Raw genomic sequence first — 57216 nt, 5'->3', positions numbered from 1 at the left:
GTCGACCTCGAAGACGTCGCGTTCGGAGTTGAAGCGGACCGCGTCGACCTGGTGGCCGAAGCGCAGCCCGGGGAGGTTGTCGCAGACCCAGCGGCAGTAGGCGTCGTACTCGGCACGCTGGATGTGGAAGCGCTCGGCGAAGTAGAAGGGGAAGAGCCGGTCGCGGGTCCTGAGGTAGCTGAGGAACGACCAAGGGCTCGCGGGGTCGGCGAGCGTCACCAGGTCCGCGAGGAAGGGGACCTGGATGCGGGACCCCTCGATGAGCAGCCCGGGATGCCAGGCGAACGCGGTGCGCTGCTCGTAGAAGACGGCGTCGAGTTCGGCGAGGGGGTGGGCCAGGGCGGCGAGGGAGAGGTTGAAGGGGCCGACACCGATGCCGACGAGGTCGCGGGGGGTGTCGGGGTCCTGGCCCGGGGGGTTGGAGTGCCGGTCGGCTGGGTTGGTCTGCGGGGTCATCCGGGGGTGTTTCCTTCCACCAGTTTCAGGAGGGCGGCCAGGTCGTCCGGGCGCGTGTGGGGATTGAGGAGGGTCGCTTTCAGCCACAGGCGACCGTCTATGCGGGCCCGGCCGAGGACGGCGCGGCCGTCGGTGAGGAGCGTTCGGCGTACGGCGGCGACGGCGTCGTCGGTGGCGTGTGCGGGCCGGAACAGGACCGTGCTGATGGTGGGCTGGTCGTAGAGCTCGAACCCGGGGTGACCGTGGACGAGGTGGGCGAACTCCAGGGCTCTTGCGCAGACTTGCTCGACGAGCCGGCCGAGGCCGCTGCGGCCGAGGGCCCTGAGAGTGACGGCGATCTTGAGGACGTCGGGTCGGCGGCTGGTACGCAGGGACCGGCCGAGCAGGTCCGGCAGGCCGGCCTCGACGTCGTCGTCGGCGTTGAGGTAGTCGGCGCGGTGGTGGAGCACGGCGAGGCCGCCCGGGTCACGGACGGCGAGGAGCCCCGCGGCGACGGGCTGCCAGCCGAGCTTGTGCAGATCAAGGGTGACGGTGTCGGCGGCGTCGAGGCCGGCCAGCCGCTCGCGGTACCGGTCGCTGAACAGGAGGCCTCCGCCGTAGGCGGCGTCGACGTGCAGCCGGGCGCCGTGGGCGGCGCACAGGGCGGCGATCTCGGGGATCGGGTCGATGAGCCCGGCGTCGGTGCTGCCCGCGGTGGCCGCGACCAGGTGAGGGCCGGGCAGCTGGGTGAGGGCCTCGTCGAGTGCGGCGGGGTCGAGGACACCGGCGGGCGCGGGCACGACGACGGGGTCCGGCAGCCCGAGCAGCCAGGCGGCACGGGGCAACGAGTGATGAGCGCTCGCCCCGTGCACCAGCCTGAGTCCGGCGCCGTGCGCTTCTCGGGCGAGGAGGAGGGCGAGTTGGTTGGATTCGGAGCCGCCGGTGGTGATCAGGGCGGTGGGGGGTCGGTGGGGTGGGGTGGCTCGGGGGGCCGGGGTGACGCCGGGAGCCGGGGTGACACGGCGACCCCGCTCGCCTCCCTCGCCGCCGAAGACCTCCCCCGCGAGCGCCTCCGTCACCAGCGCCTCCAGCTCCGACGCCCCAGGCGCCTGGTCCCAGGAGTCCAGGGAGGGGTTGAGGGCGGAGGCGGCCAGATCGGCGGCGGTGGCGAGGGCGAGGGGTGGGCAGTGGAGGTGGGCGGTGCACAGGGGGTCCGCCGGGTCTGCGGCGGCTTCCGCGAAGGCCCGGACGAGGGTGTGCAGGGCGTTCGGGTCGCCCTCGTCCGGCAGCGCGTCCCCGACCGCGGCCCGCATGCGCTCGGCCACCGCGTCCGGGCCGCCCGAAGGCAGGGGGCCCCGGCGTGCGCGGGCGCCCTCGCCCAGCGCGTCGAGCACGGTGTCGAGCAACGGCCGCAGGGCATGGGGGCCTTCCGGGCCTGAAGCGAGCGACGGCAGCGTGCTCATCGTGGCCTCCCGGGCGCTGGACATGAGGGACTTCCAGCTTGTACGCAGATACGCGATGACGCCCGAAAAGCCCAATGATCGGAACCCGAAAGTGGGTATTTCCGTACGGGGAACGCGTGTCGGAGGCGAGGTGCCCAGGTCGGCGGAGTAAGGGGTGCCTCAGTGCCGGAAGTCGGCCGCGTGGTCCTCGGCCCACCGGGCGAAACTGCGGGCCGGAGTGCCCGTGATCCTCTCCACCGCGTCGGTGATCTCCGGCTGCACGCCTACCGTGGCCTCGAAGGCCTTGAGCAGGTCCTTGACCATGTGCGGCGGAACGAACGGGAACAGTTCGGGGCCCGCCTGGTCCGGCGTCACCTCGATGAACTCGAGCTCGCGGCCGACGGCCCGCCCGATCGCCTCGACCTGACCGGCGTTGGATATCGCCTCGGGACCGGTGAGCCGGTGGACGGCGCCCTCGTGGCCGTCGTCGAGAAGGGCACGTTCGGCGACGGCGGCGATGTCGTCCTCGTGGATCGGCGCGCCGAGCCCCTCCGCGAAGACGCCCCGGACCCGGTTGCCGGCGCGGATCTGCGGGGCCCACTGGAAGGCGTTCACGGCGAAGGCGTTGGGGCGCAGGAAGGTCCACGTGAGGCCGCTGTCGAGGATCTGCCGCTCGGCGGTGGCGTGCATGACGTGGATGGGGTGGGACTCGTCGGCGTCCTCCTGGATGATCCCGGAGGACAGCAGGACGACGTGCCGGACCCCGGCCGCACGCGCCGCCGCCAGGAAGGCCGGGGTCTGTTCGCCGACGGCCTGGACGTACAGGAACAGGCTGGTCGCGCCCTCGAACAGGGCGGCAGGCCGGTCGGGTTCGAACCGGACCACCTCGGCGCCCGCGGGCAGTCCGGCCCGCTGCGGATCGCGGGTCAGCGCCCGCACCGGCCGGTCCGCGGCGGCGAGACGTTCGACGAGGGCACGGCCGACGTTGCCGGTGGCGCCGGTCACTACGATCACGGTTTCTCCAGGGCTGAAGGCTGAGGACGGACTGATCGGCCTCTGACTCGTTCGAGCCTAGGAAGGAAGATCAGCCCACCGCATCGGCCATGGGAACCAGCGCCGCCCTACGTCGCAGGGCCTAGCCCTTTCCTCCCTCCCGCACCCGCAACGCCCGCGCCAGGTCGTCGAGGTGGTCGGCGAGCCGGCGTCGCAGTGCCGGGACCGGCTCGCCGTCGCGCAGGCACTCCTCGCCCAGCCGCAGGGACTCGGCGTCGACGGCGTACCCCGGGAAGGCGTACCGGCCGGCGGCGTCGGCGATGGCCGGGCCGCGGCGGGCGGCGACGGCGACCGCGTCCTTGTAGTAGCGCGGCACGTACTGCCGCAGCAGGTCGGTCTGTTCGGGCTGCCAGAAGCCCTGGGCGGTGGCGGCGAAGAGGTAGTTGGACAGGGCGGTGGCGCCCTCGCCGGCGAACATGGCGTCCCACGCCCTCGCCTTGGCCTCCTCGTCCGGCAGGGCGGCCCGGCAGCGGGCGGCGCCCTCCTGGCCGGTGGCGCTCGGGTCGCGTCCCAGTTCGGCGGCGATGGCGGCCTCGTCCACGGCGCCGAGGACGGCGAGGCGGCCCAGGACGCGCCAGCGCAGCTCGGGGTCGAGTTCGGGTCCGCCCGGCACGGTGCCGTCGGCGAGCCAGGCGGCGATGGTGTCGGGGTGGGCGGCGACGTCGATGAAGTGGCGTACGGCGATCAGGCGCAGGCCGGGGTTGTCGCCGTCCTCGGTGCGACGGATGAGGTCGCGGCACAGGGCGGAGAGGGTGGCCAGGGCGGCGGGCCGCTCCTCGGGGGTGAGGTAGCGGTCGGTGACCTGGGCGGCGGCGAAGGCGAGGACGCCCTGGACGATGGCGAGGTCGGTCTCGCGCGGGAGGTGGGCGCGAGCGGCCTCCAGGTAGGCGCCGGCGGCCAGTTCGCCGTCGCGGACGGCGTCGCGCAGCGCGTTCCAGACGACCGCGCGGGTGAGCGGGTCGGGCAGGCCGGCGAGGCTGCTGCGGACGGTCTCGAAGGACCCGGGGTCGAAGCGGACCTTGGCGTAGGTCAGGTCGCAGTCGTTGACCAGCAGCAGGGCCGGGCGCTTGCCGATGGGCTGCGGGGCGCTCTGCGGGATGTCGACGTCGAGGTGTTCGCGCAGCGTGAGGTTGCCGCCGTTGTCGCCGAGGTCCTGGTCGTACAGGCCGACGGTGACGCGGTGCGTGCGGCTGCCGGTGTGGTCGACGGTGAGGGTGTAGGTGCCGTTGTCGCCGGGGGTGACGGCCGGGGTGAGGGTGTCGACGCCGGTGGTGCGCAGCCAGGAGTCGGCCCAGGCGTGGACGTCGCGCTCGGTGGCGGAGGCGAGGGAGTCGATGAAGTCGGCGAGGGTGGCGTTGCCGAACTTGTGGCGGGCGAAGTGGGTGTTGATACCGGCGAGGAAGTCCTTCTCGCCGAGCCAGGCCACCAGTTGCCGCAGCGCGGAGGCGCCCTTGGCGTAGGAGATGCCGTCGAAGTTGAGCATGGCGGCGGCCGTGTCGTCGACGGCCTCGGGGGCCACGGGGTGGGTGGAGGGGCGCTGGTCGGCGTCGTAGCCCCAGCCCTTGCGGGCGATGCCGAAGTCGACCCAGGTGTCGGTGAAGCGGGTGGCTTCGGCGCAGATCTGGTAGCCCATGTACTCGGCGAAGGACTCGTTCAGCCAGATGTCGTCCCACCAGCGCAGGGTGACGAGGTCGCCGAACCACATGTGGGCCATCTCGTGGGCGATGACCATGGCGCGGACCAGTCGCTCGGTGTCCGTGACGGCGGAGCGGTACACGAACTCGTCGCGGAAGGTGACCAGTCCGGGGTTCTCCATCGCGCCGGCGTTGAACTCGGGGACGAAGGCCTGGTCGTAGGAGTCGAAGGGGTAGGGCTCGTCGAACTTCTCGTGGAAGCGGTCGAAGCACTGCCGGGTGACCTGGAAGAGCTCGTCGGTGTCCACGTCCAGGTAGGGGGCGAGGGAGCGGCGGCAGTGGAGGCCGAAGGGCAGGCCGCGGTGCTCGGTGCGCACCGAGTGCCAGGGGCCGGCGGCGACGGCGACGAGGTAGGTGGAGATCGGCGGGGTGGTCGCGGCCTGCCAGCGGCCGGGGCCGAGGTGCTCGGTGACGCCGTTGGCGAGGACGGTCCAGCCCTCGGGGGCGGTGACGGAGAGGTCGAAGACGGCCTTCAGGTCGGGCTGGTCGAAGGCCGGGAAGACCAGCTTGCAGTCGTCCATCGCCAGCTGGGTGTAGACGTAGCTCTCGCCGTCGGTGGGGTCGGTGAAGCGGTGCATGCCCTCGCCGGTGCGGGAGTAGCGCATGGCCGCGTCGACGCGCAGTTCGTGCTCTCCGGCGGTGAGGTTCTTCAGGGGCAGCCGGTGGTCGTCCAGGGTCTCCGGGTCGAGGGGGTGTCCGTCCAGCGTTACGGAGCGCAGCTCGGCAGGCTTGATCTCGACGAACGTGTCCGCGTCGGCGCGCGTGGTGAACCTGATGACGGTCCGCGAGTCGAAGGTCGTGTCCCCGGTGGTCAGATCGAGTTCGATCGTGTAGCGGTGGACATCGAGAAGCTGGGCACGGGTCTGCGCTTCGTCGCGCGTCAGTACGGACATGCAGGACATGCTGCCTGATGCCGCTGACAAGGCACAGGGGCGGATCACTACGTACGTTATGTCCGGTTCCCCGCCGGGGTGTCGCGCTGTGGCGGAACGCAGGCGTCCGGGTGCGGGAGGGGCGGGCGCGGTCCGGGTTCCTCGACCTCGGCATGGCCCTTGACCAGGGCGCGTAACTCCCGGACCTCCTCCACCAGTGCGCGGTTGCGCTCGTGGGCGTCGTACAGGTAGCGGACCTTGGTGCGCAGCGCCCACGGGTCGATGGGCTTCAGGACGAGGTCGGCGACGCCGAGCCGGAAGGCGGTGGAGGTCAGTTCCTGGTCCGCACCGAAGCCGGTGAGGAGGATGACCGGTATGTGCTGGGTCTGCTCCACCCGTCGCATGTAGCGCACGACGTCCAGGCCGCTGACGCCGGGCATGCGCACGTCCAGGAGCAGAAGGCCGACCCTGCCGCGGAGCACCTGCTTGAGCGCCTCGTCACCGCTGGTGGCCCGGGCCAGCAAGTACCCCAGCGGGGCCAGGGCACTCTCCAGCGCGTACAGCGTGTCCTCGTGATCGTCGACGATGAGGATCTTGGCATCCGACGGCATGGCCCGACGTCCCTCCCGCGTGGACATCCAGGGTATGTCCGGGGCGCTGACGGGGAGTGCGCGTCAGCTGACATGCGGTGCACAGCGCAGCATGCCCCGCGCGGGCCGCCGTGTCACTCCCTCGGGGAGGGTCTGTCTGCATCCCGTCGTCCGGTCGGGCCCAGGTCGTGTCCGGCCTAGGAGCGGTTCGGCGTGGACGCGGTGCCGTTGACGGTGTCCTCGGCGATGCTCTCGTGGTGCCTGATGACCTCGGCGATGATGAAGTTGAGGAACTTCTCCGCGAAGGCCGGGTCCAGCTTGGCGTTCTCGGCGAGGGTGCGCAGGCGGGCGATCTGGCGGGCCTCGCGGGCCGGGTCGGCGGGCGGGAGCTGGTGCTCGGCCTTGAGGTGGCCGACCTGCTGGGTGGCCTTGAAGCGCTCGGCGAGCATGTGGACGACGGCCGCGTCGATGTTGTCGATGCTGTCGCGCAGCCGGGCGAGCTCTTGACGGACGGCCGGGTCGACGTCATTGGAGGACGTGTTGCTGGTCATGAGCGCCCAGCCTACGGGGCCCGCTCAGGTGGTCGTTCGTCCGATCACGGGTGGATCGTCGGGGTCGGGGACCTGGTTGCTCCAGCCGCCCGGGACGGTGCGGCCCTGCTGGGCGCGGAAGCGGACCGGGGCCATGCCGACGCGGCGGGTGAACAGGCGGGAGAAGTAGGCGGGGTCGTCGTAGCCGACGCGGCGGGCGACGGCGGCTACGGGCAGTTCGGTGGCGGCGAGCAGTTCCTTGGCGCGGCCCAGACGGATGCCGAGCAGATAGTCCTTGGGGCTGCATCCGGCGCCGCGCCGCACGGCGGTGCGCAGTTCGGCGAGGGTCATGCCGTGCCGGGCGGCGTGGTCGGCGACCGTGAGCGGCAGGCACGCGTCGCGTGCGAGGGCCTTGAGGACCTGGTCGCCGTCGGGGGCGAGGTCGGCGCGGGCGCGGCGCAGGGCGACGAGGAGCTCGTGGACGGCGGCGCCGGTCTCCACCTCCAGCAGGGGGTTGTCGCGGCGCGCGGCGCGGGCGATGCGCCCGATGACGGCACGTGGGCCGGCGGCGTCGGACAGCGGTACGACGGGCCTGCCGGGCTCGATGTAGCCGAGTTCGGTGTACGTCTGCGCGGCGGGTCCGGTGAAGTCGACGAAGCCCTCGTCCCAGCCGGTGCCGGGGTCGGGCGCGTAGTGGTGCGGCACGCCGGGGGTCAGCCACAGCAGCGCGGGCGCGGTGACGGTCGTACGGCGGCCGTCGGGGGCGGCGTACCAGCCGGCGCCGGTACTGATCACGACGGCGACATGGTGGTCCAGGACCCTCGGTCCGACGGTCGGCAGGGCGCCGTACTGGAGGCCCACGCCGAGGCAGACGAGGCCGAGGCGATGGTGGGCGGGGCCGGGCGTGAAGAAACGCATCCAGGTGTGATACATCCGCGTGCCTGCCTCCCGTCCGCTCCTTCGGTCCAAGCAGCGCTGATCTTTGTCCATGGACCCTGACCTGCGCCAGAGGCGATCGTGGGCGCATGAGCGAGTTCACGGTGGGGGACGAAGACTTCCTGCTGGACGGGCGGCCGGTGCGGCTGCTGTCCGGCGCGCTGCACTACTTCCGGGTGCACGAGGCGCAGTGGGGGCACCGGCTGGCGATGCTGCGGGCGATGGGTCTCAACTGTGTGGAGACGTACGTGCCGTGGAACCTGCACGAGCCGCGGCCGGGCCGGCACCGGGACGTGGGGGCGCTGGGCCGGTTCCTGGACGCGGCCCGGGAGGCGGGGCTGTGGGCGATCGTGCGGCCGGGGCCGTACATCTGCGCCGAGTGGGAGAACGGCGGGCTGCCGTACTGGCTGACGGCCGAGGTGGGCGCACGCGCGCGTACGCGTGACGAGCGCTACCTGGGCCGCGTGGCGAGCTGGTTCCGGCATCTCCTGCCCGAGATCGTGCCCCGGCAGCTGGACCGCGGCGGCCCGGTGATCATGGTGCAGATCGAGAACGAGTACGGCAGTTACGGTTCCGACGCGGTGTACCTGCGATGGCTGGCCGGCCTGCTGCGGGCCGAGGGAGTCACGGCTGCGCTGTTCACGTCGGACGGCCCCGAGGACCACATGCTCTCGGGCGGCTCGGTCCCGGGGGTCCTGGCGACGGTGAACTTCGGGTCCCACGCGCGAGAGGCGTTCGAGACGCTGCGTCGGCACCGCCCCGACGGCCCGCTGATGTGCATGGAGTTCTGGTGCGGCTGGTTCGACCACTGGGGCGGCGAGCACGTCGTTCGGGATCCCGGGGACGCGGCGGCGGCGCTGCGGGAGATCCTGGAGTGCGGGGCGTCGGTCAACCTGTACATGGCGCACGGCGGCACGAGCTTCGCGGGCTGGGCGGGTGCCAACCGGGGCGGCGGCGCGCTGCACGACGGGCCGCTGGAGCCCGACGTGACGTCGTACGACTACGACGCCCCGATCGACGAGTGCGGCCGCCCGACGGAGAAGTTCTGGGCCTTCCGGAAGATCCTCGCCGGCCACGCCGCCGGTCCCCTGCCCGAAGTCCCGCCCGCGCCCGCGCCGTTGGGTGCGCCGGCCGAGGCGGCCCTGACCGACTGGGCGCCACTGAGTGACGTACTGGAGACGCTGGGCGGCCCGGAGACGTCCGGCCCCGTCCCGCCGGCCTTCGAGGAACTGGGCGTCGAGCGGGGCCTGGTGCGGTACGAGGTGACGGTGCCGGGGCCGCGGCAGCCGTATCCGCTGACGGTGCGCGGGCTGCGGGATCTCGCCGTGGTGTACGTCGACGGGGAGCGGGCCGGGGTGCTCACGGAGGAGGACGCGTGCCTCAAGGAGCCTGTCGCGGGGCACGCGCGCGTGGAGCTGTGGGTGGAGTCCCTGGGGCGGGTGAACTACGGGCCGCGGCTGGGCGAGCCCAAGGGGATCACCGGGGGCGTCCTGCACGAGCGGCAGTATCTGCACGACGTGCGCGCGCGTGGGCTGAGTCTGGAGGCGCTGGACGAGATCGAGAGGGTCCGGGCGGTGCCGTCGCGGGAGCTGCCCGAGGACGGTGCCCCGGGGCTGTACCGGGGCACCGTCATGGTGCGGGGCGCCGGTGACGCCCGTCTGGAGCTGCCGGGCCGGACCCGGGGGTTCGTGTGGATCAACGGCTTCAACCTCGGCCGCTACTGGTCCACCGGCCCGCAGTGCTCGCTGTACGTCCCTGGGCCCGTCCTGAGAGAGGGCGGCAACGACGTGTGGCTGCTGGAGCTGGAGGGGACGACCCGGTCCGGCGAGGCGCAGGCGGCCCCCGTCCTCCGGGCCGTCTGACGCCCGCAGGTGCTGCGGCTGCCTACAGCGCGTCCGCCGCGCGGGCGATGTCCTTCGCGAAGTGGCTGACCTCGGTGTAGATGCCGGGCACGCCGGGCCGGGCGCAGCCGTCGCCCCAGCTGACGATGCCGACCTGGAGCCACTTGCCGGCGTCGTCCTTGCGGAACATGGGGCCGCCGGAGTCGCCCTGGCAGGTGTCGATGGCGCCGCGCTGATAGCCGGCGCACAGTTCCTCCTTCGACACCAGCCGGTTTCCGTAGTGCCGCTTGCACACGCGGTCGGCGACGAAGGGGACGGTCGCCTTGCGGAGCTTGGTCGTGCCCGTGTTGGCTCCCTCCTTGGTGTCACCCCAGCCGGCGATCGTGAACATGCCGCGGTTGTAGCGGTCCGTGGTGGCGATCTTCAGCGTCGGCTTGTCGATGGGCCGGGCGAGCTTGATCAGCGCCCAGTCCTTGCCGGTGCCGTCGTAGCCCGGGGCCACCTTGACCTTGGTCGACTTGACCTTGATCGCGGAGCCGGAGGTGATGTCGTTGGCACCCGCGGTGACGGTGATGCGGGTGTTGTTGCCGGAGCCCTCCATGCAGTGGGCCGCGGTCAGGACGACGTCCTTCTTGTAGAGCGCCCCGCCGCAGCCCATCGAGAGATGGACCATGAACGGGAACTCATTCTGCGCGGCGGGCGTTCCACCGACGATGCGGGTGGACGCGGCCTGCGCGCTGAGGGGCTGGAGGGAGGCGACCGCGAGCGCGACGGCAGCCACCGCCGCGGCCCTCTTCGCCAGGGTTATGCCGCTTCTCTTCGGCGAGCTGTGGGTCAACATACGTCCTTTCATGGCGTGTTGAGCGGCCCGCAGTATGAAGATCAGGTGGCATGTCTGGCAAGGACGGATCTCACGCCCCGGGCGTGGAACCCCGCCAGGGAAAATCCCCTCACATCCCCGTAGAGTGGAATCGGGTTCAAGGCGTCTTGGGGGTACGGGCGTGGCGAACGGCGGACCGGTCCAGCACGGCTTCCCGCACCTGGAGACGGTGCGGGCCTCGATCACCGCGCTCTACAGGCGGCTTTCCTACGACACCGTCCAGACGTTCGGGACCAGTGTGGTACCGGCCGATGTGGCGTTCTGCGACACGGACGATCTGTATCTCGGTGCGCAGCGGGTGGCCCGCGAACTGGTGCGGCACTACCGCCTGCCGGACGCCCGTCTGATCGTCAGCTTCCGGGAGATGACGCACGCGGCGAGCGTCGAACTCGCCGCCGGGCCCGAGTACTTCATCGAGCTGAACGACCGTTTCCGCACCCATCGCCGGGACATCGGGGCGGCCCTGGCCCATGAGGTGATGCACGTGTACCTGCATCGCCTCGGGCTGTCCTTCTCCGGCACGCGCGACAACGAGATCCTCACGGACACGGCGACGACGTATCTCGGCGCGGGCTGGCTGCTTCTCGACGCCTACCGGGAGGACTCGGCGTCCTCGCAGAAGCTGGGGTATCTGACGCCGGAGGAGTTCGGGTACGTCCTCGCCAAGCGGGCGCTGGTCTTCGGCGAGGATCCGTCGGTGTGGTTCACGAGTCCGCAGGCGTACACGGCGTACGGGAAGGGCATGGCCGAGGCCCGCCGCGACGAGCAGCAGCCTCCGCTGACGGCGGCGGGGTGGGCGGGGCGGCGCCGCTACGCCCGCGATCGGCGTCACGCCCAGGACCAGCACGGGGCCGGGCCCGGGTCCGGGGTGCCGTACGAGTTCACGCCGGATGGGCGGGGGCCGCTACGGGTGTCGTTCCCGTGTCCCACGTGTCAGCAGCGGATTCGCGTGCCGGTGCAAGGGAGGGTTCGGGCGCGGTGCGGGTTGTGCAGGACGGTGTTGGAGTGCGACACGTAGCGCTGCGGGCGAAGAAAACCTCACGCCCCGTACACCGCCCCCGGCACCCCTGCCTCCCCCAACAGCTTCACCGCCACCTCCCCCGCCTCCTCCGGGGTCCACCGCGCCCCCTTGTCCACCGTCGGCCCCGCCCGCCATCCCTCCATCACCGTGATCCGCCCGCCCTCCACCTCGAACACCCTCCCCGTCACCCCGTCACTCGCCGCCGAACCCAGCCACACGACCAACGGGGAGACGTTCTCCGGAGCCATGGCGTCGAAGCCGGCCTCGGGGGCCGTCATCGACTCGGCGAAGGCACGCTCCGTCATCCGCGTGCGCGCCGCCGGGGCGATCGCGTTGACCTGGACGCCGTAGCGGGCGAGCTCGGCCGCCGCGACCAGGGTCAGCCCGACGATTCCGGCCTTCGCGGCGCTGTAGTTGCCCTGCCCGAGCGAGCCCGACAACCCCGCCCCACTGCTTGTGTTGACGATCCGGGCGACAGGGGAACGGCCCGCCTTCGCCTCCGCCCGCCAGTGCGCGGACGCGTGCTTCAGGGGGAGGAAATGACCCTTGAGGTGGACGCGTACGACGGCGTCCCAGTCGTCCTCGTCGAGGTTGACCAGCATCCGGTCGCGCAGGAACCCGGCGTTGTTGACGAGCGTGTCGAGCCGCCCGTACGTCTCCAACGCGGCCGCCACCAGCGACGCCGCCCCGGCGCTGGTCGCCACGTCACCCCCGTGCGCCACCGCCTCACCGCCCGCCGCGCGGATCTCGTCGACCACGTGCTGGGCAGGGCTGCCGCCGACCACCACGCCCCCGGCCGGACCGCCGCCGGCCGCCACTCCGGCCGGGCTGCCGCCGGCCGCCTCCTCGGGCGAGCCGTGAAGGGCTCCTTGCGAACGCGGCGCTCCATCGGCAGCCTTCCCGCCCGAGCCCCCACCCACCATCGCCCCGTCGAGCCCCACACCAAGGTCATTGACGACCACCTTGGCCCCCGCGGCAGCGAACGCAAGAGCATGCGCACGCCCGAGCCCGCGCCCGCCACCCGTCACGGCGACGACCCGTCCCTCACATATCCGGCTCATGTCAGGCCTCCCTTCACGTTCGTGCCTCCTTGTTGACCGTCGCGGCATCCAGGAACACCGGCCGCTCGCCCCCGCCGTGCACGAGCAGGCTCGCCCCGCTGATGTAGGCGGCGGCGTCGGAGGCGAGGAAGGCGGCGGCCGCGCCGATGTCGGACGGTTCGGCGAGGCGCCCCAGCGGGACGGTGCGGGAGACGCCGGCGATGCCGTCCTCGCCTCCGTAGTGGAGGTGGGACTGCTCCGTGCGGACCATGCCGACGACCAGCGTGTTGACCCGTACCTCCGGCGCCCACTCCACCGCCATCGAGCGGGCCAGGCTCTCCAGTCCGGCCTTGGCGGCCCCGTACGCGGCCGACCCGGGCGACGGGCGGCCGCCGCTGACGCTGCCGATCATCACCACCGAGCCCCGCACCCGCTTCAGATGCTCGTACGCGGCCAGGGACGCCGTCAGCGGCGCGACGAGGTTCAGCTCGATCACGCGCGCGTGCCGGACGGCATCCGCGTCCGTCAACCTCCGGTACGGCGTGCCACCCGCGTTGTTGACCAGGACGTCGAGGCGGGGCAGGGCCGCGAAGAAGGCCTGTACGGCTTCCGGGTCACGGAGGTCGAGCGCCCTGAACTCGGCCCCTGGGAGCGGGACTTCGGGTGGTCTGCGTGCGCAGACGACGACGTCCGCGCCGGCCTCCACGAACGTCCTCGCAATCCCGGCGCCGACACCGCGCGTACCTCCGGTGACGACCACGACCTTCCCGTCCAGCCCCATTCCCGGCTACCCTTCACCTAACAAACGTTTGGTGGAAAGGTAGCTGATGCGGCCATGAGTGTCTCCACCTCGTCTCCGGAAAAGGGGGCGGAGAAGAATGGGATCGCCGTCGTCACGGTCGACTTCCCGCCGGTGAACGCCCTGCCGGTGGACGGCTGGTTCGCCCTGGCCGACGCCGTGCGCGCGGCCGGCCGCGATCCGGACACCCGGTGTGTCGTCCTCACGGCCGAGGGCCGCGGGTTCAACGCGGGCGTGGACATCAAGGAGATACAGCAGGACGGGCACCGTGCGCTGATCGGCGCCAACCACGCCTGCGCGCAGGCCTTCGGCGCCGTGTACGACTGCGAGGTGCCCGTCGTGGCGGCGGTGCACGGCTTCTGCCTGGGCGGCGGCATCGGCCTGGTGGGCAACGCGGACGCGATCGTGGCGAGCGAGGACGCCACCTTCGGACTGCCCGAGCTGGACCGGGGGGCACTGGGCGCGGCCACGCATCTGGCCCGGCTGGTCCCCCAGCACCTGATGCGCGCGCTGTACTACACCTCGCGCACGGCGACCGCGGCCGAGCTGCACGCGCACGGCTCGGTGTGGCGGGTCGTACCGCGCGCGGAACTGCATGCCGCCGCACTGGAGTTGGCCGGCGAGATCGCGGCGAAGGACGGGCAGCTGCTGCGCCTGGCCAAGGCCGCCATCAACGGCATCGACCCCGTCGACGTGCACCGCAGCTACCGCTTCGAGCAGGGATTCACCTTCGAGGCCAACCTCAGTGGGCTGGCCGACCGGGTCCGTGACACCTTCGGAGAGAAGGGTGCGTAGGTGAGTGACAAGACGATGACCGCCGACGAGGTCGTCTCAAGGCTGCGGAGCGGCATGACCCTCGGCATCGGCGGCTGGGGCTCGCGCCGCAAACCGATGGCCCTGGTCAGGGCCCTGCTCCGGTCCGGCATCACCGACCTCACTGTCGTCTCGTACGGCGGTCCGGACGTGGGCATGCTGGCCGCGGCCGGACGGATTCGGAAGCTGGTGGCGGCTTTCGTGACCCTCGACTCGGTCCCCCTCGAACCGCACTACCGGGCGGCACGCGAGGGCGGCGCCTTCGAGCTGACGGAGATCGACGAGGCCATGTTCATGTGGGGCCTGCACGCGGCGGCGAACCGGCTGCCGTTCCTGCCGGTGCGGGCCGGGACCGGCTCGGACGTGATGCGGGTCAACCCCGGCCTGCGCACGGTGACTTCGCCGTACGACGACGGGGAGACGTTCGTCGCCATGCCCGCCCTGCGCCTGGACGCGGCCCTGGTCCATGTGAACCGCGCCGACCGGCTGGGCAACGGTCAGTATCTGGGCCCCGACCCGTACTTCGACGACCTGTTCTGCGCGGCGGCGGACACGGCATACGTCTCCTGCGAACGGATCGTCGACACGGCCGAGTTGACGAAGGAGGCGCCACCGCAGTCGCTGCTGATCAAGCGGCACACGGTGACAGGCGTGGTCGAGGCCCCGAACGGCGCGCACTTCACGTCCTGCGCCCCCGACTACGGCCGGGACGAGGCCTTCCAGAAGACGTACGCGACCACCCCCTGGCCGGAGTTCGCGGCGCGCTTCCTGGGCGGGGACGAGCAGGCGTACCAGGCGGCGGTCAAGGAGGGGACATGAGTCAACGCGGCGACATGAGTCAGGCGGTGGCTCGGGCCACCCGCGCCGAGTACTGCGTGATCGCCTGCGCCGAGGCCTGGCGGGACGCCGGCGAGATCCTGGCGAGCCCGATGGGCCTCATCCCGTCCGTGGGGGCCCGGCTGGCCCGGCTGACCTTCGCGCCGGACCTGCTGCTGACCGACGGTGAGGCGATGCTCGTCCGCCCGGACGGCACGACCGAGGGCTGGCTGCCCTACCGGCAGCATCTGGCGCTGGTCAGCAGTGGCAGGCGGCACGTGATGATGGGCGCCAGCCAGATCGACCGCTTCGGCAACCAGAACATCTCGTGCATCGGCGACTGGGAGCGGCCCAAACGGCAGTTGCTGGGGGTGCGGGGCGCGCCGGTCAACACCCTCAACAATCCGACCAGTTACTGGATCCCCCGGCATTCCCGGCGGGTCTTCGTCGAGAAGGTCGACATGGTCTGCGGAGTCGGCTACGACCACGCGGGCGACGCCCGGTACCACCGCATCCCCCGTGTCGTCTCCGACCTCGGCGTCTTCGACTTCGCCACGCCGGACCACGCGATGCGGGCGGCCTCGCTGCATCCGGGAGTCACACCGGCGCAGGTCAGGGAGGCCACCGGCTTCGACCTGGCCGTCCCGGACGACGTACCGCCGACCCGTGAGCCCACCGCCGAGGAGCTGCGGCTCATCCGCGAGGTGATCGACCCGGAGAACACCCGCGCCAGGGAGGTCGGTGCGTGATGGAGACACCGCTGACCCGGCTCGTCGGCGTCCGCCACCCGATCGTGCAGACGGGGATGGGCTGGGTGGCGGGCCCCCGCCTGGTCTCGGCGACGGCGAACGCGGGGGCGCTGGGCATCCTGGCCTCGGCGACGATGACCGTCGACCGGCTGCGGGAGGCGATACGCGAGGTCAAGTCCCGTACGGACGCGCCGTTCGGCGTGAATCTGCGGGCGGACGCCGCGGACGCCGGCGACCGGGTCGGCGTCATGATCGAGGAGGGGGTGCGCGTCGCCTCGTTCGCTCTCGCGCCGTCGCGTGAGCTGATCGCCGAGCTGAAGGACGCGGGCGTGGTCGTCGTGCCCTCGATCGGGGCCCGGCGGCATGCCGAGAAGGTCGCGGCGTGGGGCGCGGACGCGGTGATCGTGCAGGGCGGGGAGGGCGGCGGACACACCGGCGAGGTGGCGACGACGGTGCTGCTGCCGCACGTGGTCGACGCCGTGGACATACCGGTGGTGGCGGCGGGCGGTTTCCACGACGGCCGGGGGCTGGTCGCCGCGCTGGCCTACGGGGCGGCCGGCATCGCCATGGGCACCCGGTTCCTGCTGACCTCGGACTCGACGGTGCCGGAGGCGGTGAAGGCCCGGTATCTGGCGGCGACGGTACGGGACGTCACGGTCACGCGGGCGGTCGACGGGCTGCCCCACCGGATGCTGCGTACGGAGCTGGTGGCCGAGTTGGAGAACGCCGGCCGCGCGAGCGTGCTCTTCCACGCCCTGCGGCGGGCGGCGGGCTTCCGGCGGCTGTCCGGACTGACCTGGCGGCAACTGGTCCGCGACGGCGTCGCCCTGCGGCACGGCAAGGACCTCACGTGGAGCCAGGTCCTGCTCGCCGCCAACACCCCGATGCTGCTCAAGTCGGCCATGGTGGACGGCCGTACGGATCTGGGGGTGATGGCGTCCGGGCAGGTCGCCGGAGTGATCGACGATCTGCCGTCGTGCGCCGAACTGGTGGAGCGGATCATGGCCCAGGCCGCGCGAACCATGAGCGGACTGTCGGTGGGCGGTGCTTCAATGCCCGCATGACGGAGACGATCAAGGAGCCCTGGGGGCTCAGCGTTTTTGGCGCGGGCAGCGTGCGGGCGGAGCCGCAGCTGGTGCGGGTGAAGCTGGGGGTGGAGGTGCTGGAGCCCGCCCCCGGCCAGGCGTTCCACGAGGCCGGCAGCGCCGTGACAAGGCTCCGCGAGGTGCTGCGCCGGCACGGGATACCGGACTCCTCGGTCTCCGGCTCCCGACTGAGGCTCAGTTCGGAGTACGGCCATGCCAATGGCGCCCGGAAGTTCCTCGGCTACCTCTGCCAGGCCCAGTACGTCGTCGAGACCGAGGCGCTGGACGACCTCCAGCAGCTCATCGTGGAGGCGGTGGAGGCCGGCGCCCGCAGCATCGACGGCGTCGAGTTCGACGTGCACGACAAGCCCGCGCTGCGGGACGAGGCGCGCCACCGGGCGGTGGCGGCCGCCCGGCGCAAGGCCGAGGTCTACACGGAGGCCGCCGGCGTGCCCCTGGGGACGGTGATGCACATCCAGGACGTGGACTCCGAGTCGTACGAGTTCCGCCAGTACCGCGGGCACGGCGGCGGTGGCGGCGCTTCCGCGGGCGACCTCGCGCCGGGGATGGTGGAGGTGTCCGCGGGCGTGGTGCTGGGCTTCTCACTGGGCGGCTGAGGTCACAGCCGCTCGATGATCGTCACGTTGGCCTGTCCCCCGCCCTCGCACATCGTCTGAAGCCCGAACCGGCCGCCCGTGCGCTCCAGTTCGTGCAGGAGGGTCGTCATCAGCTTCACGCCGGTCGCGCCCAGCGGGTGGCCGAGGGCGATGGCGCCGCCGTTGACGTTGACCTTGCCGGGGTCGGCGCCGGTCTCCTTCAGCCAGGCCAGGACGACCGGCGCGAAGGCCTCGTTGATCTCCACGAGGTCGATGTCGTCGATCGACAGGCCGGTCTTCTTCAGGGCGTGGGCGGTGGCGGGGATGGGTGCGGTGAGCATGCGGATGGGGTCCTCGCCGCGCACCGAGAGGTGGTGCACCCGGGCCCGGGGCCTGAGCCCGTGCTCGCGCACCGCCCGCTCCGAGGCCAGCAGCATCGCCGCCGCGCCGTCGGAGACCTGCGAGGAACAGGCGGCCGTGACCGTGCCGCCGTCGATGACGGGCTTCAGCCCGGCCATCTTCTCCAGGGACGTGTCCCGGCGCGGCCCTTCGTCGACGGCGACGTCCCGGTAGGGCACGACCTCCCGCTCGAAGCGCCCTTCGTCGATCGCCCGCAGTGCCCGCCGGTGCGAGCGCAGCGCGAACTCCTCCTGGTCCTGCCTGCTGATCCCCCACTTGGCGGCGATCATCTCGGCGCCGGCGAACTGGTTGACCGGCTTCTCGCCGTACCGCGCCCGCCAGCCCTCGCTGCCCGCGAAGGGGCCCGCCGTGAGGCCGAGCGGCTCGGCGGCCTGCCGGGTGGCGAAGGCGATGGGGATCATCGACATGTTCTGCACGCCGCCCGCGACCACCAGGTCCTGGGTGCCGGACAGCACGCCCTGCGCCGCGAAGTGCACGGCCTGCTGCGAGGACCCGCACTGCCGGTCCACGGTCACCCCCGGCACCTCCTCGGGCAGCCCCGCCGCCAGCCAGCAGGTCCGCGCGATGTCCCCGGCCTGCGGCCCGACGGCGTCCAGGCAGCCGAAGACGACGTCCTCGACGGCCACCGGGTCCACGCCCGCGCGCGCCACCAGCTCCCCCAGCACATGCGCGCCCAGGTCGGCAGGATGGACCGCGCTGAGCCCTCCTTTGCGCCGCCCCACGGGCGTACGGACCGCTTCGACTATGTAGGCCTCGGCCATGACAACTCCCCAATGGGACCAGTGGGTTATGTGCGTACGGCGATCCCGTCCAGCACCATCGACAGGTACTGCCGGGCGATCTCCTCCGGGGTGTGCTGTCCGCCGGGCCGGTACCAGGACGCGGCGACCCACACCGTGTCCCGCACGAACCGGTAGGTGAGCCGGACGTCGAGGTCGGACCGGAACACCCCGGCCGCGACCCCGCGCTCCAGCGTGGACAGCCACGCCTTCTCGAACTTGCGCTGCGAATCGGCGAGGAACGCGAACCGCTCCTGCGCCACCAGTTGCCGGTTCTCCTTCTGGTAGATCGCGACGGCGGCGCGGTGCCGGTCGATCTCCCGGAACGACTCGGTGACCAGCGCCTCCAGCGTCTCGCGCGGGGCCGGCTCGGCCTCCAGGACGGCGTCGTAGCCGCTCCACAGCTCGTCGAGGAAGGAGCGCAGGATCTCTTCGAGCATCGACTCCTTGGAGTCGAAGTGGTAGTAGAGGCTGCCCGCGAGCATGCCCGCGTGGTCGGCGATCTTGCGTACGGTGGTGGCGTTGTAGCCCTGCTCGGCGAAGACCTCGGCGGCGGTGTCGAGGAGTTCGCGGCGGCGCGCCTGGGCGGCGGCGGCCGCGGGCTTTCCGGGGGCGGTCACCTGGGGCTTCTTCTTGGTCGGCACGGGTCCATTGTCGTCCTAGGCGTGCTGGCTGCTGACGGAGACGATCTCGCCCGTCATGTACGAGGAGTACTCCGAGGCCAGGAAGACGATCACGTTGGCCACCTCCCAGGGCTCGGCGTACCGGCCGAAGGCCTCGCGCGCGGTCAGTTCCTCCAGCAGCTCGGGCGTGGTCACCTTCGCCAGGTGCGGGTGCATGGCGAGGCTCGGCGCCACCGCGTTGACCCGCACCCCGTACTCGGCCGCCTCGATCGCGACGCACCGGGTCAGCGCCATCACGCCGGCCTTCGCGGCCGCGTAGTGCGCCTGTCCGGCCTGGGCGCGCCAGCCGACGACGGAGGCGTTGTTGACGATCACGCCGCCGGTGTCCCGCATCCGGCGCAGGGCGGCCCGGGTGCATCTGAACGTGCCGTTCAAGGTCACGTCGAGGACCTTCGACCACTGCTCGTCGGTCATGTCGACGAGCGGCGAAGTCCCGCCGAGGCCCGCGTTGTTGACGACCACGTCGAGCCGGCCGTGCTCGGCCACGGCGGTCTCGAACAGTGCCTGCACCTGCGTCTCGTCGGTGACATCGCACACCGCCGACGCCACCGCGCCCTCGAACTCCCGCGCCAGCTCCGCCTCGTACTCCTTCAGCCGGCGCGCGTGCGCGTCGCTGATCAGCACGCGGGCGCCCTCTTCGAGGAAGCGGCGCGCGGTCGCCCCGCCGATGCCGGCACCGGCAGCCGCGGTGACGACGGCCGTGCGTCCGCGGAGCAGTCCGTGCCCGGGAACGTACGCCGGAGCCTCGACGTTTGTCATGGCAGCACGCTAACCTACCAAACACTTGTTAGGGAAGAGCCGCAGGGCTCCGGGGGAGGGAGGGCGACGGTGGATCTGACCCACTCGAGCGCCGACGAGGCGTTCCGCGCCGAGGCCCGTGCCTGGCTGCACGCGCAGGTGCCACCCGATCCGCTCCCTTCCCTGGAGACCGAGGAGGGCTTCGCGGCGCATCGCGCGTGGGAGGCCGACCTCGCCGCCGACCGCTGGTCGGTGGTGAACTGGCCGACGGCGTACGGCGGCCGGGACGCCTCGCTCGTACGGTGGCTGCTGTTCGAGGAGGAGTACTACGCGGCGGGCGCACCGGGCCGCGTCAACCAGAACGGCATCAGCCTCCTCGCCCCGACCCTCTTCGACCACGGCACCGAGGAGCAACGCGCCCGGGTCCTGCCTCCCATGGCCACCGGCGAGGTGATCTGGGCGCAGGCGTGGTCGGAGCCGGAGGCGGGCTCGGACCTGGCGTCCCTGAAGTCGAGGGCCACGCGCGTGGCGGGCGGCTGGCTGCTGACCGGCCAGAAGACGTGGTCCTCACGCGCCGCCTTCGCCGATCGCGCCTTCGGCCTGTTCCGCACCGATCCGGACGCCCCGAAGCCCCACCAGGGCCTGACCTACCTGATGTTCGACCTGCGCGCCCCCGGCGTCACGGTCCGCCCCATCGCCCGCCTCGACGGCAAGCCCGCCTTCGCGGAACTGTTCCTGGACGAGGTGTTCGTGCCGGACGAGGACGTGATCGGCGAGCCGGGCCAGGGCTGGCGCATAGCGATGTCGACGGCGGGCAACGAACGCGGCCTGATGCTGCGCTCCCCCGGCCGTTTCCTGGCGAGCGCCGACCGCCTGCACGCCCTCTGGCAGGCCCAGGGCAGCCCGGAGAGCGCGAGGAACAGCGTGGCCGACGCCCTGATCGGCGCCCGCGCCTACCAGCTCTTCACCCTCGCCGCGGCCTCCCGCTTCCTCGACGGCGAGTCCATCGGCCCGGAGTCCAGCCTGAACAAGGTCTTCTGGTCGGAGTACGACATCGCCCTGCACGAAACGGCCCTCGACCTCCTGGGCCCCGAAGGCGAACTGACCGACACCGACTGGTCCGAGCGCTACGTCTTCTCCCTCGCCGGCCCCATCTATGCCGGCACGAACGAGATCCAGCGCGACATCATCGCCGAGCGGTTGCTGGGCTTGCCGAAGGGGCGGCGATGATGAGGGAGGCTCCGCCGATGCCAAGGGGGCGCCTCGGGCAGCGGGGGGCAGGGCGCCGCAGAAATCCAGGGCGCACCGCATTCCCGCCGGGCGAGCCACCACTCCCGACGCCGCAGTCGCCGGGGCGCCGTATTCCCCAGCGGGAACACCACCATCGCCACCACCACAGCCCCCCACCCCCCCACCAACCACCGCCCCCACCGCTGAAAGGACCCCGCTGATGAGGTTTCTCCTCGACCCCGAGCAGCGGGCCTTCGCCCATTCGCTGGACTCGATGCTGACGGCAGCCGGCACGCCGTCGGTCGTGCGGGACTGGAGCCGGGGCGAGCATGCGCGTGGCCGCGCGCTGTGGTCCCGTATCGCGGAGGCGGGGGTCTTCGCGCTCGCGGTACCGGAGGGGTACGAGGGGCTGGGCCCGCGGCCCGTCGAACTCGCCCTCGCCTTCGTCGAGTTGGGGCGGCATGCCGTGCCCGGGCCGCTGGTGGAGACGGTCACGGCGGCGGCACTGCTCGCCGAACTGCCCGACCCCGGCCCCGGCAAGCGGCTCCTGCCCGCGCTGGCGGCGGGCGAGGCCATGGCGACGCTGGCGTGGCAGGCGCCGTATGCCCTGGACGGCGACGCGGCCACGACCCGCCTCGCTCTCACCCCCGACGGCCTGTACCTCTCCCCCGGCCATGGCCCGGTGCGCCGCTCCCTGGACCCGGCCCGCCGCCTCACCCCCCTCGAACCCGGCGGCGAACTCCTCAGCCCGGATCCGCCGACCGCACAGGCCCTCGCCCACGCCCGTCTAGCCACCGCCGCTCAAGCCATCGGCGTCGGCCTCGCGCTGCTCGACAGAACCGTCGGCCACGTCAAGCAGCGCACCCAGTTCGGCGCAGCCATAGGTTCGTTCCAGGCGGTGAAGCACCGGCTGGCGGACGCGAAGACCGGCCTGGAGTTCGCCCGGCCGCTGCTCTTCGGTGCCGCGCTCACCATGGCGCCCGCCGACATCGCCGCCGCGAAGGTCACCGCCTGCGAGGCCGCGTACGCCGCCGCCCGTACCGCGCTGCAGTTGCACGGCGCGATCGGCTACACGGCGGAGTACGACCTGTCGCTGTGGCTGACCAAGGCCCGCGCTCTGCGCACCGCCTGGGGCACCCCGGACCTGTGCAGGGCCGAGGTGCTCAGTGGTGATCGCCGCTGGTGACCTCGCGGTACTCCTCCGCCGTCGGCTTGGTGATCCGCGTCGTCGGCCCGAACATCGCCCGCGCCAGCCGGGCCCGTACCCGCTGGACCGGGCTGACCCGGCGCCGGACGCCGCCTGCGTCGACCAGCGGGCCGATCTCGTACGGCGGCTCCTGCTCGTGCTGGGTGAGGGTGAACAGCTGCCCCTGCGACAGAGGCTCGTGGACCTCGACGTACGCCCCGTGCGGGAGCCGTTTGATGGTGCCCGTCTCCCTGCCGTGCAGCACGCTCGCCCGGTCCCGGCGCTGCAGCCCGAGACAGATGCGCTTGGTCACGTAGAAGGTGAGGACCGGCACGACGAAGACGGAGATCCGCACGAACCACGTGATGGCGTTGATCGACAGATGCAGATGGGTGGCCACGATGTCGTTGCCGCCGCCGATCAGCAGCACCGCGTACAGGCTCAGCCAGGCCGCGCCGAGGCCGGTGCGCACGGGCATGTTGCGCGGCCGGTCGAGGATGTGGTGCTCGCGTTTGTCGCCGGTGATCCACGCCTCGATGAAGGGATACAGGCCGAGCGCGAGCAGGATCAGCGGGAAGAGCGAGAAGGGGATGAAGACGCCCAGTTCCAGGGTGTGGCCCCAGGCGTTGAGCTCCCATCCCGGCATCACCCGGATCAGGCCCTCGGAGAAGCCGAGATACCAGTCGGGCTGGGCGCCCGTGGTCACCAGATCGGGGCGGTAGGGCCCGAAGGCCCACACCGGGTTGATGCTGGCGATGCCGCCCATGACCGTCAGCACGCCGAAGACGAGGAAGAAGAAGCCTCCCGCCTTGGCCATGTACACCGGCAGGAAGGGCATGCCGACGACCGTCTTCTGGCCGCGGCCGGGGCCCGGGTACTGCGTGTGCTTGTGGTAGAAGACCAGGATCAGATGGGCGACGACCAGGCCGAGCATGATGCCGGGCAGCAGCAGGATGTGGACCGGGTAGAGGCGTGCGATGAAGTCCTCGCCGGGGAACTCCCCGCCGAAGAGGAAGAACGCCACGTACGTGCCCACGATCGGGATCGACAGGATCGCTCCGTGCGCGAACCGCAGGCCGGTGCCGGACAGCAGGTCGTCGGGGAGGGAGTAGCCGGTGAGGCCCGTGATGATGCCGAGCATCAGCAGGGTCCAGCCGAACACCCAGTTCAGCTCGCGCGGCTTGCGGAAGGCGCCGGTGAAGAACACCCGCATCATGTGCACGAGCATGCCGGTGACGAAGACCAGCGCCGCCCAGTGGTGGATCTGCCGGATCAGCAGCCCGCCGCGCACGTCGAAGCTGATGTCGAGCGTGGACTCGTACGCCCGGGTCATGAGGACCCCGTTGAGGGGCTCGTACGAGCCGTTGTAGACGACCTCGTTGGTGCTCGGGTCGAAGAACAGGGTGAGGTAGACGCCGGTGAGGATCAGGATGAGGAAGCTGTAGAGGCAGACCTCGCCCAGCATGAAGGACCAGTGGTCCGGGAAGACCTTGCGCATGTTGGCCTTGGCCAGCGCGTACAGCCCGAGCCGTCCGTCCGCCCAGTCGGCGACCTTCTCGCCCTTCCCGGGCGGTGCGGGCCGCCTTGCCGCCGTTTCCTCGTTCCCCGATCGTGCGCCGTACATAGGTCGTCGCCTCCCCGTCGGATCACCCACAGGGTGACATGGCCCCACGGGCCACGCCAACGGGGCGAACAGGCCGCCGACGGCTCAGGCGGGCCGTACGATCCCCTGCGCCCGGGCCGCGACGAGCCACTTCGGGAACTCCGCGACCAGGCGGTCGTACAGCTCGGCGTCGGACACCTGCCGCGGATCCGAACCGGCGTGGAAGAACCCGGCGTTGTCGATCACCCTTTTGCCCGGTACCGCCAGCTCGTCGAGCTTGCGCAGGAAGTCGAACTGCCGGCTCGCCGGGTCCCCGAAGCCGATGAACTGCCAGAACAGCGGAAGCGGGGCCGCCTTGCACAGGTACCGTTCCGCGGCGAGCTTGTTGATGGGCCCGCCGTCGGTCTGGAACACGACCAGGGCCGGCTCCCGCGATCCGCTGTCCAGGTAGTGGTCGATGACGGCGTCCATCGCCAGGTGGTAGCTGGTCTTGCCCATGTGGCCGAGCCCGGCCACGATGCGCTCGATCCGCCCCTGGTGGCCGGCGAGCGCGATCTCGGTCTCGGCGTCGACGTCGGTCGAGAAGAAGACGACCGGCACGGTCCCGTCGTCGTCCAAGTGCGCCGACAGTCCGAGCACGCGGTCGGCGAGCGCCTGCACGCTGCCGTCCTTGTAGTACGGCTTCATCGAACCGGAGTAGTCGACCACCAGATAGACCGCGGCCCGCACCCCGTCCAGCCCGTGTTTGCGCAGCGACACCCCGGCGCTCTTGTACAGGCTGACCAGCGCGGGCGCGGTCTCCTCGACCTTGCTGAGACTGATCGCCGCCATACGTTCTCCCCCAAGTGCGTCCGTACGGCTGCCGAGATTACGGCACCACCGGCCCCACCTGTCCCTCCGCCCACAGGTGTTCGCTATTTTGATCGCCGCCGTCCCCACCGGCTCATCGTCCGTCCAGTCCTTTGAGGAGCCGGCTGTGGAGCCCGAGTCCGCAGAGTCCGAGGCCATCAGGCCCGACGTCACCACCTGCTATCGCCACCCGAAGGTGGAGTCCCACGTCCGCTGCACCCGCTGCGACCGGTACATCTGCCCGGACTGCATGCGCGAGGCGGCCGTCGGCCATCAGTGCGTGGAGTGCGTGAAGGAGGGCTCGCGGTCGGTGCGGCAGGCCCGGACACTCGTCGGTGGGCGGATCTCCGCGACCCCGCTCGTGACCTCCGTACTCATCGGGCTCAACGTCCTCGCCTATCTGGCCGAGGTGGTGCGCCCGGAGATCCTCGACCGGTTCTCGATGCTCAGCGCCCGGCTGGTCGGGCCGGACGGCGGCTACTACATCTACGTCTCCGGTCACCCCTCGGACTTCCACGCCGAAGGCCTGGTCGCCGGACAGTGGGAGCGGCTGCTGACCAGCGGTTTCCTCCACCTGCCGCCGACCGAGGGCACCTTCGGGCTGCTGCACATCGTGATGAACATGCTCTCGCTGTGGCAGCTCGGCCGGGTCGTGGAGCCCATGCTGGGACGGGTGCGCTACCTCGCGCTGTACCTGCTGGCGACGGTGGGCGGGTCGGTGCTCCAGCTGCTGCTCGGGGACGTGAACGTGGATTCGGTCGGCGCGTCGGGCGCGATCTTCGGGCTCGGTGCCGCGTACTACGTCCTCGCCCGCCGGATCGGCGCGGACATGAGAGCCGTCAACCGGTTCATGGCGTTCCTTCTCCTGTGGCTGCTGCTCTCCGCCGGCCTCACCTCCTGGCAGGGCCACCTCGGCGGACTGCTGACGGGAGCCGCGGTGACCCTCGCCTATGCGTACGCCCCGCGCGGCCCGCGCCAGGCCCTGATCCAGACGGCCGCGTGCGCGGGCGTACTGGTGCTGCTGGCGGTGCTCGCGGTCGTGAAGGTGTCGGAACTGACGGGCTGAGGGGCGGCCCCCCATCGCTACCCACAGCAGGCGTTCCGCCAGGAGGCCGACAGCTGGGCCGAGCAGGAGCGGTCGGCGGACGACAAACCGATCGCGCAGCTGCCGTCCGTACCTGCCTGACCTGTACGCCGTCGAGGACATCGCCTGGCCCGGCCGCGCTGGCGTCGACCCCGGCTGTCCGCCTCGCCAGTCGCGACGGTTTGGCACGCTGGACCTCCCAAAGGCGTACCTGGGCACGCTCCCGGGGAGACGTACAAGGTGCCCTGAGTAGCGCAAGGCCTGCTCAGCAGATGCCGGGATTCAACGATGCCACCCGCACCGTCGATGGCAACATGTCGGGATCGGCACGATCGCTGGGGGGCGGGATGGGTTCGATTCGGCATCACAAGGGGCAGCGGCGCGCACTGGTCGTCGGCATCTCGCGCACCCCCGAGCTGGAGGAGGACGAGCGTCTCGCGCAGCGCTTCCCCCCGCTCACCTGTGCGCCGCAGGACGTGGCCCTCGTCGGCAACGCGCTGAGGCAGTCCCGGTACGAGGTGACACCCGTGCTCGACCCCGGGGGCTCCGAACTGCTGGGAAAACTGCACAAGTTCCTTTCCTCGTGCGCCCCCGGAGACACCGCTGTCGTCTATCTGTCCTGCCACGGCGAGACAGTGGACGGCCGAGACCACCTGCTGCCGCGGGACGCCCAGCCCGGGGACGAGTTACCCGACGGCGGCCATGCACTGCTCAGTCGTACGCTCATACCTGCCGACCCCGATGGCCTGCTCACCGGGCTGCGCAGCGAATGCACGGTGGTCGTGTGCCTCGACATCTGCCGGACGTCGGCGGGGACTCCACCGGAGGTGGAGCAGGAGCGCACGACCTTGCTCTCGCGCCACGAGAACGTGTACTGGCTGCACAGCTGCGCCCAAGGAGAGCGCTCGTACGCAGACCCCGAGAAAGGCAGCTGGTTCGGCCGGGCCCTGGCCGAGGCACTGGGGCCGACGAGCCCGCCAACCACCTTCCCCGAAGTCGTCAGATACGTTCGCGGCCGGGTGATCCGGATGGCGGACACGTTCGGCATGGCCCCGCCAACGATCGAGCCGTATACCCCTCACGGCTGGACGAGCGACGCACAGGACCCCCTGGTGCTGTGCGAGGGCTCGCGGGAGGCGAGCCGCTGGACAACCATGATCGAGACGTCCCTGCTGTGGGACCACACGTCGGGCACTGCGGAGGTCCACCGGCGTGTCAAGCACGGTCTGACCTCGCTCGTCGAGTACGTGGCCGGCACGCTGCAAGGTGCCGGAGCTCACCGCGACGATCCCTGGACCGACCCCAACTGGCCGGTCCGCATGGTCGACCGGCTCGGCAACCTGGTGAAGCAAGCCCGGCTCAAGGGCCGTGACCTGCTCTCCCCGGCTGAGACCGCCGCTCTGCTGGCGGGCCCTGTAGTCCACGAGGGCCTCGTCACGGTCGCTCTGGAGGAACTGCGTCGCATTCTCCCGGAGCGGATGGACACGGATGGCGACGAGGCCGGTCACGTCGACACAGAGGCCCACGTACGGGGCGCGGCCAAGGACGTGTGCCGCGCCCACTCGCAGGTGCGCCGCACGACCGACACCTTGCGCCGCCGAAACCTGCGGGAGCAGGCCGTGGCCGCCGACCACTGGCTGCGGCACCGATTCATCGCCGACTGGGACCCGCTGTGGGAGCGCACCGGCGACTACCCAGCGGTGGACGAGTTACTCGACCACGTCGTGGACGTGGTGCTCGCCGGGGCCGAGAACCCGTCGGGCAAGCCTCCCGGCGAGACCTCCCGGCGTCGCGTCGACGGGCAGCTCCGCCAGGTTCTCGCGCACGTCACCGTGCACCCGAGTAGCAGCCCTCGCATCAACGACCCACAGAGTGGGGACGCGTGGGACACCTACCCGCCCATGCGCGGCAGCCAGTGGCGGGCCCCCGAACTCGCGCTGCTGCTGTGGATCTCCGGGCTACTGGCCGCCGATCCGCGCCGGATGTCCGGGGTGCTCGTCGACCATCTGGGAGCGCACGAACAGCTCGTGCCCCGCAGCATCGTGGCCGCATTGTCGGCAGAATTCGGGTATGACGACACACCCGTGGACGCTACGGACGCCGTCTATCGGCCGGCAGTCCGGTTCGACTGCCCGCATCCGGCGCTTCACGTGGCCATCGAGGAACTCGTCGGTTACGCCAACAACACCGTCGCCGCGCTCCGGGCGGAGTGGCACAAGCAGCGCACCTCGCCGACCGCCCTGTTGCGTGGCCTGCCGGAACAGGTCACGACCGATCAGCTTGTGCCCCTGAACCAGCGGTACAAGCAGCCCCTGGAGCGGTTCCGGCTGGCGGAGGACGAGATCCGTCCGCTGCTCATGGGCACCCAGCTGTACGGCGATCGCATGCTCGCCGTACGCGAGCTCTACCAGAACGCCCTCGACGCTTGCCGGCACCGGGACATGCGTCATCGGTACGGCGTGGCCCAGGGCCGTCGCGCCCCAGATTGGGAACCGACGATCACTTTCACACAGGGCTGGGACGACAACGGCCGCCCGTACATCGCATGCCGGGACAACGGCTCCGGAATGACGCGCGCCAAACTCACGTCGATGTTCGCCAGAGCGGGCCGACGGTACGAGCAGGACCCGGAGTTCGTGCAGGAGCGGCGCAACTGGCGGCGGGCGGGGCTTCAAGAGATGCCCCTCAACTCCCGTTTCGGCATCGGGGTGTTCAGTTACTTCATGCTTGCCGACGAGGTGGTCGTGTGGACGAACGCCGTCGACCGCTACGGCCGCCCCGAGCAACCGCACACACTGCGGGCCGACATCCAGTCGGGTTCGGGCTTGCTCCGTATCGGCGACGATCCGGAAGTCACCCTGGGCGGCGGCACCCTGGTACGGCTCTACCTCAGCCCGGACGAGACACTGCCTTCCTTGGTGGAGACCCTGGAGTCGCAGCTCTGGGTGAGTGACTGCACGGTGATGGCGACCGAGTGCGATCAGAACGATCCCGGACAAGTCCTACGGTCCGTCACCTGGCGGCCGGGTGAGTTGCGGGTCACGGAGCCCGCCTGGTACGGGGAGCCTGCGCGGGCCCACGACGACGCCTGGCTGGTCCAGGGCCAGGGAAAGCTCTTGCTGGACGGCGTCGTGGTCAAGGACGCACCGGCGGTGTACGGGTATGTGGCCAATTTGCGGGAGCGGCATCGGCCGGAACCCAGTGTCGACCGCAACAATATGCGGTCGTACGACGACGAGCTGGTGATGCGGGAGCTGCTGAGAAGCGTGCCGAGGGCATGCGCTCAGTGGGACGAAGTCTCGCTGAACTCGCTCTGGCAGCTCTCCGAGAGCGTGCCCCGCCTCGCCGTGGCCGTGCTGGACGCCCTCCCCGACCACACCAGCGCTCGGCTCGAGCCTCCCGAGCAAGGGGATCGGTTCCTGCCCCGACGACTGCCCCTGTCCCGAGTGGGCTGCCTGCCCATCGACGAATCCCTCCTGGACTGGAGCGAAACGCCGATGCAGTTGGACGGCAACAAAGACAGTTCTGGCAGCTCTCTGCTGGGCAGATGGCAGCAGACCAGACTTGCCACCAGCACTGTTACGGAGCCGTTCGCTCCCGGAAGCTATCCGACCCCCATGAGCCTCGACTCTCTGCTGTTCCACAACGATGAACCCAGAGGTTGGGCGACTGCATTGAACGGCGCCTACCTGGGGCGCATTTCCCTTGGTGAGTTGGTGCGCGCGTGGCGCCGTTACGCCGTGGCGGGATTCCTGGTGCCGACCGTGGACGACATCCGATCATTGCGGGACGTCCGGCCGGACGAAGCCATGGCCGAGCTCTACGCCGAATACGCGTCCGCACGGCAAGCTAAGCCCCTTGCTTTCCATGCTCCCCTGCTCATGATCTCCGTGAAGCACCAGATCCCTCTGGGAAGAGCATGCGAATTGCTGGAAAGGCTCCGCGCACTGGATCCGGCTCTGCCCGCACCACCCGAACTCGACCAGCACCTGGCATCCGAACGTGTCACGAGAACCGATCAGATAACCCTGACCGGCGATGGCCTCATGTTCGGTCAGCGGTCCGGCATCATCCATCCCGTGGACCTGCTGTCCCGCGTCGGCCACTACTCGCTCGACGAGTTGGTGGACCGGGTCAAGCACTTCGCCCCGCTCGGCTGGTCCCTGGCAGCGGAGCCGACCCCCGCGGCTCGAGAGCAGGGGGAGCTCAGCGCCGCGGAACGTTTCCTCCTGTCCAGAGATCTCGACGAGCGTGCCCCTTGGATGGAAGGACGCATCCCCCTGGGCCATGTCGTGAAACTCGCTCAGGCCGCAAGCACCACCTTGAAAGCCCAGGTCGAGCAGATCAATCGGTCCGCTCCTGCCACCCAGGTCGTGGCGCCGGAGCTCCCACCGGAGGCGGAGGAGTGGATCCCCTCAGCAGAGAATCCCCTGCTCGGGGCGCTGGAGGAGGAAGCCGTCCCCGTCGGCCCCTGGGAATGCGTATTCCTCTTGAAGCCCGACCGGTACCGTGTCCGCCCCGAAGCGGCGGAGCAGGCCAGGAACCAAGTGAACATGCTGCAGGTCTGCGGGAGGCTCTCACCCGATGCCTCGGACCGTATCGACGATGTGATCAAGCAGACAGCGATGGTGAAGTCTCTTTTGTTCCACAGCGGTCGGCTCGCGGGGAGAACGCTTGACACAGCCGGTCTGACCTACGTCCACGCACTGGCGACCAGCGCGAGTACGGACCTTCCGCTGGGCAACGTCTACGAATATCTCGAGGACGAGGAGCGCCACCTTCCGTTGCGAATTGTCCGACCAGTTCCCGAGGCCCTCTCCCTCCAGGCCACTTTCACCGACCTTCACGCGCTGACACCGAACAACTCCGAGTTCAAAAAGGTCCTCACCATCTTCGATCTACTGGAGCATGCCGTCGCCGACGGCTCGTCCGTGAGCGACTCGCACCGCCGCCTACAGGAGTTCACCGTCCTGGGGGCACCCGCCCCGCCAGGCCAACTCGACGGAGTGGAGGGCGAGTTCCTCGAAGCCTTGGTGCCGAACACCTTCGATCTGGCGGCTTTCGAAGCGGGGGTCCTGCTGGGCGGCGGCACCATGGGCCCTCTGGAACTCGTCCTCACCGCGGGCCGCTTCGGCTGGACGCTCGGCCAGGCCTACAACCGCTACGCGCCTTTCCGCTGCCTGGGGCTGAACGTGGCCACGGCTCCACCGAACGAATGCGAAGACGAGCTCGCCCCGGACTGGCGAGATGTCATCATTCTCACCCGACAGCTCACTGGACGGGCACCCGCGCTGTCCGGCCCGGTCGATCACGACCATGTGCTGCTGTGCGCCGAGGAAACGGACCTGACTGAGAAGCAGGTCCGGGAGCGTCTGGCGCGCTACGCCCGTCTCTTCTCCCTCGAACTTCCCTCCGACGGGCTTGCTCCCCTCGGCCTCCGTCCGGAAGAGAGCTCACCCGTATGAGCACGGCCATCCCCTATGACTCCGACGCCGCCCACCCCACCCCGCTCACCTTCCAGTGGACCCGCGTCGAGACGAGTGACGAGGTCTCCTACGAGGCCACCGGCACCTGCCCGGTGTGCGGTTGTGCCATGACACGGCACTGGACGTTCGGCCAGCATCTGCTGGCCAAAGGTGGGTTCCACGGGCGACGCAACGAACCCGGTCCGCAGGCCTACCACACGCTCTGCCGATGCCGGACCACACATTTGGGGCGGCCACCGCATGAGGAGTTCGGCTGCGGAGCCCTGCTCGTCGTCGCCCCGCCCACCCTCGACGACGGGCCCACCCCATGACATTCACCCCACAACAGTTGCGGGATGCCGACCGTCGCGTTCGCGAGATGGAGTCTCCGGAACGGCAGTTGCAGGCCGCGCTCCACCAGGCCGAGGGCTACCGCAACTTCCTCGCCTCACTCACCGGGGTGCTCACCGCCATCTTCGTGCTGAAGGGGCAGGAAGACCTGAGCAAGCTTGAGAGTGCCCCGCGCTGGACCGTGATCGGCTTGCTGAGTGCGGGTTTCGTGGCACTGATCGTCGGCTCGTGGCTCAGCGTGCGCGCCGTGCACGGGCGCCCGGGCGAGGAGATCATGCTGGAAGCGGGCAGGCTGCTCCGCTACGAGAAGGACCGCACCCGGCGTATTTGGCGCCTCGTGGAGTGGGCCCGGTGGCTCGCGCTCCTCGGCGTCCTCGCCATCGCCGGTGCGGTCATCGTCACCTGGGTGTGGCCCGGCAAGAAGTAGCAGCGAATAGGCGGCGGCGCCTGCCCATTCGTCCGGTCGGGGACTGTGGGCAGGCGCCGTCTGTGTTCCGTACGCCTTTGTACGGGACGTATATGAGTGACCGTCAGGTCACTTGTGGTGCCGTCAGACCATCAGGGCGCGGTCCGTCGGCCGGATCGGCGCGGGCAGCTCGCTCACGCCGGTCAGGAAGCGGTCGCAGCCGCGGGCGGCCGAGCGGCCCTCCGCGATGGCCCACACGATGAGCGACTGGCCACGGCCCGCGTCACCGGCGACGAACACACCCGGCACGTTGGTCTGGAAGTCCGCGTCGCGGGCGATGTTGCCGCGCTCGTCGAGGTCCAGGCCGAACTGGTCCATCAGGCCGTTGTCACGGTCGGGGCCGGTGAAGCCCATGGCCAGCGTGACCAGCTGGGCGGGGATCTTGCGCTCCGTGCCCGGCTTCTGGGTCAGCTTGCCGTCGATGAACTCGACCTCGGTGAGGTGCAGCCACTGGACGTTGCCGTCCTCGTCGCCCTCGAAGTGGGTGGTGGAGACGGAGTAGACCCGCTCGCCGCCCTCCTCGTGCGCGGACGTGACCTTGTAGAGCATCGGGAAGGTCGGCCACGGCTGCGCGACCGCGTTCCGCTCGTCGCCGGGGCGGGGCATGATCTCCAGCTGCGTGACGGAGGCCGCGCCCTGACGGTGGGCGGTGCCCACGCAGTCGGCGCCGGTGTCGCCGCCGCCGATGACCACGACGTGCTTGCCCTCGGCGGAGATCGGGGAGGTGACGTAGTCGCCCTCCTGGACCTTGTTCGCCAGCGGCAGGTACTCCATGGCCTGGTAGACGCCCTTGAGCTCGCGGCCGGGGACCGGCAGGTCACGGGCGGTCGTGGAGCCGGCGGCGATGACGACGGCGTCGTACCGCTTCTTGAGGTCGGTCGCCTTGAGGTCGCGGCCGATCTCGATGCCGGTACGGAAGCGGGTGCCCTCCGCGCGCATCTGCTCGATACGGCGGTTGATGTGCCGCTTCTCCATCTTGAACTCGGGGATGCCGTAGCGCAGGAGGCCGCCGACGCGGTCCGCGCGCTCGTACACGGCCACGGTGTGGCCGGCCCGGGTCAGCTGCTGGGCGGCGGCGAGGCCCGCCGGGCCCGAGCCGATGACGGCGACGGTCTTGCCGGACAGGCGCTCCGGGATCTGCGGCTCGACGTCACCGCTGTCCCACGCCTTGTCGATGATCGAGACCTCGACGTTCTTGATGGTGACGGCCGGCTGGTTGATGCCGAGCACGCACGCCGACTCACACGGAGCGGGGCACAGGCGGCCCGTGAACTCCGGGAAGTTGTTCGTGGCGTGCAGGCGCTCCGACGCGGCGGCCCAGTCCTCGCGGTAGGCGTAGTCGTTCCACTCGGGGATCAGGTTCCCCAGCGGACAGCCGTTGTGGCAGAACGGGATGCCGCAGTCCATGCAGCGGCTGGCCTGCTTGCTGATGATCGGCAGCAGGGAGCCGGGGACGTAGACCTCGTTCCAGTCCTTGAGGCGTACGTCGACGGGGCGGGACTTGGCGACCTCGCGCCCGTGGTTGAGGAAGCCCTTCGGGTCAGCCATTGATCGCCGCCTCCATCATCTTCTCGGTGATCTCGGTCTCGGAGAGACCGGCTCGCTCGGCGGCGTCCTTGGCGGCGAGCACTGCCTTGTACGTGCTGGGGATGATCTTGCTGAAGCGCTCGACGGCGGTCTCCCACTCGGCCAGGAGCTTCTCGGCGACCGTGGAGCCGGTCTCCTCCTGGTGGCGGCGGACCACGTCGTGCAGCCACTGCTTGTCGGTGTCGTCGAGGGCCTCGACGGCGCTCACGTTGCCGACGTTGACGTTGTCGCGGTCGAGGTCGATGACGTACGCGATACCGCCGGACATGCCGGCCGCGAAGTTACGGCCCGTCTCGCCGAGGACCACCGCGTGGCCACCGGTCATGTACTCGCAGCCGTGGTCGCCCACGCCCTCGGAGACGACCGTGGCGCCGGAGTTGCGGACACAGAACCGCTCGCCCGTACGGCCGCGCAGGAACAGCTCACCGCCGGTAGCACCGTACGCGATGGTGTTGCCCGCGATCGTCGAGAACTCGGCGAGGTGGTCGGCGCCCCGGTCGGGACGGACGATCACCCGGCCGCCGGAGAGGCCCTTGCCGACGTAGTCGTTGGCGTCGCCCTCCAGGCGCAGCGTGACACCGCGCGGCAGGAAGGCACCGAAGGACTGGCCCGCCGAGCCCGTGAAGGTGATGTCGATGGTGTCGTCGGGCAGGCCCGCGCCACCGAACTTCTTCGTCACCTCGTGGCCGAGCATGGTGCCGACCGTGCGGTTGATGTTGCGGACCTTGATCTGGGCGCGCACCGGCTGGGCGTCGGTCGCGGAGTCCGCGGCGAGCGCGTCGGCGGCGAGCTTGATGAGCTCGTTGTCGAGCGCCTTCGCCAGGCCGTGGTCCTGCTCGACCAGCGCGTGGCGCACCGCACCGTCGGGCAGCTCGGGCACGTGGAACAGCGGGGCCAGGTCCAGGCCCTGTGCCTTCCAGTGGTCGACCGCGCGGGTCACGTCGAGGGTCTCGGCGTGGCCGACGGCCTCCTCGATGGAGCGGAAGCCCAGCTCGGCGAGGATCTCGCGGACCTCTTCGGCGATGTACTGGAAGAAGTTCACGACGTACTCGGCCTTGCCGGAGAACCGGTCCCTCAGGGTCGGGTTCTGGGTGGCGATGCCGACCGGGCAGGTGTCCAGGTGGCAGACGCGCATCATGATGCAGCCGGAGACGACGAGCGGCGCGGTCGCGAAACCGAACTCCTCGGCGCCGAGCAGCGCGGCGATGACAACGTCGCGGCCGGTCTTGAGCTGGCCGTCGGTCTGCACGACGATGCGGTCGCGCAGGCCGTTGAGCAGCAGGGTCTGCTGGGTCTCGGCGAGACCGAGCTCCCAGGGACCGCCGGCGTGCTTCAGCGAGGTGAGCGGTGAGGCACCGGTACCGCCGTCGTGACCGGAGATCAGGACCACGTCCGCGTGCGCCTTGGAGACACCCGCGGCGACCGTGCCGACACCGACCTCGGAGACCAGCTTCACGTGGATGCGGGCCTGCGGGTTGGCGTTCTTGAGGTCGTGGATCAGCTGAGCCAGGTCCTCGATGGAGTAGATGTCGTGGTGCGGCGGCGGGGAGATCAGGCCCACGCCCGGCGTCGAGTGACGCGTCTTGGCGACCCACGGGTAGACCTTGTGGCCGGGCAGCTGGCCGCCCTCGCCGGGCTTGGCGCCCTGGGCCATCTTGATCTGGATGTCGTCGGCGTTGACCAGGTACTCGGAGGTCACACCGAAGCGGCCGGACGCCACCTGCTTGATGCTGGACCGGCGCGCCGGGTCGTACAGCCGGTCCGCGTCCTCGCCGCCCTCACCGGTGTTGGACTTGCCGCCCAGCTGGTTCATGGCGATGGCGAGGGTCTCGTGCGCCTCCTTGGAGATGGAGCCGTACGACATGGCGCCGGTGGAGAAGCGCTTGACGATCTCGGAAACCGGCTCCACCTCGTCGATGGAGATCGGCTGCCGGTCGGACGTGAAGCCGAAGAGCCCGCGGAGCGTCATCAGGCGCTCGGACTGCTCGTTCACGCGCTCGGTGTACTTCTTGAAGATGTCGTAGCGACCGGTGCGCGTGGAGTGCTGGAGGCGGAAGATCGTCTCCGGGTCGAACAGGTGCGGCTCGCCCTCGCGGCGCCACTGGTACTCGCCGCCTATGTCCAGCGCGCGGTGCGCCGGGGCGATGCCGGAGGCCGGGTAGGCCTTGGCGTGGCGGGCGGCGACCTCCTTGGCGATGACGTCGAGGCCGACGCCGCCGATCTTGGTGGCCGTGCCGTTGAAGTACTTCTCGACGAAGGCGGTGTCGAGACCGACGGCCTCGAAGACCTGCGCGCCACGGTAGGAGGCGACGGTGGAGATGCCCATCTTGGACATGACCTTCAGGACACCCTTGCCGAGGGCGTAGATCAGGTTGCGGATGGCCTTCTCGGCCTCCATGCCCGGCAGGAAGGTACCGGCGCGGACGAGGTCCTCGACGGACTCCATCGCCAGGTACGGGTTCACGGCCGCGGCGCCGAAGCCGATGAGCAGGGCGACGTGGTGGACCTCGCGGACGTCGCCGGCCTCGACCAGCAGGCCCACGTGGGTGCGCTGCTTGGTGCGGATGAGGTGGTGGTGGACGGCCGCGGTGAGCAGCAGCGACGGGATCGGCGCGTGCTCGGCGTCGGAGTGGCGGTCCGAGAGGACGATCAGGCGGGCGCCGTTCTCGATGGCGGCGTCGGCCTCGGTGCAGATCTCCTCTATGCGCGCGGCCAGCGCGTCGCCGCCGCCGTGCACCCGGTACAGGCCGGACAGGGTCGCGGCCTTGAAGCCGGGCATGTCGCCGTCGGCGTTGATGTGGATGAGCTTGGCCAGCTCGTCGTTGTCGATCACCGGGAACGGCAGGGTGACGCTGCGGCAGGACGCGGCCGTCGGCTCCAGCAGGTTGCCCTGCGGGCCGAGGGAGGAGAACAGCGAGGTGACGAGCTCCTCGCGGATGGCGTCCAGCGGCGGGTTGGTGACCTGCGCGAACAGCTGGGTGAAGTAGTCGAACAGCAGCCGCGGGCGGTCGCTCAGCGCGGCGATCGGCGAGTCGGTGCCCATCGATCCGATCGGCTCGGCACCGGCCTTGGCCATCGGCGCGAGGATGACACGCAGCTCCTCCTCGGTGTAACCGAAGGTCTGCTGGCGGCGGGTGACCGACGCGTGCGTGTGCACGATGTGCTCGCGCTCGGGCAGGTCGGACAGCTCGATCTCGCCGGCCTCCAGCCACTCGGCGTACGGCTTCTCCGCCGCGAGCTGGGCCTTGATCTCGTCGTCCTCGATGATGCGGTGCTCGGCGGTGTCCACGAGGAACATGCGGCCGGGCTGCAGGCGGCCCTTGCGGACGACCTTGGCGGGGTCGATGTCGAGGACGCCGACCTCGGAGCCGAGAACGACGAGGCCGTCGTCGGTGACCCAGTAGCGGCCGGGGCGCAGACCGTTGCGGTCGAGCACGGCGCCGACCTGGGTGCCGTCGGTGAAGGTGACACAGGCCGGGCCGTCCCAGGGCTCCATCATCGTGGAGTGGAACTGGTAGAAGGCGCGCCGGGCCGGGTCCATGGAGTCGTGGTTCTCCCACGCCTCCGGGATCATCATCAGCACGGAGTGCGGCAGCGAGCGGCCACCGAGGTGGAGCAGCTCCAGCACCTCGTCGAAGGACGCCGAGTCGGAGGCGTCGGGCGTGCACACCGGGTAGATGCGCTCAAGGGCCTTGTCGTCGGAGCCGAACAGGTCGGAGACGAGCTGCGACTCACGGGCCCGCATCCAGTTGCGGTTGCCCTTGACGGTGTTGATCTCACCGTTGTGCGCGACGAAGCGGTACGGGTGCGCGAGCGGCCACGACGGGAAGGTGTTCGTGGAGAAGCGCGAGTGGACGAGGGCGACGGCCGAGGCGAAGCGGCGGTCGGACAGGTCCGGGAAGAAGGGCTCCAGCTGGCCGGTGGTCAGCATGCCCTTGTAGACGATCGTGCGGGCCGACAGCGACGGGAAGTACACGCCGGCCTCGCGCTCGGCGCGCTTGCGCAGCACAAAGGCCTTGCGGTCGAGGTCGATGCCCTCCGAGGAGCCGTCCGCGACGAACACCTGCCGGAAGGCGGGCATCGTCGAACGGGCGGTGGCACCCAGCAGGTCGGGGGCGACGGGGACCTCACGCCAGCCGAGGACGTTCAGGCCCTCCTCGGACGCGATCGTCTCGATCTGCGAGACGGCGTCCTGAGTCCCGCCCTCCGGCAGGAAGGCGATACCGACGGCATACGCACCGGCCTGGGGCAGCTCGAATTCGGTCACCTCACGCAGGAAGGCGTCCGGCACCTGGGAGAGGATGCCCGCGCCGTCGCCCGAGTCGGGCTCGGAGCCCGTGGCGCCGCGGTGTTCGAGATTGCGCAGAACGGTGAGCGCCTGGTCGACCAGCGTGTGGCTCGCCTCGCCGGTGAGGGTGGCCACGAAGCCGACGCCACAGGCGTCGTGCTCGTTGCGGGGGTCGTACATACCCTGCGCAGCAGGGCGAGCATCCATGAACGACCAGTTCTGGCCATTCGTGGAGTGCTGGGACGGCTGGCGCGGCGTACGCATCGGCTCTCCCGTCGTCGTCATCTGGCATATGCAAATTGCCGAGGGACGACGTTGGCCCTCTGCGTGAGTGCAAAATTTCGTGCAGGTTACATGATGGAGCGGTTCTCGGGAAGCGGGATAATCCGTTCCAACATGCGGACGCCACGGGCATACAGCGGGGGTTCCGCGCACATGGCTTGAAGTATGTGGGGACCGAACGGGACAGGTCCATGTCCGTCGATCCAGGGGGCGGAAGCGGGCGTCGTCGCCCACCCCGCGAGTGCGTCACAGGCCTCATTGCCCGCAGTGCTTACGGCTCATGCCCGGTGGTTAAGCATTCGAAACCAGCGAGTAACGGCTACTTATGCGGCCCAACGCATAAGTCCGAGCCGAGCTATCCTACGGCCGTTCCGAACAGGCTGCCCAGGGCGTACGTCACACCGGCCGCGGCACCACCGAGCGCGAGCTGCCGCAACCCGCTGAACCACCAGCTCCGCGCGGTCACCTTGGCCACGACCGCACCACACAGGAACAGCCCTGCCAGCGCCGGCAGCACGGCCGGCCACAGCGCGGTCGCACCGAGCAGATACGGCAGTACGGGCAGCAGGGCGCCCAGCCCGAACGACGCGAACGACGACACGGCCGCGACCAGCGGCGACGGCAGATCACCGGGGTCGATGCCGAGTTCCTCCCGGGCATGTATCTCCAGAGCCACTTCGGGATCGCGGGAGAGCTGCTCGGCGACGGCCTTCGCGAGCTGCGGCTCGACACCCCGAGCCTCATAGAGCGCCGCGAGCTCGGCCTCTTCGTCCTTCGGGTGCTTTCTCAGCTCCCGACGCTCGACGTCCAGCTCGGCCTCGACCAGCTCACGCTGGGAGGCGACGGAGGTGTACTCACCGGCGGCCATGGAGAAGGCGCCGGCGGAGAGACCGGCGAGCCCGCTCAGCACGATGGTCTGTTGGCTGACCGCCCCGCCCGCGACACCGGTCATCAGGGCGAGATTGGAGGCCAGACCGTCCATCGCGCCGAAGACGGCGGGGCGCAGCCAGCCGCCGTTCACATCCCGGTGCGTGTGGTTGTCACGGTGCGCCTCATGCAGGGCGGCTTCGGTCTCGATGATGGCCACGAGGGTCCCCCAGAAAGCTCAGGCAGGGCTTAGGCAAGGCTGCCTTTAGACAAGTTCCATTCTTTGACAACGACAAATCTACGCTTCAAGATTCCCCGCCGCCAGCAAGGAAAGGCTGCGCTAACCTGCGGTTTTCCCTTAGAACGCTCATTCGTAGCCAGCAATGCACAGATGTCGACCGGGTGACACTGAGGCTTCCGAGGCTCGGGTCAACCGCCGACGGTGGGACATATCCGCAAAGGGCTCCGCGCCCTGGGCGGAGCCCCCGGAGGAGAGGCCACGCATGCCATCGACCGCCTGCATCCCCTCGGTCCCGGCGCCCGGGGACGCCGCCGAACTCCGCGGACGGGCACGCGGCGCACTGCTGGGCCTGGCCGTCGGCGACGCGCTGGGCGCCCCCGCGGAGAACATGAAGCCCTCCGAGATCCGCGCCCGCTGGGGCCGTATCACCGGTTTCGTCGCCGACAACCCCTCCGGTACGGACGACACGGAGTACGCGATCTTCTCGGGCCTCCTGCTCGCCCGCCACGGCTCGGCCCTGACCCCGGCCCATGTGGAATCGGCCTGGCACCAGTGGATCGCGGACCGGGCGGAGGGCCCCTTCCGGGGCGCGGGCTTCAGCGAGCGCGGCACGCTGGAGAACCTCCGCCGGGGTCTTGCCGCCCCCATCTCGGCCCAGCACCGGCACGCCTGGAGCGACGGTCTCGCCATGCGGGCGGCTCCCTTCGGCGTCTTCGCGGCGGGCCGCCCGGCGGAGGCGGCCCGCCTGGTGGCGATCGACGGCTCGGTGAGCCACGAGGGCGAGGGCATCTACGGCGGCCAGGCGGTGGCGGCGGGTGTGGCGGCGGCGATGGCGGGAGCGCCGACGATCGCCGTGGTGGCCTCCGCGCTGGCGGTGGTCCCGGACGACTCCTGGACGGCCCGCTCGCTCCGCCGTGCCGTGGCGGTGGCCCATCGGGGCGAACGCGCGGTCCGGTCCGCGGTCGTCATCGGCGGCTACCCCTGGACCGACCTGGCCCCCGAGGCGGTCGCACTGGCCTTCGGGGCGTACGCGGCAGCGGACGGCGACTTCGTCCAGGCGGTCCTCACGGCCGTGAACATGGGCCGGGACGCGGACACGACGGCGGCGGTGGCAGGCGCACTGGCGGGCGCGACCCAGGGTGAGTCCGCGATCCCGACGGAGTGGGCGGCGGCGATCGGTCCGGCGCGGGGCAGCTGCCTGCCGTCGATGTCCGGGCAACACGTCCTGGATGTGGCGGAGCTGCTGGTGCCGGGGGAGGGCGGGAAGTGGGGGGCGAGGGGGTCCGGTGACGTACCGGTGGGAGGCGAGGCCTTCGCGCGCCGCTCCCTCGCCCTGGTCACGGACGACGAGGCGGAGGCCCGACCGTGACGCCGCCCCGGCCCTTGGACGAGGGATCCCCGGCTTCCGCTCCCCCGAATGACGCCGCCACGGCCCTCACGTCGCCGATCGATCTCGCAGTCGCCGACGGCGAGCACGCCCCACCGGGGCCACCCGCACCCGACGACGAAAGTCGCACGGGCGGTGCCGGTGGGAGACAACCGGCCGAAGGCGAAGCCGAGGCCGGACAACGCATCGCCGGCCTCCTGCTCGGCCTCGCCGCAGGCGACGCCGCCGGCTGGCCGGCAGCCCGCCACAGAGCCGCCCGCATGCCCGAGTGGACACGAAGACTCACCCGCGAACTCGACACCTTCGCCGAACACAACGCCACCACGACCCTCCCCCTCCCCCTGGCCCTGAACCAACCCCCGGAGCCCCTGCGCCTCGGCCCCTCCGACGACGCGGAATGGGCAGCCTTCGCGGCCGAGGCACTCCTACGCGCCGGCGACGACACGGCCCTCGGCGACCTCAGCCGAGAACGCCGCACCCGAGCCGCGATCGACCTGACCTGGAACGCCGTGGCCAGCGAGGTCGCCGCCGCAGCCGACCGCGCCCCCGAGGTCGAGTCGGCGATCCTCCCCCTGCGCGCCCGCATCTCCGTCCGCGCCGGCCTCGGCAACCTCGCCACCGGCCTGCGCCCACCCGCCACCGGCCACGACAACCCGCACTATTTCGACGACGCCGCCTGCGTCAGGGCCTGCGTCCTCGCCGTGGCCCACCCCGGCGACCCCCGCCGCGCCGCCGACCTCGCCGAATTCGACGCCCGCTACACCCAGGACGGCGACGGCGTACACGGCGCGAGGGCGATGGCAGCGGCCCTCGCGCTGGCGCTGACCGGCGCGCGGACCGAGGCCTGCGTCACCGCCGCGCTCGCCGAACTCCCCGAGGAGACGGAGATCGGCCGCAACGCCCGCCACGCGCTGAAGCTGGCGCAGGCCGCCGACAGCGCCTTCGCCCTGATCCCCCTCCTCGAACACCAAATCGTCGACCACGTCTACAGCTACGGCGTCGCCGCGGCCGAAACCGTCCCGGTGGCCCTGGCCCTCACGGTCGCGGCGGACGGCCGTATCGCCGAGGCCGTCCCTGCCGCCGCGTGCCTCTCCCGGGTCGCGGACTCGGCACCGGCCCTGGCCGGCGCGCTCACGGGTGCGCTGGGCGGCGGCACGGCGATCCCGGCGAGCTGGCGCGACGCGTGCCGCACCCTCTCCGGCTGCGTACTCCCCCGGCTCACCGGCACTGACCTGGTGGAACTCGCCGAACTCCTGGAAGCCACGCAACCGGCCCGACCAGGAGGATGATTCGGGGCATGACGCCCAAAGCACAAGAAAGCAGTGGTCCGCGTCTTGACGAGCGGATCACCGGCGCCCTGGTCGGCGCGGCGGTCGGCGACGCCCTCGGCGGCCCGGTGGAGGGCTACTCCCCCGACCAGATCCTCGAACGCCACGGCGGCCGTATCCACGGCATCGTCGGACCCTGGAACGGCGACGCCTGGCGCACGGCCCGCCCCATCGCGCCGTATCACAAGGGCGACGGGCACGTCACCGACGACACGTTGATGACGCATGCGCTGATCCGCGTCTACGGGACGGTCCGCGACCACCTCGACGCGTACGCGATCGCCGACCACCTGGTCCCGGACCTGATGACGAACCCGCGCTGGATCCCGGAACTGGAGGCGCAGGCCCTGCCCCTCCACCGCATCTTCCTGGCGGAGAAGTGGCTGGTGACGCGCCTCCACTACGGCCACGTGGACCCGCGTGAGGCGGGCGTCGGCAACATCGTCAACTGCGGGGCGACGATGTACATGGCCCCGGTCGGCCTGGTCAACGCGGCCGACCCGAGGGCCGCGTACGCCGAGGCACTGGACATCGCGGGCGCCCATCAGTCCTCGTACGGCCGTGAGGCGGCGGGCGTCTTCGCGGCGGCGGTGGCGGCGGCGTGCACGCCGGGCGCCACACCGGACTCGGTCGTCTCGGCCTGTCTCTCCCTGGCCAAGGACGGCACGAGGACGGCGATCGAGAAGGTCTGCGAAGCGGCCGGCGCCCACAGTGACTTCGAGTCGGCCCTGGCGCCGCTCCGGGAGGCGGTCACCCCGTACGACACGGTCGGCCCCGACTACCGACAGCCCTCGCTCGGCGCCCGCCGCCCGTCCCGCCTGCACGCCATCGAGGAACTCCCCGTCGCCCTGGGCATGTTGCTGGTCGCGAAGGGCGACTTCCGCCAAGCGGTCCTGGGCGCCGTGAACTACGGCCGTGACTGCGACTCCATCGCGACGATGGCGGGCGCCCTGTGCGGCGCCCTGGGCTCATCGGTCCCGGAGGACTGGTCGAAGAGGGTCGCGGAGGCCAGCCGCCTCGACCTCTGGGAACCGGCTCGCACGCTGACCGAGGTGACGAGAGAGATCCACGCCCGCGACGTCCGCCGACACCGTGCCCAGGAGGCGGCCTTCACCGCACTGGAGGGCCGAGCATGCTCCGACTGACCTGGGTCCAGCCCGAGGACCTGCTCGGCCACGAACTGCGCCAGGCGGCCCTGGACGGCAGGGAGCCGTCGAGGATCGCGGCGAGGTGGAGGGCGGCGGGCGGCAGCCAGGCCCCGCTGCGGGCCGGCTCGTCCCCGGAGCCGGCGTCGAGATATCTGCGGACACTGGCAAAAGACCTGCTGGACGAACTGGCGGACCTGCCCAGCAGGTTGAAGGACGACGAGCCGACGGATCTGGAGAAGATCAAGTCCCGGTGCCCGGACTGGCCGAGCGGTCCCCGTACCTCCACGGCACCGCCCACTCCCACCCGCTACGAGGCAGCCTGGCTGGGCCGAGCCGTCGGCTGCCTCCTGGGCAAGCCCGTGGAGAAGCTCCCCCTCGAAGCCATCCGCCAACTGGCCGCATCCACCGGCAACTGGCCCCTGAGCAGCTACTTCACCGCTCGCGGCGTTCCCGAGGACCTCCTCACCGCCCACCCCTGGAACCGCCGCTCGGCGACCACCTCCCTCGCCGAGAACATCGACGGCATGCCCGAGGACGACGACCTCAACTACCCCCTCCTCAACCTCCTCCTGCTGCAACGGCACGGAAAGGCCTTCACCACCGCCGACGTGGCCCGCCTCTGGCTCGACGAACTCCCACCGGGCCGCACCTTCACGGCCGAGCGCATCGCCCACCGCAACCTCCTCCTCGGCATCGAACCCCCGCACACGGCCCGCCACCGCAACCCCTTCCGCGAATGGATCGGCGCCCTCATCCGCGCGGACGTCCACGGCTGGACCAACCCCGGCGACCCGGCCGCCGCGGCCGAACAGGCCCACCGCGACGCCACCCTCACCCACACCGCCAACGGCGTCTACGCGGCGATGTTCACGGCGGCGGTCATCGCACAGGCAGCGACGGCGACCGGCCCCCAGGACATCCACGCCTGCCTGCGCACCGGCCTCACGGTGATCCCCCCGAACTCCCGCCTGGCCGAGGCGATCCGCCACGCCGTCCGGCTCGCCCGGACCCACGAGGACTTCGACACGGTCGTCGACGAACTCCACGCCGCCCACGCGGACACCCACCACTGGGTCCACGCCATCCCCAACACCGCCCTGCTCACCGCCGCCCTCACCCACGCGGACGGCGACTTCAACGGCTCCGTCTGCCGTGCCGTGTCGGGAGGCTGGGACACGGACTCCAACGGCGCGACCGCGGGCAGCATCGCCGCCCTCCTCGCCGGTACCCCCACCGTCCTCCCCGACCGCTGGACGGCTCCTCTCAAGAACCGCCTCGCCACCTCCGTCGCCGACTTCAACGGCACCGGCTTCGACACGCTCGCCCGGCTGACGCACGAGCTCACCCACCGGCTCACCCCCTTGGAGGCCGCTCACCCATGACCGACATCGTCGTGCTCGGCAGCACGAACATGGACCTCGTCACGTACGTCGAGAAGGCCCCGCAGCGCGGCGAGACCGTGACGGGCCGGGAGTTCCGTACGATCCCCGGCGGCAAGGGCGCCAACCAGGCGATCGCGGCGGCCCGCGCGGGCGGCAACGTCCTGATGATCGGCGCCGTCGGCAACGACGCCTACGGCACCCATCTGCGCTCCACCCTCGAACACTCCGGCGTGGACACCGACGACCTCCGCACGGCCGACGGCCCCTCCGGCACCGCACACATCGTCGTGGACGACGAGGGCGGCAACGCGATCGTCGTGATCCCCGGCGCGAACGGCACACTGGACCACCTCGGCCCGGGCGACGAGGGCGTCATCGCCTCCGCCGACACGCTGCTGCTCCAGTTGGAGATCCCGCTGGCCGCGGTCCTCGCCGGCGCCCAGGCGGCCCGCCGCCACGGCGTCCGCACGATCCTCACCCCTGCCCCCGCACAGCCTCTGCCGGACGAACTCTTCGCCGCCGTCGACCTGTTGGTCCCCAACGAGCACGAGGCCGCCACCCTCACCGGCCGCACCGACCCCCGCGACGCGGCCGTCGGGCTGCTCGATCTGGTCCCCGCGGTCGTCGTCACCCTGGGCGCGCTCGGCAGCCTGTACGTCAGCCGAGGCGCAGATCCCGTGGCCGTCCCCGCCCCGAAGGTCGACGCCGTCGACTCCACCGGCGCCGGCGACACCTTCGTCGGCGCCCTCGCGGTGGCGCTCGGCGAAGAGCGGCCCATGCCCGAGGCCCTGGCCTGGGCGGCCGCGGCAGCCGCCTTGTCGGTCCAGCGCGCGGGCGCCACGGCGGCGATGCCGTACCGCCCCGAGATCGAGGAACGGTACGTGTCATGACCGAGGCATCGCAGGCAACCCGGGCGACGGAAACCGCCAAGGCTCCGCTGACCGGCCTCCGTGTCCTCGACCTGGCCACCCTCTTCGCCGGCCCCCTCGCGGCCACGATGCTCGGCGACTTCGGCGCGGAGGTCGTCAAGGTCGAGCACCCCGAGAAGCCGGACCCCTCCCGTGGCCACGGTCCGTCGAAGGACGGCGTCGGCCTGTGGTGGAAGGTCCTCGGCCGCAACAAGCGCACGATCACCCTGAACCTCTCCAAGCCCGGCGGCCGCGCCACCCTCCTGCGCCTGGTCGCCACCGCGGACGTCGTCATCGAGAACTTCCGCCCCGGCACCCTGGAGAAGTGGGACCTCGGCTGGCAGGAGCTCTCCGCCGCCAACCCCCGGCTGGTCCTCGCCCGTATCACCGGCTTCGGACAGTTCGGCCCCTACGCTCATCGCCCCGGCTTCGGCACCCTCGCCGAGGCGATGAGCGGCTTCGCCGCGCTCACCGGCGAACCGGACGCGCCCCCGACACTCCCGCCCTTCGGCCTGGCCGACTCGATCGCGGGCCTCGCCACCGCGTACGCCGTGATGACTGCCCTGGCCGCGCGCGAGCGCACCGGCGAGGGCCAGGTCGTCGACATGGCCCTCATCGAGCCGATGCTGCTGGCGCTCGGCCCGCAGGCGACCTGGTACGACCAGCTCGGCTACGTCCAGGAACGCACCGGCAACCGCTCCGCCAACAACGCCCCGCGCAACACCTACCGCACCGCGGACGGCACCTGGGTCGCCGTCTCCACCTCGGCCCAGTCGATCGCCGAACGCGTGATGCACCTGGTGGGGCGCCCCGAGCTGATCGACGAGCCGTGGTTCGCGACGGGCGCCGACCGGGCCCGCCACGCCGACGTCCTCGACAAGGCGGTCGGCGACTGGATCGCCCGCCACACCCGCGCCGACGTCCTCGCGGCCTTCGAGAAGGCTGAAGCGGCGGTCGCCCCGATCCAGGACGTACGGGACGTGATGACGGACCCCCAGTACGCGGCCCTCGACACGATCACCACCGTCGACGACCCCGAACTGGGTCCGCTCCGCATGCAGAACGTCCTCTTCCGCCTCTCCGCCACCCCCGGCACGATCCGCTGGACGGGCCGCCCGCACGGCGCGGACACGGACGAGATCCTCACCGATCTGGGCCTTACGGCCTCCGAGCTGGCGGCCCTGCGCGAGGAGGGCGCACTGTGACGCCCTACCCCCTGACCTGGCTGTACGCCCCGGGCGATCGGCCCCATGTGGTGGCCAAGGCGCTGACGTCCGGCGCCGACATCGTCATCGTCGACCTGGAGGACGCGGTCGCCCCGGACCGCAAGGACTACGCCCGGTCGGCCACCGCCGACCTGCTCGCCGAACCGGAGCACCCCGTCCCCGTCCATGTCCGCGTGAACGCCCTGGACACCCCGGCGGCGGCCAAGGACCTTCAGGCTCTGGCCACGCGCCCCGGCCTGTCCGGCATCCGCCTGCCCAAGGTGCGGTCCGCCGACCAGATCGTCCACCTCGCGGAGACCACGCCGCCCAGCGCGGGGGGCGCCCCGCCGCTGCACGCCCTGCTGGAGTCGGCCCTGGGCATCGAGCGCGCGTACGCGATCGCCTCCGCCCATCCGTCCCTGCGCGGGATCGCCCTCGGCGAGTCGGATCTGCGGGCCGACCTGGGCATCCGGGGCGACGCGGGCCTCGACTGGTCCCGCTCCCGGGTCATCGTCGCGGCCAGGGCCGCGGGCCTGGCCCCACCGCCCCAGTCGGTCCACCCCGACATCCGCGACCTGGACGGCCTGGCGGCAACCTGCGCGCACGGCCGTGCCCTCGGCTTCCTCGGCCGTACGGCCATCCACCCGCGCCAGCTCCCGGTGATCGAACGGGCCTACCTCCCCACGGAACAAGAGCTGGAGCAGGCGGAGACGATCATCAAGGCGGCGGCGACGAACCGCGGCGCCCAGGCCCTCCCGGACGGAAGCTTCATCGACGCGGCGGTGGTCGCGACGGCCCAGCGAACCCTGTCCCTGGCGCGCCGCACCTGAATACGCGACGAGGGCGCCCGGCACACCTTTCGGTATGCGGCGGGCGCCCTCGTCGACGTACGACCGACCGTCAGCTCTTCTTGGCCGACTCGGCCGCGTCGCTGGATTCCTTCTTGTTCTCCGCATCCGATGCGTCCGACGTGTCGGAGTCGTCGGACGCCTCCGAGGCCTCCGAGCGGTCCGAAGAGTCCGTCGCGGCCTTCTCGCCGTCGGCCTCGTCACCGCCCTCGACCTCACCGTTGGCGGCGGCACCCGGCTCCACGGCCTCTTCCCGGCCGGGCCGCTTCTTCGCGGACACCACGAGGTACGTCACCGCCAGCGCGAACACGATCAGCGCGGTCCAGACGTTCAGCCGCAGGCCCAGGATGTGGTGGGCGTCGTCGACCCGCATGTACTCGATCCAGGCGCGCCCCGCGCAGTACGCGGCGACGTACAGCGCGAACGCCCGGCCGTGGCCCAGCTTGAAGCGGCGGTCGGCCCAGATCACCAGCAGGGCGACGCCGATGCACCACAGCGACTCGTACAGGAACGTCGGGTGGTAGGTGCCCGGCACCCGCCCGTCCGTCGAGGACGTGATCTCCAGCGCCCACGGGAGGTCGGTCGGCCGCCCGTAGAGCTCCTGGTTGAACCAGTTGCCCCAGCGGCCGATCGCCTGGGCGAGGGCGATGCCGGGGGCGACGGCGTCGGCGTACGCGGGCAGCGGGATGCCACGGCGGCGGCAGCCGATCCACGCGCCCAGCGCACCGAAGGCGATGGCGCCCCAGATGCCGAGGCCGCCCTCCCAGATCTTGAAGGCGTCCACCCAGTCGCGGCCCTCGCTGAAGTACAGCTGGTAGTCCGTGATCACGTGGTAGAGGCGCCCGCCGACCAGGCCGAACGGCACGGCCCAGACCGCGATGTCGGCCACCGTGCCGGATCGCCCGCCCCGGGCGATCCAGCGTTTGTTGCCGAGCCAGACGGCTACGAAGACACCGATGATGATGCAGAAGGCGTAGCCGCGCAGCGGAATGGGACCGAGGTGGATCACCCCGCGCGACGGGCTGGGAATGTAGGCAAGTTCCATGGCAAGGTCGACGCTACCCTGCCGGGCGGCAGCGATGTCAGGCAGCCCGGCTACGGGTCCATAACAGGCAGTGCCCACAAGCGGCCCCGCCCATCGGGGGTCACCCCTTGGCGGCCTCCTCCACCATCTGCTTCAGCTTGGCGGGGGTCATCGTCTGGTCCTGGTAGATGTTCTTGCCGTTCAGCAGCACCGTCGGTGTGCCGCTGAAGCCGCCCTTCTTGAAGGCCTCGTTGGACTTGTCGACCCAGCTGTTGTGGGTGCCGTCCTCGACGCACTTGCGGAAGGCGGGCGTGTCCAGGCCCTTCACCTTGCCCGCGAGCTCCAGGAGCTTGCTGTTCTTGGCGAAGGCGTCGTCGACCTCCGGCGGCTGGTTCTGGTACAGCACGTCGTGGTACTGCGTGAACTTCCCGGCGTCCTGGGCGCAGGCCGCGGCGTTGGCGGCGTTGCGCGAGCCGGTGCCGCCCATGTTGCCGTCGATGATCGTCGCCAGGTGGTAGTCCACCTTGAGCTGGCCGGCGTCCGTCAGCTCATGGATCGTCGATCTGTACGCGTCCTCGAAGGACTTGCAGGCCGGGCAGCGGAAGTCCTCCCAGATCGTGAGCGTCGACTTGGCGCTCTCCTCGCCGACCGGGATCGCGAGGCCGTCCTTGCCCTGTGCCCCCGAGGGCCCCACGACCGGGCCCGCCGACTCGCTGCTGTCGTCCTTGCCGGCGTTCGCCGCGACGACTCCGATCACCGCCGCGAGTCCGAGGACGCAGACGACGCTCGCGCCCACGATCAGCGCGCGGCGCCGCTTGTCGACGGCCTTCTGCTTCTCACGCTCGACCGCCAGCCGCTCCCGGGCGGTCCGCTTTCCGTCACGATTCTTTTCGCTCACACCCGCAGAACGAACCGGGGAGGCGCTGCGCGCCTCCCCGGCCTCAGGTCCACCCGTTCGAGCGACTCGTACGGAAGGCCCTTCGTCTGAAGATGTATTTCGCTGCCGAGAACCCTGCCCGCAGCAGTGCCTACGCCTGCCCGCGCACGCCCTTCGCCAGCTCACCGGCGAGCGCCCGCACGGCCTCGACGCCGGCCGCGTCGTCCGGCGCGTCCAGCATCCGCTTGACGAAGGCCGAGCCGACGATCACGCCGTCGGCGAAGCCGGCGACCTCGGCGGCCTGCCTGGCGTCGGAGACGCCGAGCCCGACGCAGACGGGCAGGTCGGTGCCGGTGGCCCGGGTGCGCTCGACCAGGTCCTGGGCCTGCGCGCCCACGGACTCGCGGGTACCGGTGACGCCCATCAGCGAGGCGGCGTAGACGAAGCCGCTGCCCGCCGCGGTGATCTGCGCGAGCCGCTCGTCCTTGCTGCTGGGCGCCACGACGAAGACCGTCGCGAGCCCGTGCTTCTCGGCGTGCTCCCTCCAGAGGGCGGCCTCCTGGACGGGTAGGTCGGGCAGGATGCAGCCCGCGCCGCCCGCTTCGGCCAGCTCGGCGGTGAAGCGCTCGACGCCGTACCGGTCGATGGGGTTCCAGTACGTCATGACGAGGATCGGCTTCCCGGTGGCCTCGTGCGCCGCGCGGACCGTACGCATGACATCCGCGATCTTGACCCCGCCCTTGAGGGCGATGTCGTCGGCGGTCTGGATGACGGGGCCGTCGAGGACGGGGTCGCTGTGCGGCAGACCGACCTCGACGACGTCCGCGCCGCCGTCGAGTGCGGCCTTGATCGCCTCGATGCCGCCGTCCACGGTGGGGAACCCGGCCGGCAGGTAGGCGATGAGCGCGGAGCGGCCCTCGGCCCTGGCGGCGTGCAGGGTGTCCGTCAACAGCTGGATGTTTCCGCTCACTTGGCGTCCCCCTGGATCTCGGCGGCGCCACCGTTGGCATCGGCGGCGACCTCGGCGTCGGTGTCGTAGAGGCCGAAGTAGCGCGCGGCCGTGTCCATGTCCTTGTCGCCGCGCCCGGACAGGTTGACGACGATCAGCCCGTCCTTGCCCAGCTCCCGGCCGACCTCCAGGGCCCCGGCGAGCGCATGGGCGCTCTCGATGGCCGGGATGATGCCCTCGGTCTGCGACAGCAGGCGCAGCGCCTGCATGGCGGCGTCGTCGGTGACCGCGCGGTACTCGCCGCGGCCGCTGTCCTTGAGGTACGAGTGCTCGGGGCCGATGCCCGGGTAGTCCAGACCGGCCGAGATCGAGTACGGCTCGGTGATCTGGCCCTCGTCGTCCTGCAGGACGTAGGAGCGGGAGCCGTGCAGGATGCCGGGCTCGCCCGCGGTGAGGGTGGCCGCGTGCTCGCCGGTCTCCACACCGTGGCCCGCCGGTTCGCAGCCGATCAGGCGTACGTCCGCGTCGGGGATGAAGGCGTGGAACAGGCCGATGGCGTTGGAGCCACCGCCGACGCAGGCGACGGCGGCGTCGGGGAGACGGCCGGCGCGCTCCAGGATCTGGCGGCGGGCCTCGACGCCGATGACGCGGTGGAAGTCGCGGACCATGGCGGGGAAGGGGTGCGGGCCGGCGACCGTGCCGAAGAGGTAGTGCGTGTGGTCGACGTTGGCGACCCAGTCGCGGAACGCCTCGTTGATGGCGTCCTTGAGGGTGCGGCTGCCGGACTTCACAGCGATGACCTCGGCGCCGAGCATGCGCATCCGGGCCACGTTGAGGGCCTGGCGCCGGGTGTCGATCTCGCCCATGTAGATGGTGCAGTCGAGGCCGAACAGTGCGCAGGCCGTCGCCGTCGCGACGCCGTGCTGGCCGGCGCCGGTCTCGGCGATCACGCGGGTCTTGCCCATGCGCTTGGTGAGCAGTGCCTGGCCGAGCACATTGTTGATCTTGTGGGAGCCGGTGTGGTTGAGGTCCTCCCGCTTCAGGAAGATCCGTGCGCCACCGGCGTGTTCGGCGAACCGCGGCACCTCGGTGAGGGAGCTCGGGCGGCCGGTGTAGTTCACCAGCAGGTCGTCGAGTTCCCGGGCGAACTCGGGGTCGTGCTTGGCCTTGTCGTACTCGACGGCCACCTCGTCCACGGCGGCGACGAGGGCCTCCGGGATGAACTTGCCGCCGAAGTCACCGAAGTAGCCTTCGGGGGTGGGGACTTGACCCTCCGGGTCGGGGATGAAGAAGTCGCTGGGCATGCGTGTACCTCACGGTGAGTTTGTGGAGTGATCACTAATCGCCGTGGGGGCGGGGCTTCGTCAGTCGGCTGCCGGCCGGCTGTGGCTTGTCGCGCTCACGCGGCGGTAGTCGCAAATCAAGCAGAGCCCCGCGCCCCTGGAGGCGTGCTGCCATCGACGGCCGTTGACCTGCCCGGGTTCATCACCGATGACGTACCTGACCCTGCGTCCGTGCACGCGGCGTGCCGGAGCGCGGCAGCCCCGGGGCCGGCAGCCGCGCGCCAGGCGGGCGTGCCGGTCCACTGTGGTCACGGTGAGAGTCATCGGAGCCAGCCTAGCGAATGATCAGCTGCGCCCGTGCCGCAGTGCGGGGTGCTCGCCCGCCGCGACCAGGTCGGAGACCGCGGACTTCGGGTCCTTCCCCGTCACCAGGGACTCGCCCACCAGGACCGCGTCGGCGCCGGCGTTGGCGTAGGCGATGAGGTCGTGCGGGCCGCGGACGCCGGACTCGGCGATCCTGACGAGGTTGGCCGGGATCTCGGGTGCGATGCGCTCGAACGTCCCGCGGTCGACCTCCAGGGTCTTCAGGTTCCGCGCGTTGACGCCGATGATCTTCGCGCCCGCGTCCACGGCACGCTCGACCTCGTCCTCGTCGTGCACCTCGACCAGCGGGGTCAGGCCGATGGACTCCGCGCGCTCGATCAGCGACTCCAGCGCCGACTGGTCTAGGGCGGCGACGATCAGCAGCGCGAGGTCGGCGCCGTAGGCCCGGGCCTCCCACAGCTGGTACGACGTGACGATGAAGTCCTTGCGCAGGACCGGGATGTCCACGCGCGCGCGGACCGCCTCCAGGTCGGCCAGCGAGCCGCCGAAGCGGCGCTGTTCCGTCAGCACGGAGATGACGGCCGCGCCGCCCGCCTCGTAGTCCGCGGCGAGCCCGGCCGGGTCGGCGATCGCGGCCAGCGCGCCCTTGGAGGGGCTGGAGCGCTTGACCTCGCAGATGACCTTGACGCCGTCGCCCTTGAGCGCGGCGACCCCGTCCTTGGCCGCGGGCGCCTTCGCCGCGCGCTCCTTGAGCTCGTCGAGGCTGACGCGCGCCTGCCGCTCCGCGAGGTCGGCACGGACTCCGTCGATGATCTCGTCGAGCACACTCACGCGAGCGGCCCCCTTCCAGACGGTTGACTGAGAAAGCGGTACGAAACCTATGGTCACTGCGATGGTATCCGCAGGAGGGCTTAGGCCCCGCATCCGGTTGACGCCGGTCCCACTACCTGGACGTTCCTCAATTGATCAAGGATGTAGCCAGCCACCGAACGGCAGGTTCCGGACAACCGTGAAGACCAGCAGCAACGCGCCCGCGGCCCACAGCTGCACCGGCCCGAGATCGATCCTGAAGGGCCGCCCGCGCACCGCACGGACCACCCAGACGGTCCACACCACGGCGAAGATTCCGTAGCCGACGACGGCCAGGGCGTTGTCCTGGAGCGCCGCCGCGAAGTCCCCGTGGGCGACGGCATGCGCACTGCGCAGTCCGCCGCAGCCGGGGCAGTAGATGCCGGTGAGCCGCAGGAGCGGACAGGCGGGGTAGTGGCCGGGCTCGTTCGGGTCGACGGCGCCGACGTAGGCGAAGGCGCCGGCCACGGCCGCGAGGATCCCGGCGGGTACGGCCAGCCGTCCGAGCACACTCCCGGTGCCGGGCGGCGTCACCCTCTGGCTGCTGGCGTTCACACCATGCATTGTGCCCGCACACGCGTGAGGGGCGCCCACCGCGCCCTGTTTCGGCGCCGGGTCGCCCCTCAGCGAAGTCACACGTGTGTCAGCTCTCGACGCCCGCCGGCTCGCGCTGCTGGTCGATGAGCGCCTGGTGCGTGTTCTTGGGCTGGCCGAGTCCCATGCCGCGCATGATCCAGCCGACGACGCCGCCGAGGACCACGACACCCAGGCCGGCCCAGAAGCCCGCGGGCTGAGCCAACACCATGAAGGCGCCCGAGACGCAGAAACCGATGAAGGCGATCGTGACACCGGTCCAGGCGGCCGGGGTGTGACCGTGGCTGCTGCCCGCCATTGCTTGCTCCTCGTTGCTGTGTACGTGTCGTACGTGGTTGAGCCGGTCGCTCGCAGTCATTGTCCCGCACGCGTGCGCGTGCGGTGATCGGGGGTCACGGCGCGCCCGGACGGGTCTCAGGCTCCGGTCGGGTCCTCGCCCCGGTCGAGGGCCTTCCACAGCTCCTCGGGCCGGTCGGGGTCGGCGGCCGGGGCCTTCCTGCCGCGCGGCCGGGGTGCGCCGGAGCGCTCGTAGCGGCCGGACATGCCGGGCCACAGCCGGCCGTAGCGCAGGGCAAGCAGTCCGGCGAGCAGGATCAGGGCGCCGCCGACGGCCGCGACATACGGCCAGGAGGTGTGGGTGAGCGCCTGGACGGTGGCCGAGGTGTCGCCGGAGGCCTGCGCGGCCTTCTCGTCCAGCGCGGAGCTGTCGGAGGCGCCGAGCAGGGCCGCGGCGACGGTGCCGGCGCCGGAGAGCGCGAGCAGTCCGGCGACCATGAAGCGGCCGGCCCGGCGGACGGCGAAGACGGCGACGAGCGCGGCGAGCCCCACTATGGCCAGGGCCGCTGGGACGCCCGTGACGTCGCTGCCCTTGGCGGTCAGGGGGAACGCGCCGCCGGGCACCATCGCGGTGCCCTCCGACCAGCGCTGCCGGGTGGAGAGCAGCGCCACGGCCACGCCGAGCGCACCGCACAGCAGGGCGACGGCGAGGCTCATACGGCCGGCCCGGGCGGAAGCCGGGGCTTCGGAACGGGGAGGAGGAACAGCAGTCACGTACCCCACTATCACCCGAACCCCGAACGATCAGACACCCGGGGTTCAGGTGATGGCCGCCACCCGGGTGCACGGACGGCGGCCGCGAGGGGTCAGTTGAGCCGGTTCGCGGTGTGCACGGCCCGCAGTACGGCGGCCGCCTTGTTGCGGCACTCGGTGTCCTCGGCGACGGGGTCGGAGTCGGCGACGATGCCTGCGCCCGCCTGGACGTACGCCGTGCCCTGGCGCAGCAGGGCCGTACGGATCGCGATGGCGGTGTCGGAGTCGCCCGCGAAGTCGAGGTAGCCGACGCAGCCGCCGTACAGCCCCCTTCTGGACGGCTCGAGTTCGTCGATGATCTGCATCGCGCGGGGCTTGGGGGCGCCGGAGAGGGTGCCGGCCGGGAAACAGGCCGTCAGGACGTCGAAGGCCGTGCGGCCCGGCGCGACGCGGCCCGTCACCGTCGAGACGATGTGCATCACGTGGGAGTAGCGCTCGATGGACATGAAGTCGACGACCTCGACCGAACCCGGCTCGCAGACCCGCCCCAGGTCGTTGCGGCCCAGGTCGACGAGCATGAGGTGCTCGGCGCGCTCCTTGGGGTCGGCGAGCAGCTCGTCGGCGAGGGCCTGGTCCTCCTGCGGGGTCGCCCCGCGCCACCGGGTGCCGGCGATGGGGTGGACCATGGCCTGTCCGTCCTCGACCTTCACGAGGGCCTCGGGGGACGAGCCGACGACGTCGAAGCCGTCGAACCGGAAGAGGTACATGTACGGCGAAGGGTTGGTCGCCCTGAGGACCCGGTAGACGTCCAACGCGCTTGCCGTGCACGGCGTTTCGAAGCGCTGGGAGGGGACCACCTGGAAGGCTTCGCCGGCCCGGATGCGCTCCTTGATGTCCTCGACGGCTTCCTGGAAGTCCTCGCCGCCCCACAGGGCGGTGTACTCGGGGAGCTCCGAGGGCGGCAGCACCGCCGGGGGCTGGGCGACCGCGCGCGAGAGGTCGGCCTGCATGGCGTCGAGGCGGGCGATCGCGTCGGCGTAGGCCTCGTCGACGCCCGTGTCGAGGTCGTTGTGGTTGATCGCGTTGGCGATCAGCAGGACGGAGCCCTCCCAGTGGTCCATGACGGCGAGGTCACTGGTGAGCAGCATGGTCAGCTCGGGCAGCCCCAGGTCGTCGCGCTCGCCGGGGCCGATCTTCTCCAGGCGGCGCACGATGTCGTAGCCGAGGTAGCCGACCATGCCGCCGGTGAAGGGCGGCAGGTTCAGGTCGTGGGCGAGGTCGCGCGGGGTGTGCAGGGCCTCGATGGTGGCGCGCAGGGCGGCGAGCGGGTCGCCCTCGACGGGGACGCCGACGGGCGGGGCGCCGAGCCAGTGGGTCTGTCCGTCGCGCGCGGTGAGCGTGGCCGCGGAGCGGACGCCGACGAACGAGTAGCGGGACCAGGACCGGCCGTTCTCCGCGGACTCCAGCAGGAAGGTGCCGGGGCGCTCGGCGGCGAGCTTGCGGTAGAGCGCGACCGGGGTGTCGCCGTCGGCGAGGAGCTTGCGGGTGACCGGAATGACGCGGCGGTCGGTGGCCAGCTTGCGGAACGTCTCGAGGTCCATGGCGGCTGACCCTACTGATCCGTGGCCGGTGCGCCGGAATCGGCGCCGGGAGCGTCGGCGGCGCCGTCCTTGAGCAGCACGTCCTCGTCGAAGCAGGTACGCGCGCCCGTGTGGCAGGCCGCGCCCACCTGGTCGACCTTGACGAGCACGGTGTCGGCGTCACAGTCCAGGGCCACGGACTTCACCCACTGGAAGTGGCCGGAGGTGTCGCCCTTGACCCAGTACTCCTGGCGGCTGCGCGACCAGTAGGTGCAGCGGCCTGTGGTGAGCGTGCGATGCAGCGCCTCGTCGTCCATCCAGCCGAGCATGAGCACCTCTCCGGTGTCGTACTGCTGGGCGATGGCGGGCAGGAGTCCGTCCGCGCTGCGCTTGAGGCGGGCGGCGATCTCGGGGTCCAGCGGACTGGGCTGACGGGGCGTGCTGGTGGTCATGCATGCCATTGTGCCAAGCGCGACTGACAGTGACGGGCCGCCGTCCATTGGGCGGACCCGGTACGCGGTCGTAGGCTGACTCCATGTCGACTTTCGCCAAGCGTGAACGACTTCTCCTGGCCGACCTCTTGGAGGCCGAGGGCCCCGAGGCCCCCACCCTCTGCGAGGGCTGGACGACCCGTGATCTGGCTGCGCACGTGGTGGTGCGCGAGCGCCGCCCCGACGCTGCCGCCGGCATTCTGATCAAGCCGCTCGCGTCGCGCCTGGACAAGGCGATGGACGAGTTCGCGGCCAAGCCGTACGAGGAGCTGATCCAGCTCATCCGCACCGGCCCGCCGCGCTTCTCGCCGTTCCAGCTCAAGCAGATCGACGAGGCGTCCAACACGCTCGAGTTCTACGTCCACACGGAGGACGTACGCCGCGCCAGGCCGGACTGGACGCCGCGCGAGCTCGACCCGATCTTCCAGGACGCCCTCTGGTCCCGCCTGGAGCGCTCCGCCCGCCTGATGGGCCGCACCGCCCCCACGGGCCTGGTGCTGCGCCGCCCCGACGGCCAGACGGCGGTCGCCCACCGGGGCACCCCGGTCGTCACGGTGACCGGCGAGCCTTCCGAGCTCCTGCTGTTCTCCTACGGCCGCCAGAGCGCCGCCAAGGTCGAACTGGACGGCGACGCGGACGCCATCGCCAAGCTGCACGCGACGAAGCAGCTCGGCATCTAGCCGGGCCTTGGGAAGCGGT

Annotated in this window: 50 protein-coding genes (1 of these 50 running past the window's edge); 21 read left to right on the top strand and 29 right to left on the bottom strand. The window is 71.1% G+C overall.

Annotated elements, in window-relative coordinates; all coding sequences use genetic code 11:
- From OG331_RS36250 to OG331_RS36220, 7 genes are all read right to left on the bottom strand, one after another.
- Positions 1–456 carry the start of a lysine N(6)-hydroxylase/L-ornithine N(5)-oxygenase family protein gene (locus OG331_RS36250; protein WP_406204351.1) on the bottom strand. It extends 996 nt beyond the left edge of the window, so only the first 456 of its 1452 coding nucleotides appear in the window; it begins with the start codon at positions 454–456; its stop codon lies beyond the left edge, outside the window.
- Positions 453–1898: a pyridoxal phosphate-dependent decarboxylase family protein gene (locus tag OG331_RS36245; RefSeq protein ID WP_406210523.1), complete on the bottom strand. Its 1446-nt coding sequence runs from the start codon at positions 1896–1898 to the stop codon at positions 453–455. The genes OG331_RS36250 and OG331_RS36245 overlap by 4 nt, the downstream gene beginning before the upstream one ends.
- Before the next feature lie 159 nt (positions 1899–2057).
- Positions 2058–2891: an NAD(P)H-binding protein gene (locus OG331_RS36240; RefSeq protein ID WP_406204348.1), complete on the bottom strand. Its 834-nt coding sequence runs from the start codon at positions 2889–2891 to the stop codon at positions 2058–2060.
- 121 nt (positions 2892–3012) lie between these two features.
- On the bottom strand, positions 3013–5517 hold the full coding sequence (gene pepN, locus OG331_RS36235; RefSeq protein WP_406204345.1) for an aminopeptidase N: 2505 nt from the start codon (positions 5515–5517) through the stop codon (positions 3013–3015).
- A gap of 56 nt (positions 5518–5573) precedes the next feature.
- Positions 5574–6107: a two-component system response regulator gene (locus tag OG331_RS36230; protein WP_406204343.1), complete on the bottom strand. Its 534-nt coding sequence runs from the start codon at positions 6105–6107 to the stop codon at positions 5574–5576.
- A 176-nt stretch (positions 6108–6283) separates the two neighbouring features.
- Complete coding sequence (locus OG331_RS36225; RefSeq protein ID WP_406204340.1) at positions 6284–6637, bottom strand: chorismate mutase; 354 nt, start codon at positions 6635–6637, stop codon at positions 6284–6286.
- Positions 6638–6661: 24 nt separating this feature from the next.
- Entirely contained in the window at positions 6662–7549 is an 888-nt protein-coding gene (locus OG331_RS36220) for a helix-turn-helix domain-containing protein (RefSeq protein ID WP_406204337.1), read from the bottom strand.
- 92 nt (positions 7550–7641) lie between these two features.
- Between OG331_RS36220 and OG331_RS36215 the strand changes: the two genes are divergently transcribed.
- Positions 7642–9414, top strand: coding sequence for a glycoside hydrolase family 35 protein (locus tag OG331_RS36215; RefSeq protein WP_406204334.1), 1773 nt, complete (start codon positions 7642–7644; stop codon positions 9412–9414).
- A 22-nt stretch (positions 9415–9436) separates the two neighbouring features.
- Here the strand turns inward: OG331_RS36215 and OG331_RS36210 are convergent, their stop codons facing one another.
- On the bottom strand, positions 9437–10234 hold the full coding sequence (locus OG331_RS36210) for a S1 family peptidase (RefSeq protein ID WP_406204331.1): 798 nt from the start codon (positions 10232–10234) through the stop codon (positions 9437–9439).
- A 160-nt stretch (positions 10235–10394) separates the two neighbouring features.
- Here OG331_RS36210 and OG331_RS36205 point away from each other — a divergent pair, with 160 nt between their 5' ends.
- Positions 10395–11291: a hypothetical protein gene (locus OG331_RS36205; RefSeq protein ID WP_406204328.1), complete on the top strand. Its 897-nt coding sequence runs from the start codon at positions 10395–10397 to the stop codon at positions 11289–11291.
- 20 nt (positions 11292–11311) lie between these two features.
- Here the strand turns inward: OG331_RS36205 and OG331_RS36200 are convergent, their stop codons facing one another.
- Positions 11312–12355 carry an SDR family oxidoreductase gene (locus OG331_RS36200; RefSeq protein WP_406204325.1) on the bottom strand — a complete coding sequence of 348 codons (1044 nt, stop codon included), beginning with the start codon at positions 12353–12355 and terminating at the stop codon, positions 11312–11314.
- Positions 12356–12368: 13 nt separating this feature from the next.
- Positions 12369–13115, bottom strand: a complete 747-nt coding sequence (locus tag OG331_RS36195; RefSeq protein WP_406204322.1) for an SDR family oxidoreductase — start codon at positions 13113–13115, stop codon at positions 12369–12371.
- Between the two features lie 54 nt (positions 13116–13169).
- Here OG331_RS36195 and OG331_RS36190 point away from each other — a divergent pair, with 54 nt between their 5' ends.
- From OG331_RS36190 to OG331_RS36170, 5 genes are read left to right on the top strand one after another with little or no spacing between them, the layout of a single operon-like run.
- On the top strand, positions 13170–13928 hold the full coding sequence (locus OG331_RS36190; protein ID WP_406204320.1) for an enoyl-CoA hydratase family protein: 759 nt from the start codon (positions 13170–13172) through the stop codon (positions 13926–13928).
- Positions 13929–14765, top strand: coding sequence for a CoA transferase subunit A (locus OG331_RS36185; protein WP_406204317.1), 837 nt, complete (start codon positions 13929–13931; stop codon positions 14763–14765).
- Positions 14762–15511, top strand: coding sequence for a CoA-transferase subunit beta (locus tag OG331_RS36180; protein ID WP_406204315.1), 750 nt, complete (start codon positions 14762–14764; stop codon positions 15509–15511). The genes OG331_RS36185 and OG331_RS36180 overlap by 4 nt, the downstream gene beginning before the upstream one ends.
- Positions 15511–16575, top strand: coding sequence for an NAD(P)H-dependent flavin oxidoreductase (locus tag OG331_RS36175; protein ID WP_406210520.1), 1065 nt, complete (start codon positions 15511–15513; stop codon positions 16573–16575). The genes OG331_RS36180 and OG331_RS36175 overlap by 1 nt, the downstream gene beginning before the upstream one ends.
- Positions 16572–17213 carry an SIMPL domain-containing protein gene (locus OG331_RS36170; RefSeq protein WP_406204312.1) on the top strand — a complete coding sequence of 214 codons (642 nt, stop codon included), beginning with the start codon at positions 16572–16574 and terminating at the stop codon, positions 17211–17213. Before OG331_RS36175 ends, OG331_RS36170 begins: the two co-directional genes overlap by 4 nt.
- A 2-nt stretch (positions 17214–17215) precedes the next feature.
- Here the strand turns inward: OG331_RS36170 and OG331_RS36165 are convergent, their stop codons facing one another.
- The 3 genes from OG331_RS36165 to OG331_RS36155 are packed head-to-tail and all read right to left on the bottom strand — an operon-like array spanning position 17216 to position 19833.
- Positions 17216–18373, bottom strand: a complete 1158-nt coding sequence (locus OG331_RS36165) for an acetyl-CoA C-acetyltransferase (RefSeq protein ID WP_406204310.1) — start codon at positions 18371–18373, stop codon at positions 17216–17218.
- 26 nt (positions 18374–18399) lie between these two features.
- Complete coding sequence (locus OG331_RS36160; RefSeq protein ID WP_406204307.1) at positions 18400–19035, bottom strand: TetR/AcrR family transcriptional regulator; 636 nt, start codon at positions 19033–19035, stop codon at positions 18400–18402.
- Positions 19036–19050: 15 nt separating this feature from the next.
- Positions 19051–19833, bottom strand: a complete 783-nt coding sequence (locus tag OG331_RS36155; RefSeq protein ID WP_406204304.1) for an SDR family oxidoreductase — start codon at positions 19831–19833, stop codon at positions 19051–19053.
- 69 nt (positions 19834–19902) lie between these two features.
- Here OG331_RS36155 and OG331_RS36150 point away from each other — a divergent pair, with 69 nt between their 5' ends.
- Together OG331_RS36150 and OG331_RS36145 are read left to right on the top strand one after the other, a co-directional pair.
- Positions 19903–21042 (top strand): acyl-CoA dehydrogenase family protein, encoded by a 1140-nt coding sequence (locus OG331_RS36150; protein WP_406204301.1) that lies wholly within the window; start codon positions 19903–19905, stop codon positions 21040–21042.
- 220 nt (positions 21043–21262) lie between these two features.
- Positions 21263–22228, top strand: coding sequence for an acyl-CoA dehydrogenase family protein (locus OG331_RS36145; RefSeq protein ID WP_406204298.1), 966 nt, complete (start codon positions 21263–21265; stop codon positions 22226–22228).
- Here OG331_RS36145 and OG331_RS36140 read toward each other — a convergent pair.
- Both OG331_RS36140 and OG331_RS36135 read right to left on the bottom strand, forming a co-directional pair.
- Entirely contained in the window at positions 22206–23852 is a 1647-nt protein-coding gene (locus OG331_RS36140) for a cytochrome bc complex cytochrome b subunit (protein ID WP_406204296.1), read from the bottom strand. The two genes, OG331_RS36145 and OG331_RS36140, sit on opposite strands and share 23 nt — an antisense overlap.
- 84 nt (positions 23853–23936) lie before the next feature.
- On the bottom strand, positions 23937–24662 hold the full coding sequence (locus OG331_RS36135) for a vWA domain-containing protein (protein WP_406204293.1): 726 nt from the start codon (positions 24660–24662) through the stop codon (positions 23937–23939).
- A 145-nt stretch (positions 24663–24807) separates the two neighbouring features.
- Between OG331_RS36135 and OG331_RS36130 the strand changes: the two genes are divergently transcribed.
- From OG331_RS36130 to OG331_RS36115, 4 genes are all read left to right on the top strand, one after another.
- Positions 24808–25746: a rhomboid family intramembrane serine protease gene (locus OG331_RS36130; protein WP_406204290.1), complete on the top strand. Its 939-nt coding sequence runs from the start codon at positions 24808–24810 to the stop codon at positions 25744–25746.
- A gap of 365 nt (positions 25747–26111) precedes the next feature.
- Positions 26112–31229 (top strand): caspase family protein, encoded by a 5118-nt coding sequence (locus OG331_RS36125; protein ID WP_406204287.1) that lies wholly within the window; start codon positions 26112–26114, stop codon positions 31227–31229.
- Positions 31226–31561, top strand: a complete 336-nt coding sequence (locus OG331_RS36120; protein WP_406204284.1) for a hypothetical protein — start codon at positions 31226–31228, stop codon at positions 31559–31561. Before OG331_RS36125 ends, OG331_RS36120 begins: the two co-directional genes overlap by 4 nt.
- 47 nt (positions 31562–31608) lie before the next feature.
- A complete protein-coding gene (locus tag OG331_RS36115) occupies positions 31609–32007 on the top strand; it encodes a hypothetical protein (protein WP_406204281.1) in 399 nt (132 codons plus the stop codon).
- A gap of 123 nt (positions 32008–32130) precedes the next feature.
- Here OG331_RS36115 and OG331_RS36110 read toward each other — a convergent pair whose 3' ends face one another.
- From OG331_RS36110 to OG331_RS36100, 3 genes are all read right to left on the bottom strand, one after another.
- Complete coding sequence (locus OG331_RS36110; RefSeq protein ID WP_406204279.1) at positions 32131–33594, bottom strand: glutamate synthase subunit beta; 1464 nt, start codon at positions 33592–33594, stop codon at positions 32131–32133.
- Positions 33587–38185 carry a glutamate synthase large subunit gene (gene gltB, locus OG331_RS36105; RefSeq protein WP_406210517.1) on the bottom strand — a complete coding sequence of 1533 codons (4599 nt, stop codon included), beginning with the start codon at positions 38183–38185 and terminating at the stop codon, positions 33587–33589. The genes OG331_RS36110 and gltB overlap by 8 nt, the downstream gene beginning before the upstream one ends.
- Before the next feature lie 373 nt (positions 38186–38558).
- On the bottom strand, positions 38559–39290 hold the full coding sequence (locus OG331_RS36100) for a VIT1/CCC1 transporter family protein (RefSeq protein ID WP_406204277.1): 732 nt from the start codon (positions 39288–39290) through the stop codon (positions 38559–38561).
- 283 nt (positions 39291–39573) lie between these two features.
- Between OG331_RS36100 and OG331_RS36095 the strand changes: the two genes are divergently transcribed.
- Genes OG331_RS36095 through OG331_RS36065 form a run of 7 tightly spaced genes read left to right on the top strand, consistent with a single transcriptional unit; the run spans position 39574 to position 47499 of the window.
- Positions 39574–40680 (top strand): ADP-ribosylglycohydrolase family protein, encoded by a 1107-nt coding sequence (locus OG331_RS36095; protein ID WP_406204274.1) that lies wholly within the window; start codon positions 39574–39576, stop codon positions 40678–40680.
- Positions 40677–41987 carry an ADP-ribosylglycohydrolase family protein gene (locus OG331_RS36090; RefSeq protein WP_406204271.1) on the top strand — a complete coding sequence of 437 codons (1311 nt, stop codon included), beginning with the start codon at positions 40677–40679 and terminating at the stop codon, positions 41985–41987. The genes OG331_RS36095 and OG331_RS36090 overlap by 4 nt, the downstream gene beginning before the upstream one ends.
- Positions 41988–41995: 8 nt before the next feature.
- A complete protein-coding gene (locus OG331_RS36085) occupies positions 41996–43171 on the top strand; it encodes an ADP-ribosylglycohydrolase family protein (RefSeq protein ID WP_406204268.1) in 1176 nt (391 codons plus the stop codon).
- Complete coding sequence (locus OG331_RS36080) at positions 43159–44556, top strand: ADP-ribosylglycohydrolase family protein (RefSeq protein ID WP_406204265.1); 1398 nt, start codon at positions 43159–43161, stop codon at positions 44554–44556. Before OG331_RS36085 ends, OG331_RS36080 begins: the two co-directional genes overlap by 13 nt.
- A complete protein-coding gene (rbsK, locus tag OG331_RS36075) occupies positions 44553–45446 on the top strand; it encodes a ribokinase (RefSeq protein WP_406204263.1) in 894 nt (297 codons plus the stop codon). The genes OG331_RS36080 and rbsK overlap by 4 nt, the downstream gene beginning before the upstream one ends.
- Complete coding sequence (locus tag OG331_RS36070) at positions 45443–46669, top strand: CaiB/BaiF CoA transferase family protein (RefSeq protein WP_406204260.1); 1227 nt, start codon at positions 45443–45445, stop codon at positions 46667–46669. Before rbsK ends, OG331_RS36070 begins: the two co-directional genes overlap by 4 nt.
- Positions 46666–47499 carry an HpcH/HpaI aldolase/citrate lyase family protein gene (locus OG331_RS36065; RefSeq protein WP_406204257.1) on the top strand — a complete coding sequence of 278 codons (834 nt, stop codon included), beginning with the start codon at positions 46666–46668 and terminating at the stop codon, positions 47497–47499. Before OG331_RS36070 ends, OG331_RS36065 begins: the two co-directional genes overlap by 4 nt.
- Positions 47500–47569: 70 nt before the next feature.
- Here the strand turns inward: OG331_RS36065 and lgt are convergent, their stop codons facing one another.
- From lgt to hisI, 11 genes are all read right to left on the bottom strand, one after another.
- Entirely contained in the window at positions 47570–48562 is a 993-nt protein-coding gene (gene lgt, locus OG331_RS36060; RefSeq protein WP_406204254.1) for a prolipoprotein diacylglyceryl transferase, read from the bottom strand.
- A gap of 100 nt (positions 48563–48662) precedes the next feature.
- Positions 48663–49439: a DsbA family protein gene (locus OG331_RS36055; RefSeq protein ID WP_406204251.1), complete on the bottom strand. Its 777-nt coding sequence runs from the start codon at positions 49437–49439 to the stop codon at positions 48663–48665.
- A gap of 130 nt (positions 49440–49569) precedes the next feature.
- Complete coding sequence (gene trpA, locus OG331_RS36050; RefSeq protein ID WP_406204248.1) at positions 49570–50388, bottom strand: tryptophan synthase subunit alpha; 819 nt, start codon at positions 50386–50388, stop codon at positions 49570–49572.
- Positions 50385–51671 (bottom strand): tryptophan synthase subunit beta, encoded by a 1287-nt coding sequence (gene trpB, locus OG331_RS36045; RefSeq protein WP_406204245.1) that lies wholly within the window; start codon positions 51669–51671, stop codon positions 50385–50387. The genes trpA and trpB overlap by 4 nt, the downstream gene beginning before the upstream one ends.
- Positions 51672–51731: 60 nt before the next feature.
- Positions 51732–51974 carry a tryptophan biosynthesis modulator TrpM gene (gene trpM, locus OG331_RS36040; protein ID WP_406204242.1) on the bottom strand — a complete coding sequence of 81 codons (243 nt, stop codon included), beginning with the start codon at positions 51972–51974 and terminating at the stop codon, positions 51732–51734.
- 21 nt (positions 51975–51995) lie between these two features.
- Complete coding sequence (gene trpC / locus OG331_RS36035) at positions 51996–52805, bottom strand: indole-3-glycerol phosphate synthase TrpC (protein ID WP_406204239.1); 810 nt, start codon at positions 52803–52805, stop codon at positions 51996–51998.
- Positions 52806–52940: 135 nt separating this feature from the next.
- A complete protein-coding gene (locus OG331_RS36030; protein ID WP_406204236.1) occupies positions 52941–53387 on the bottom strand; it encodes a DUF2752 domain-containing protein in 447 nt (148 codons plus the stop codon).
- 79 nt (positions 53388–53466) lie between these two features.
- Positions 53467–53715 (bottom strand): HGxxPAAW family protein, encoded by a 249-nt coding sequence (locus OG331_RS36025; protein ID WP_406204233.1) that lies wholly within the window; start codon positions 53713–53715, stop codon positions 53467–53469.
- A 116-nt stretch (positions 53716–53831) separates the two neighbouring features.
- Positions 53832–54476: a TIGR02234 family membrane protein gene (locus OG331_RS36020; protein WP_406204231.1), complete on the bottom strand. Its 645-nt coding sequence runs from the start codon at positions 54474–54476 to the stop codon at positions 53832–53834.
- 83 nt (positions 54477–54559) lie between these two features.
- Positions 54560–56047 carry an anthranilate synthase component I gene (locus OG331_RS36015; protein WP_406204228.1) on the bottom strand — a complete coding sequence of 496 codons (1488 nt, stop codon included), beginning with the start codon at positions 56045–56047 and terminating at the stop codon, positions 54560–54562.
- A gap of 11 nt (positions 56048–56058) precedes the next feature.
- Positions 56059–56487, bottom strand: a complete 429-nt coding sequence (hisI, locus tag OG331_RS36010; RefSeq protein WP_406204225.1) for a phosphoribosyl-AMP cyclohydrolase — start codon at positions 56485–56487, stop codon at positions 56059–56061.
- Between the two features lie 74 nt (positions 56488–56561).
- Here hisI and OG331_RS36005 point away from each other — a divergent pair, with 74 nt between their 5' ends.
- On the top strand, positions 56562–57197 hold the full coding sequence (locus tag OG331_RS36005) for a TIGR03085 family metal-binding protein (RefSeq protein ID WP_406204222.1): 636 nt from the start codon (positions 56562–56564) through the stop codon (positions 57195–57197).
- Positions 57198–57216 lie beyond the last annotated feature (19 nt).

Source organism: Streptomyces sp. NBC_01017, assembly GCF_045162795.1.
Classification (GTDB): Bacteria; Actinomycetota; Actinomycetes; order Streptomycetales; family Streptomycetaceae; genus Streptomyces; species Streptomyces machairae.
This window is presented reverse-complemented; position numbering and strand designations above follow the sequence as displayed.

What these genes read in the sequence shown, in the direction of transcription:
- gltB (WP_406210517.1), bottom strand. Translation starts at nt 38,185, where the DNA reads ATGCGTACGCCGCGCCAGCCGTCCCAGCACTCCACGAATGGCCAGAAC.
- pepN (WP_406204345.1), bottom strand. Translation starts at nt 5,517, where the DNA reads ATGTCCGTACTGACGCGCGACGAAGCGCAGACCCGTGCCCAGCTTCTC.
- OG331_RS36200 (WP_406204325.1), bottom strand. Translation starts at nt 12,355, where the DNA reads ATGAGCCGGATATGTGAGGGACGGGTCGTCGCCGTGACGGGTGGCGGG.
- OG331_RS36135 (WP_406204293.1), bottom strand. Translation starts at nt 24,662, where the DNA reads ATGGCGGCGATCAGTCTCAGCAAGGTCGAGGAGACCGCGCCCGCGCTG.
- rbsK (WP_406204263.1), top strand. Translation starts at nt 44,553, where the DNA reads ATGACCGACATCGTCGTGCTCGGCAGCACGAACATGGACCTCGTCACG.
- lgt (WP_406204254.1), bottom strand. Translation starts at nt 48,562, where the DNA reads ATGGAACTTGCCTACATTCCCAGCCCGTCGCGCGGGGTGATCCACCTC.
- OG331_RS36030 (WP_406204236.1), bottom strand. Translation starts at nt 53,387, where the DNA reads ATGCATGGTGTGAACGCCAGCAGCCAGAGGGTGACGCCGCCCGGCACC.
- trpM (WP_406204242.1), bottom strand. Translation starts at nt 51,974, where the DNA reads ATGACTCTCACCGTGACCACAGTGGACCGGCACGCCCGCCTGGCGCGC.
- OG331_RS36120 (WP_406204284.1), top strand. Translation starts at nt 31,226, where the DNA reads ATGAGCACGGCCATCCCCTATGACTCCGACGCCGCCCACCCCACCCCG.
- OG331_RS36180 (WP_406204315.1), top strand. Translation starts at nt 14,762, where the DNA reads ATGAGTCAACGCGGCGACATGAGTCAGGCGGTGGCTCGGGCCACCCGC.
- OG331_RS36220 (WP_406204337.1), bottom strand. Translation starts at nt 7,549, where the DNA reads ATGTATCACACCTGGATGCGTTTCTTCACGCCCGGCCCCGCCCACCAT.
- OG331_RS36070 (WP_406204260.1), top strand. Translation starts at nt 45,443, where the DNA reads ATGACCGAGGCATCGCAGGCAACCCGGGCGACGGAAACCGCCAAGGCT.
- OG331_RS36245 (WP_406210523.1), bottom strand. Translation starts at nt 1,898, where the DNA reads ATGAGCACGCTGCCGTCGCTCGCTTCAGGCCCGGAAGGCCCCCATGCC.
- OG331_RS36015 (WP_406204228.1), bottom strand. Translation starts at nt 56,047, where the DNA reads ATGGACCTCGAGACGTTCCGCAAGCTGGCCACCGACCGCCGCGTCATT.
- OG331_RS36190 (WP_406204320.1), top strand. Translation starts at nt 13,170, where the DNA reads ATGAGTGTCTCCACCTCGTCTCCGGAAAAGGGGGCGGAGAAGAATGGG.
- OG331_RS36080 (WP_406204265.1), top strand. Translation starts at nt 43,159, where the DNA reads ATGCTCCGACTGACCTGGGTCCAGCCCGAGGACCTGCTCGGCCACGAA.
- OG331_RS36145 (WP_406204298.1), top strand. Translation starts at nt 21,263, where the DNA reads ATGAGGTTTCTCCTCGACCCCGAGCAGCGGGCCTTCGCCCATTCGCTG.
- OG331_RS36110 (WP_406204279.1), bottom strand. Translation starts at nt 33,594, where the DNA reads ATGGCTGACCCGAAGGGCTTCCTCAACCACGGGCGCGAGGTCGCCAAG.
- OG331_RS36230 (WP_406204343.1), bottom strand. Translation starts at nt 6,107, where the DNA reads ATGCCGTCGGATGCCAAGATCCTCATCGTCGACGATCACGAGGACACG.
- OG331_RS36215 (WP_406204334.1), top strand. Translation starts at nt 7,642, where the DNA reads ATGAGCGAGTTCACGGTGGGGGACGAAGACTTCCTGCTGGACGGGCGG.
- hisI (WP_406204225.1), bottom strand. Translation starts at nt 56,487, where the DNA reads ATGGCATGCATGACCACCAGCACGCCCCGTCAGCCCAGTCCGCTGGAC.
- OG331_RS36115 (WP_406204281.1), top strand. Translation starts at nt 31,609, where the DNA reads ATGGAGTCTCCGGAACGGCAGTTGCAGGCCGCGCTCCACCAGGCCGAG.
- OG331_RS36005 (WP_406204222.1), top strand. Translation starts at nt 56,562, where the DNA reads ATGTCGACTTTCGCCAAGCGTGAACGACTTCTCCTGGCCGACCTCTTG.
- OG331_RS36210 (WP_406204331.1), bottom strand. Translation starts at nt 10,234, where the DNA reads ATGTTGACCCACAGCTCGCCGAAGAGAAGCGGCATAACCCTGGCGAAG.
- OG331_RS36025 (WP_406204233.1), bottom strand. Translation starts at nt 53,715, where the DNA reads ATGGCGGGCAGCAGCCACGGTCACACCCCGGCCGCCTGGACCGGTGTC.
- OG331_RS36195 (WP_406204322.1), bottom strand. Translation starts at nt 13,115, where the DNA reads ATGGGGCTGGACGGGAAGGTCGTGGTCGTCACCGGAGGTACGCGCGGT.
- OG331_RS36155 (WP_406204304.1), bottom strand. Translation starts at nt 19,833, where the DNA reads ATGACAAACGTCGAGGCTCCGGCGTACGTTCCCGGGCACGGACTGCTC.
- OG331_RS36095 (WP_406204274.1), top strand. Translation starts at nt 39,574, where the DNA reads ATGCCATCGACCGCCTGCATCCCCTCGGTCCCGGCGCCCGGGGACGCC.
- OG331_RS36175 (WP_406210520.1), top strand. Translation starts at nt 15,511, where the DNA reads ATGGAGACACCGCTGACCCGGCTCGTCGGCGTCCGCCACCCGATCGTG.
- OG331_RS36140 (WP_406204296.1), bottom strand. Translation starts at nt 23,852, where the DNA reads ATGTACGGCGCACGATCGGGGAACGAGGAAACGGCGGCAAGGCGGCCC.
- OG331_RS36225 (WP_406204340.1), bottom strand. Translation starts at nt 6,637, where the DNA reads ATGACCAGCAACACGTCCTCCAATGACGTCGACCCGGCCGTCCGTCAA.
- OG331_RS36170 (WP_406204312.1), top strand. Translation starts at nt 16,572, where the DNA reads ATGACGGAGACGATCAAGGAGCCCTGGGGGCTCAGCGTTTTTGGCGCG.
- OG331_RS36085 (WP_406204268.1), top strand. Translation starts at nt 41,996, where the DNA reads ATGACGCCCAAAGCACAAGAAAGCAGTGGTCCGCGTCTTGACGAGCGG.
- OG331_RS36125 (WP_406204287.1), top strand. Translation starts at nt 26,112, where the DNA reads ATGGGTTCGATTCGGCATCACAAGGGGCAGCGGCGCGCACTGGTCGTC.
- OG331_RS36165 (WP_406204310.1), bottom strand. Translation starts at nt 18,373, where the DNA reads ATGGCCGAGGCCTACATAGTCGAAGCGGTCCGTACGCCCGTGGGGCGG.
- trpB (WP_406204245.1), bottom strand. Translation starts at nt 51,671, where the DNA reads ATGCCCAGCGACTTCTTCATCCCCGACCCGGAGGGTCAAGTCCCCACC.